The 56864-nt window shown below is 65.0% G+C and carries 51 protein-coding genes, 1 pseudogene and 1 riboswitch (1 of these 53 running past the window's edge); of the genes and pseudogenes, 38 read left to right on the top strand and 14 right to left on the bottom strand.

The genetic code is table 11. The annotated features are described in order from the left end of the window. From pcaH to BLT16_RS21055, 4 genes and pseudogenes are all read left to right on the top strand, one after another. Nucleotides 1-123, top strand: the end of a protein-coding gene (gene pcaH / locus BLT16_RS15240; protein ID WP_089659377.1) for a protocatechuate 3,4-dioxygenase subunit beta. Its footprint begins 603 nt before the window's first position; the window shows 123 of its 726 coding nt (coding positions 604-726); its start codon lies beyond the left edge, outside the window; it ends in the stop codon at nt 121-123. A gap of 14 nt (nt 124-137) precedes the next feature. Beyond that, on the top strand, nt 138-770 hold the full coding sequence (gene pcaG / locus BLT16_RS15235; RefSeq protein WP_089659376.1) for a protocatechuate 3,4-dioxygenase subunit alpha: 633 nt from the start codon (nt 138-140) through the stop codon (nt 768-770). Nucleotides 771-1000: 230 nt separating this feature from the next. Continuing rightward, nucleotides 1001-2986, top strand: a pseudogene (locus BLT16_RS21060) (type VI secretion system Vgr family protein); the annotation flags it as partial. Between the two features lie 69 nt (nt 2987-3055). After that, a complete protein-coding gene (locus BLT16_RS21055; RefSeq protein WP_245701712.1) occupies nt 3056-6823 on the top strand; it encodes an RHS repeat-associated core domain-containing protein in 3768 nt (1255 codons plus the stop codon). Between the two features lie 570 nt (nt 6824-7393). Here BLT16_RS21055 and BLT16_RS15220 read toward each other — a convergent pair. From BLT16_RS15220 to BLT16_RS15210, 3 genes are read right to left on the bottom strand one after another with little or no spacing between them, the layout of a single operon-like run. Then, nucleotides 7394-8419: a TRAP transporter substrate-binding protein gene (locus BLT16_RS15220; protein ID WP_089659373.1), complete on the bottom strand. Its 1026-nt coding sequence runs from the start codon at nt 8417-8419 to the stop codon at nt 7394-7396. Between the two features lie 34 nt (nt 8420-8453). Further along, complete coding sequence (locus tag BLT16_RS15215) at nt 8454-9434, bottom strand: PDR/VanB family oxidoreductase (protein WP_089659372.1); 981 nt, start codon at nt 9432-9434, stop codon at nt 8454-8456. Further along, nucleotides 9431-10483 (bottom strand): aromatic ring-hydroxylating dioxygenase subunit alpha, encoded by a 1053-nt coding sequence (locus tag BLT16_RS15210; protein WP_089659371.1) that lies wholly within the window; start codon nt 10481-10483, stop codon nt 9431-9433. The genes BLT16_RS15215 and BLT16_RS15210 overlap by 4 nt, the downstream gene beginning before the upstream one ends. A 171-nt stretch (nt 10484-10654) precedes the next feature. Here BLT16_RS15210 and BLT16_RS15205 point away from each other — a divergent pair, with 171 nt between their 5' ends. The 5 genes from BLT16_RS15205 (at nt 10655) to BLT16_RS15185 (ending at nt 15923) form a co-directional block, all read left to right on the top strand. After that, nucleotides 10655-11359 (top strand): GntR family transcriptional regulator, encoded by a 705-nt coding sequence (locus BLT16_RS15205; protein ID WP_089659370.1) that lies wholly within the window; start codon nt 10655-10657, stop codon nt 11357-11359. A 254-nt stretch (nt 11360-11613) separates the two neighbouring features. Next, the gene (locus BLT16_RS15200; protein ID WP_089659369.1) at nt 11614-12636 is read left to right on the top strand and encodes a TRAP transporter substrate-binding protein; all 1023 of its coding nucleotides are present in this window, start codon (nt 11614-11616) and stop codon (nt 12634-12636) included. A 13-nt stretch (nt 12637-12649) separates the two neighbouring features. Next, on the top strand, nt 12650-13174 hold the full coding sequence (locus BLT16_RS15195; protein WP_089659368.1) for a TRAP transporter small permease: 525 nt from the start codon (nt 12650-12652) through the stop codon (nt 13172-13174). Beyond that, the gene (locus BLT16_RS15190) at nt 13164-14450 is read left to right on the top strand and encodes a TRAP transporter large permease (RefSeq protein WP_089659367.1); all 1287 of its coding nucleotides are present in this window, start codon (nt 13164-13166) and stop codon (nt 14448-14450) included. The genes BLT16_RS15195 and BLT16_RS15190 overlap by 11 nt, the downstream gene beginning before the upstream one ends. Nucleotides 14451-14471: 21 nt before the next feature. Then, a complete protein-coding gene (locus BLT16_RS15185; protein ID WP_089659366.1) occupies nt 14472-15923 on the top strand; it encodes an aldehyde dehydrogenase in 1452 nt (483 codons plus the stop codon). 31 nt (nt 15924-15954) lie between these two features. On the opposite strand, the gene BLT16_RS15180 is transcribed toward BLT16_RS15185, so the two are convergent. Next, on the bottom strand, nt 15955-16413 hold the full coding sequence (locus BLT16_RS15180; RefSeq protein WP_089659365.1) for a MarR family winged helix-turn-helix transcriptional regulator: 459 nt from the start codon (nt 16411-16413) through the stop codon (nt 15955-15957). Between the two features lie 299 nt (nt 16414-16712). Here BLT16_RS15180 and BLT16_RS15175 point away from each other — a divergent pair, with 299 nt between their 5' ends. The 14 genes from BLT16_RS15175 to BLT16_RS15115 all read left to right on the top strand — a co-directional run bounded on the left by BLT16_RS15175 (nt 16713) and on the right by BLT16_RS15115 (nt 32110). Continuing rightward, nucleotides 16713-18548, top strand: a complete 1836-nt coding sequence (locus BLT16_RS15175) for a feruloyl-CoA synthase (RefSeq protein ID WP_089659364.1) — start codon at nt 16713-16715, stop codon at nt 18546-18548. A gap of 17 nt (nt 18549-18565) precedes the next feature. Then, nucleotides 18566-18985 carry an acyl-CoA thioesterase gene (locus BLT16_RS15170; protein WP_089659363.1) on the top strand — a complete coding sequence of 140 codons (420 nt, stop codon included), beginning with the start codon at nt 18566-18568 and terminating at the stop codon, nt 18983-18985. Between the two features lie 418 nt (nt 18986-19403). After that, nucleotides 19404-20405, top strand: coding sequence for a porin (locus tag BLT16_RS15165; protein WP_089659362.1), 1002 nt, complete (start codon nt 19404-19406; stop codon nt 20403-20405). Between the two features lie 162 nt (nt 20406-20567). Further along, a complete protein-coding gene (locus BLT16_RS15160) occupies nt 20568-22175 on the top strand; it encodes a tannase/feruloyl esterase family alpha/beta hydrolase (RefSeq protein WP_245701704.1) in 1608 nt (535 codons plus the stop codon). Between the two features lie 156 nt (nt 22176-22331). Further along, nucleotides 22332-22463: a hypothetical protein gene (locus BLT16_RS21135; RefSeq protein ID WP_281243316.1), complete on the top strand. Its 132-nt coding sequence runs from the start codon at nt 22332-22334 to the stop codon at nt 22461-22463. Between the two features lie 214 nt (nt 22464-22677). Beyond that, on the top strand, nt 22678-23811 hold the full coding sequence (dctP, locus tag BLT16_RS15155; RefSeq protein ID WP_245701702.1) for a TRAP transporter substrate-binding protein DctP: 1134 nt from the start codon (nt 22678-22680) through the stop codon (nt 23809-23811). Between the two features lie 56 nt (nt 23812-23867). Continuing rightward, complete coding sequence (locus BLT16_RS15150; protein WP_089659359.1) at nt 23868-24386, top strand: TRAP transporter small permease; 519 nt, start codon at nt 23868-23870, stop codon at nt 24384-24386. Nucleotides 24387-24390: 4 nt separating this feature from the next. Then, a complete protein-coding gene (locus BLT16_RS15145) occupies nt 24391-25686 on the top strand; it encodes a TRAP transporter large permease (protein WP_089659358.1) in 1296 nt (431 codons plus the stop codon). 108 nt (nt 25687-25794) lie between these two features. Then, on the top strand, nt 25795-27351 hold the full coding sequence (locus BLT16_RS15140; protein ID WP_089659357.1) for an acyl CoA:acetate/3-ketoacid CoA transferase: 1557 nt from the start codon (nt 25795-25797) through the stop codon (nt 27349-27351). Nucleotides 27352-27426: 75 nt separating this feature from the next. Next, nucleotides 27427-28617, top strand: coding sequence for a thiolase family protein (locus tag BLT16_RS15135; RefSeq protein ID WP_089659356.1), 1191 nt, complete (start codon nt 27427-27429; stop codon nt 28615-28617). Nucleotides 28618-28699: 82 nt separating this feature from the next. Continuing rightward, nucleotides 28700-29719, top strand: a complete 1020-nt coding sequence (locus BLT16_RS15130; protein WP_089659355.1) for a TRAP transporter substrate-binding protein — start codon at nt 28700-28702, stop codon at nt 29717-29719. A gap of 59 nt (nt 29720-29778) precedes the next feature. Beyond that, nucleotides 29779-30264, top strand: a complete 486-nt coding sequence (locus BLT16_RS15125) for a DUF3237 domain-containing protein (RefSeq protein ID WP_089659354.1) — start codon at nt 29779-29781, stop codon at nt 30262-30264. An 18-nt stretch (nt 30265-30282) separates the two neighbouring features. Beyond that, nucleotides 30283-30819, top strand: a complete 537-nt coding sequence (locus BLT16_RS15120; RefSeq protein ID WP_089659353.1) for a TRAP transporter small permease — start codon at nt 30283-30285, stop codon at nt 30817-30819. Then, a complete protein-coding gene (locus tag BLT16_RS15115) occupies nt 30812-32110 on the top strand; it encodes a TRAP transporter large permease (protein WP_089659352.1) in 1299 nt (432 codons plus the stop codon). The genes BLT16_RS15120 and BLT16_RS15115 overlap by 8 nt, the downstream gene beginning before the upstream one ends. A gap of 68 nt (nt 32111-32178) precedes the next feature. Here BLT16_RS15115 and BLT16_RS15110 read toward each other — a convergent pair whose 3' ends face one another. From BLT16_RS15110 to BLT16_RS15085, 6 genes are all read right to left on the bottom strand, one after another. Next, nucleotides 32179-32484, bottom strand: a complete 306-nt coding sequence (locus BLT16_RS15110) for a type II toxin-antitoxin system VapC family toxin (RefSeq protein WP_245701700.1) — start codon at nt 32482-32484, stop codon at nt 32179-32181. Further along, nucleotides 32481-32690: a type II toxin-antitoxin system VapB family antitoxin gene (locus BLT16_RS15105; protein ID WP_089659473.1), complete on the bottom strand. Its 210-nt coding sequence runs from the start codon at nt 32688-32690 to the stop codon at nt 32481-32483. The genes BLT16_RS15110 and BLT16_RS15105 overlap by 4 nt, the downstream gene beginning before the upstream one ends. Nucleotides 32691-32801: 111 nt before the next feature. Continuing rightward, nucleotides 32802-34586: an acyl-CoA dehydrogenase gene (locus tag BLT16_RS15100; RefSeq protein WP_089659351.1), complete on the bottom strand. Its 1785-nt coding sequence runs from the start codon at nt 34584-34586 to the stop codon at nt 32802-32804. 191 nt (nt 34587-34777) lie between these two features. Continuing rightward, entirely contained in the window at nt 34778-35563 is a 786-nt protein-coding gene (locus BLT16_RS15095) for a 3-hydroxyacyl-CoA dehydrogenase (protein ID WP_089659350.1), read from the bottom strand. A gap of 19 nt (nt 35564-35582) precedes the next feature. After that, complete coding sequence (locus BLT16_RS15090) at nt 35583-36353, bottom strand: crotonase/enoyl-CoA hydratase family protein (RefSeq protein WP_089659349.1); 771 nt, start codon at nt 36351-36353, stop codon at nt 35583-35585. A gap of 329 nt (nt 36354-36682) precedes the next feature. Continuing rightward, nucleotides 36683-37600, bottom strand: a complete 918-nt coding sequence (locus BLT16_RS15085) for a helix-turn-helix domain-containing protein (RefSeq protein ID WP_089659348.1) — start codon at nt 37598-37600, stop codon at nt 36683-36685. Nucleotides 37601-37752: 152 nt separating this feature from the next. Here BLT16_RS15085 and pobA point away from each other — a divergent pair, with 152 nt between their 5' ends. Together pobA and BLT16_RS15075 are read left to right on the top strand one after the other, a co-directional pair. Next, entirely contained in the window at nt 37753-38937 is a 1185-nt protein-coding gene (gene pobA, locus BLT16_RS15080; RefSeq protein ID WP_089659347.1) for a 4-hydroxybenzoate 3-monooxygenase, read from the top strand. A gap of 145 nt (nt 38938-39082) precedes the next feature. Beyond that, the gene (locus tag BLT16_RS15075; protein ID WP_089659346.1) at nt 39083-39835 is read left to right on the top strand and encodes an enoyl-CoA hydratase-related protein; all 753 of its coding nucleotides are present in this window, start codon (nt 39083-39085) and stop codon (nt 39833-39835) included. Here BLT16_RS15075 and BLT16_RS15070 read toward each other — a convergent pair. After that, nucleotides 39826-40728, bottom strand: a complete 903-nt coding sequence (locus BLT16_RS15070) for a LysR family transcriptional regulator (protein WP_089659345.1) — start codon at nt 40726-40728, stop codon at nt 39826-39828. The two genes, BLT16_RS15075 and BLT16_RS15070, sit on opposite strands and share 10 nt — an antisense overlap. A gap of 108 nt (nt 40729-40836) precedes the next feature. Here BLT16_RS15070 and BLT16_RS15065 point away from each other — a divergent pair, with 108 nt between their 5' ends. The 9 genes from BLT16_RS15065 to BLT16_RS15025 all read left to right on the top strand — a co-directional run bounded on the left by BLT16_RS15065 (nt 40837) and on the right by BLT16_RS15025 (nt 49996). After that, nucleotides 40837-41958: a muconate cycloisomerase family protein gene (locus BLT16_RS15065; RefSeq protein WP_089659344.1), complete on the top strand. Its 1122-nt coding sequence runs from the start codon at nt 40837-40839 to the stop codon at nt 41956-41958. A gap of 29 nt (nt 41959-41987) precedes the next feature. Next, nucleotides 41988-42278, top strand: a complete 291-nt coding sequence (gene catC, locus BLT16_RS15060; protein ID WP_089659343.1) for a muconolactone Delta-isomerase — start codon at nt 41988-41990, stop codon at nt 42276-42278. 68 nt (nt 42279-42346) lie between these two features. Then, nucleotides 42347-43321: a catechol 1,2-dioxygenase gene (gene catA, locus BLT16_RS15055; protein WP_089659342.1), complete on the top strand. Its 975-nt coding sequence runs from the start codon at nt 42347-42349 to the stop codon at nt 43319-43321. A 310-nt stretch (nt 43322-43631) separates the two neighbouring features. Beyond that, complete coding sequence (locus BLT16_RS15050; RefSeq protein ID WP_089659341.1) at nt 43632-44999, top strand: Rieske 2Fe-2S domain-containing protein; 1368 nt, start codon at nt 43632-43634, stop codon at nt 44997-44999. Between the two features lie 23 nt (nt 45000-45022). Further along, a complete protein-coding gene (gene benB, locus BLT16_RS15045) occupies nt 45023-45511 on the top strand; it encodes a benzoate 1,2-dioxygenase small subunit (RefSeq protein ID WP_089659340.1) in 489 nt (162 codons plus the stop codon). Nucleotides 45512-45531: 20 nt separating this feature from the next. Further along, complete coding sequence (gene benC / locus BLT16_RS15040; protein WP_089659339.1) at nt 45532-46572, top strand: benzoate 1,2-dioxygenase electron transfer component BenC; 1041 nt, start codon at nt 45532-45534, stop codon at nt 46570-46572. After that, the gene (benD, locus tag BLT16_RS15035; protein ID WP_089659338.1) at nt 46569-47351 is read left to right on the top strand and encodes a benzoate diol dehydrogenase BenD; all 783 of its coding nucleotides are present in this window, start codon (nt 46569-46571) and stop codon (nt 47349-47351) included. Before benC ends, benD begins: the two co-directional genes overlap by 4 nt. 107 nt (nt 47352-47458) lie before the next feature. Then, nucleotides 47459-48694, top strand: coding sequence for a benzoate/H(+) symporter BenE family transporter (locus BLT16_RS15030; RefSeq protein WP_089659337.1), 1236 nt, complete (start codon nt 47459-47461; stop codon nt 48692-48694). A 96-nt stretch (nt 48695-48790) separates the two neighbouring features. After that, complete coding sequence (locus BLT16_RS15025) at nt 48791-49996, top strand: benzoate/H(+) symporter BenE family transporter (protein ID WP_089659336.1); 1206 nt, start codon at nt 48791-48793, stop codon at nt 49994-49996. Here the strand turns inward: BLT16_RS15025 and BLT16_RS15020 are convergent. Beyond that, entirely contained in the window at nt 49937-50836 is a 900-nt protein-coding gene (locus tag BLT16_RS15020) for a LysR family transcriptional regulator (protein WP_089659335.1), read from the bottom strand. The two genes, BLT16_RS15025 and BLT16_RS15020, sit on opposite strands and share 60 nt — an antisense overlap. An 87-nt stretch (nt 50837-50923) precedes the next feature. Then, a riboswitch (glycine riboswitch) is annotated at nt 50924-51021 on the top strand. A 160-nt stretch (nt 51022-51181) separates the two neighbouring features. Between BLT16_RS15020 and BLT16_RS15015 the strand changes: the two genes are divergently transcribed. The 4 genes from BLT16_RS15015 to BLT16_RS15000 all read left to right on the top strand — a co-directional run bounded on the left by BLT16_RS15015 (nt 51182) and on the right by BLT16_RS15000 (nt 55593). Next, complete coding sequence (locus BLT16_RS15015; protein ID WP_089659334.1) at nt 51182-52417, top strand: D-amino acid dehydrogenase; 1236 nt, start codon at nt 51182-51184, stop codon at nt 52415-52417. Between the two features lie 196 nt (nt 52418-52613). Beyond that, nucleotides 52614-52826: a DUF3311 domain-containing protein gene (locus tag BLT16_RS15010; RefSeq protein WP_089659333.1), complete on the top strand. Its 213-nt coding sequence runs from the start codon at nt 52614-52616 to the stop codon at nt 52824-52826. Continuing rightward, a complete protein-coding gene (locus tag BLT16_RS15005; RefSeq protein WP_089659332.1) occupies nt 52819-54273 on the top strand; it encodes a sodium:solute symporter family protein in 1455 nt (484 codons plus the stop codon). The genes BLT16_RS15010 and BLT16_RS15005 overlap by 8 nt, the downstream gene beginning before the upstream one ends. An 18-nt stretch (nt 54274-54291) precedes the next feature. After that, on the top strand, nt 54292-55593 hold the full coding sequence (locus BLT16_RS15000; RefSeq protein WP_089659331.1) for an amidohydrolase: 1302 nt from the start codon (nt 54292-54294) through the stop codon (nt 55591-55593). A gap of 69 nt (nt 55594-55662) precedes the next feature. Here BLT16_RS15000 and gfa read toward each other — a convergent pair whose 3' ends face one another. After that, nucleotides 55663-56394: an S-(hydroxymethyl)glutathione synthase gene (gfa, locus tag BLT16_RS14995; protein WP_245701698.1), complete on the bottom strand. Its 732-nt coding sequence runs from the start codon at nt 56392-56394 to the stop codon at nt 55663-55665. A 58-nt stretch (nt 56395-56452) separates the two neighbouring features. Beyond that, the coding region (locus BLT16_RS14990; protein WP_143025084.1) for a zinc-binding dehydrogenase at nt 56453-56864 on the bottom strand (412 nt) is incomplete at its 5' end.

The following is a 56864-nucleotide window of genomic DNA, read 5'->3' as shown; positions in this document are numbered from 1 at the left end:
GACGCCGTCGAGACCATGATCGGCCGCCTCGATATGGCGCGCAGCCGCCCCATGGACTGCCTGGCCTACCGCTTCGACCTGGTGGTGCGCGGCGAGCTGCAGACCTACTTCGAAAACCAGTGACGGGAGAGACCGCCATGCAACAGTCCAATAGCGTCGGTACCCACGACCTGATGCTGCGCGAGACCGCCTCCCAGACCGCCGGCCCCTACGTGCACATCGGCCTGGCACTGGATGTCGCCGGCCTGCCCGAGCGCGATGAAGAGATCTGGAACCAGCTGGCCAAGCCCGAAGCCGATGGCGAGCATATCGAGGTGGTCGGCCGGGTGATCGACGGCAACGGCGACCTGGTGCGCGATGCGTTGATCGAGGCCTGGCAGGCCGATGGCCAGGGCCAGTATCAGCCGGCCTTCGATCTACAGAAGCCGTTTAACAGTTTCGGCCGCACCGCCACCACCGCGGTGGGCGACAGCGAGTGGACCCTGACCACCATCAAGCCCGGCGCGGTCACCCGCGGCGACGGCAAGACCATGGCACCGCACATCAACCTGGCGATCTTCGCCCGCGGCGTGAACATCCAGCTGCAGACGCGCCTCTACTTTGAGGACGAAGCGGACGCCAACGCCGCCTGCCCGGTGCTCAACGCCATCGAGTCGCCGGCGCGTCGCCAGACGCTGATCGCCAAGCGCGAGGAGGTCGACGGCAAGGTGCGCTACCGCCTCGATATACGCCTGCAGGGCGAAGGCGAGACGGTGTTCTTCGACTTCTAGTCACTTCGATATCTGATCGGCGCGCCTCGGCGCCGATAACCTGACGTCTCTTCTCCCCCACATCGCGTCTAGCCGTGTGGGGGTTTTTTGCTTTGTAAGTTATTTCCTACACCGCGCTAAGCGAACGCCCACAGATACCCGCCGCTGGGATTGGTATTCTTGCCGCACCAAAATTTCTGCTTCTCTAATAAATCCATCCTAGTGGCATGTTCCAGACGCAGGGAGGCGTGATGGCCAGCGCGAGCGGATTACACTTCACCTTGAGCCTGCCTGGCGTCGAGGACGTGGCGGTGATCGACTTCACCCATCGTGAGCGGCTCTCCGCGCCCTTCGCGCTCAGCGTACGCTTTGCCAGCCGCGACAGCGGCCTCTCTGCCAGCGATATCCTCGACCGTGAGGCGACCCTGACGATCTGGCAGGACGGCGAGGCGCTGCGCCTGATCAATGGCGTGGTCAGCGAGTTCGGCCGCGGCGATCGCGGCCACCGCCGCACCTTCTACCACGTCGAGATCCGCCCCGCGCTATGGCGCCTCGGGCTGCGCCACAATTCGCGCATCTTCCAGGACGTCTCGCCGCTCACCGTGCTCAATACCCTGTGCGACGAGCACGGTATCGCCGATATCGCCTTCGCCGCCACCCGGGAACCCGAGGTGCGCGAGTACCTGACCCAATACCGCGAGACCGATCTCGCCTTCGTCCAGCGCCTGGCGGCCGAAGAGGGGCTGTTCTATTATCACGAGGTTGCTGCGGCAGGCGACGATAGCGATGACGAGGCGCCGAGTGCCGCTCACCGTCTGGTGTTCGCCGACGCGCCCCAGGTGCTGCCCCATTTGGGCGAGCGCCGCTACCATAGCCGCGCTGGGGGCACGCCGCAGCTGCGCCATGTGCGCAAGCTCAAGCAGGTTGCCCGCATCGCCCCGGCCAGCGCCACCCTCAAGGACTACTCCTTCAAGAACCCGAGCTACGCTCAGCTTCACGAGCAGGCGGCCGGTGGCCTCAAGGAACACGCCCAGCGAGACGACTACGAGCACTACGACTACCCTGGGCGCTACAAGGCCGACGCCTCCGGCGAGCCCTTTACCCAGATACGCCTCGAGGCGCTGCGCCAGGACGCCAGCACCGCCGAGGCCGAGAGCGACCTGCCCGAGCTCGCCCCGGGGTTACGCTTCACCCTCAGCGACCACGATCTCGACGCACTCAACCGCGACTGGCAGGTGATCGGCGTGGTGCATCACGGCGAGCAGCCCCAGGCCCTGGAGGAGGACGGCGTTACCCAGTCGGATAGTGTCGGCATGACCCGCTACCACAATGACCTGCTGCTGATGCCCGCCGACCAGGCCTGGCGGCCCATGCCCAACCCCCGGCCCCGGGTCGACGGCCCCCAGGTCGCCTTCGTGGTCGGCCCCGAGGGCGAAGAGATCCACTGCGACGAACACGGCCGGGTCAAGGTACAGTTCCCCTGGGACCGCTACGCCGAGCCTAATGAAACGGCGAGCGCCTGGCTGAGAGTGAGTCAGGACTGGGCCGGTGGCGGCTACGGCAGCATCGCCATCCCGCGCATCGGCCACGAGGTGATCGTCAGCTACCTGGAGGGCGATCCGGACCAGCCGCTGATCACCGGGCGCACCTACCACGCGGTCAACACCCCGCCCTACGCGCTGCCCGAGCACAAGACGCGCACCGTGATCCGCACCCAGAGCCACCAGGGCGACGGCTTCAACGAGCTGCGCTTCGAAGACCAGGCCGACCAGGAGCAGATCTGGCTGCACGCCCAGAAGGACCTGGAACTGCTCACCCACCACGATCGCACTGAAGAGATCGGCAACGACAGCCATCTCACGGTCCGCCACGACCGCATCAGCGAGATCGACAACGACGACCACCTCACCGTGCACGGCAGCCGCCACGTCCAGGTCGACGGCGACGACCACCTGAGCGTCGACGCCACTCGCCACGAAAAGACGGGCCGCGCCCAGCTCATCGAGGCGGGGCAGGAGATCCACTACAAGGCCGGCAGCAAGACCGTGATCGACGCCGGCGCCGAGATCACCCTCAACGCCGGCGGCAGCGTTATCAAGCTCGACCCTAGCGGTGTCACCATCATCGGCGCCCAGGTCAAGATCAACTCCGGCGGCAGCCCTGGGGTGGGCAGCGGGCAGGCGGTAGCCGCCGCACGACTGCCGGGCGCCGCCACGCCGGAAGCGAGCGAGTACGTCACGCTCAAGTCGACCGGCTCAGGCTTGCTTTCCCAGCTCGGCAACCTGCTGGATCTCAACGATCCCGCCATGCTCGATGGCCTGGCCAACCGCTGCAGTGCCTGCGAGCCCGCCGTGGGCAGCCCGGTCAACCCGCTGCTGGGCGCCAAGCTGCTGCCCGCCGAGACGGACTTCGCCCTGCCGGCACCGCGACCCTTCGTATTCTCGCGCGGCTACCTCTCCGCCAACGCCCGTATCGGTGTGCTGGGGCAGGGGTGGTCGGTGCCCGGCGACAGCCTCTCGCTCACCCTGCGGGACGATGCCTGCGTGATCCACGACGCCCAAGGCCGCGACATCACCTTCGGCGCCCTGGCGCCGGGGCAGTCGCGCTATTCGCCCACCGAGCAGCTGTGGCTGCGGCGCGGTGGCGAGCCGACCGCGCAGGAAGCGGGCAAAGATGGTGAAAGCGTTCGCTGGGCGGCACTGCCCGACACCCTGCGCCACGACCCGCAGACCATCGTGCTGAGCGATGCCGGTGGCCTCTACTACGTCTTCGCACCGACGCAGGCGGCATCGTCCACCTGGCGCCTCGCCCAGGAACTGGACCGCAACGGCTACGCCACCACCTACCGCTGGGAAGCCGAGCTGCTCGTCCAGGTCGAGGACAGCGCCGGGCGCCACTATGCTTTCGAGTACGAGGCGTTGCTGCCCGCCAGCGCGCAGGACAGCGGCCAGCGCCTCAGCGGCGTACGCCTGGTAGGTGAGGCCGATGGCAGCCGCCAGGACGACTGGCTGGTGCGCTACGCCTACAGCCCTGAAGGCGATCTGATCGCCGTGCGCCATCGCCATGGCGAGGTGGTCCGCGAGTTCGAGTGGCAAGCGCATATGCTCACCGCCCACCGTGTGCCCGGGGGCATGGAAGCTCGCTACACCTGGGATCGGTATACGCCGGAAGGCCGGGTCATCGCCCAGGAGGAGAGCGGCGGCCTGGCACGCACCTACGCCTACCACCCGGATCACACCCTGGTGACCGACAGCCTCGGTCGCGAGGAGCGCTATCACTTCAGCGGCACTGGCCCCGGCCAGCGCTGGACGGCCCACACCCGTGCCGACGGCTCGGTTATCCAATACCGCTACGATCACGCCGGACAGCGCATCGCCAGCGTCGACCCGCTGGGTCGCGAGACCGCGCTCGAACGCGATGAAAGCGGGCAGGTGATCGCCCAGAGAGGCCCCGACGGCAGCCGTTGGACCATCACCCGCGATGCTCTGGGCGAGCCCACCGCGCTGGCCGGCCCGGAAAACCTCCACTGGCAGCTCGAGCGCGATGCCCGTGGCAACCTCACCCAGGTCGTCGGCCCCGAAGGCACCACCATCTTCCGCTACGGCACCGACAGCCTGCCTGATCGCCCCACCGCCGTCACCGATGCCGGCGGCAACACTCGCCAGCTCGAGTGGAACGCCCTGGGCCAGCTCGCCGTCGAGACCGACTGCTCCGAGCAGTGCACTCGCTACGACTACGACAGTCGCGGTCATCTGCTCGCCGTGACCAACGCCCTGGGCGAGACCACCCGCACCAGCCATGACGAGATGGGCCGGCGCATCGCCACCCAGCTCCCCGACGGCAGCCGCTGGCAGCACCACCATGACCCGCAGGGGCGGCTGGTGGAGGTCGAGGGGCCACTAGGGTATCGCCAACAGTTCTTCTTCGATGCCCAAGGTCGCCCCGAGCGTCGCATCGACGCTGATACCGGCCAGGAGCACTATGCCTACGACGCCGCCGGCCGACTCAGCAAACTGACCCTGGCCAACGGCGCCGTCTACCGCTTTACCTATGACGACATGGATCGCCTCGTCAGCGAAACCGGTCCGGACGGCCGTGAGCAGCGCTACGCCTACGACGCCGCAGGTCAACTGAGTACGCGCACCGAAGCCCACCGGCTCGGTCCCGACGGGCAGCCGCTCGCCGTTCATTATGAGTTCGATGCCAACGGTCGGCTGATCGCCCGCCATCTGCCCGCAACCGATTCGGCCCCGGCCAGCACCGAGCGCTACCAGTGGCGCGCCGACGGCCAGCTCAGCGGCGCCAGCAATGCCGATGGAGAGGTTCGCCTGGCCTATGACGCAGCGGGGCGCCCAGTGGGCGAACGCCAGCAGCATCTCGCCCAGGGCGATACCACCAGCGAAACCATGGGCTGGCGCTGGCAGCACGAGCAACGCCTGACCGCCAACGGCGCGCCCCAGGCCAGCCAGTTCGGTGACCTACCCGCGCTGAATTGGCACACCTACGGCAGCGGCCACCTGCACGGCATGAGCGCCCCAGGCCTCAGGTTCGAGATCGCCCTGGAGCCCGACGCCCTGCACCGCGAGACCCAGCGCCGCCTGAGCGCCGCCGACCAGCCCCAGCCGCTGATCCTCGAGCGCGGCTATACCGCGCTCGGCCAGCTCGATCATCTCAGCCTGCGCGGCCCCGGCAGCGCCAAGGATGAGCAGCACTACCGCTACGATACCCTTGGCCGGCTCAGCTTCCGCAGCGCCGGTCAGGGCGGTAGCAGCCCGGTCATCGCCTACACCTACGACCCCGCCGGGCGGTTGATCGCCAGCCAGCACGGCGACCGCGCCCAGCGCTACCCGGTGGACGCCGCCGGCAACCGCCTCGAAGGCCAAGCCAGCGCCCAGCCCGACAACCGTCAGACCCAGCTCGATGGCACCCGCTACCGCTATGATGGCGCCGGTAACCTGATCGAGCGTGAACAGCGCAACGGCGAGCGCCTCAGCCTCGGCTACGACGGTGCCAACCGCCTGGTACGCTTGGCTCGCACCAGCCCCCAGGGCACCACCCAGGAAGCCCACTACCGCTACGACGCCCTGGGGCGGCGCATCAGCAAGACCGTCCAACACGCCAACGGCACCACCGCCACCACCCACTACGGCTGGGACGGCGACCGGCTCGTGCACGAAGCGAAAGAGCGCCACCAAACCACCGTGGTCTACGAACCGGGTAGCTTCGTGCCCATGCTCAGAATCGACCAAGCCGGCCACGACGCGCCCAAGCAGATCAGTGCTTATGTCACCGATGCCCTGGGCACCCCCATGCAGCTCGTTACGCCAAAGGGCGAGACCCTATGGCAGGCCCAGCCTGATGACTGGGCCGCTGTCAGGAATGAGCGCGGCAACACGCCCCAGCCGATCCGCTTCCAGGGCCAGTGGTACGATGAAGAATCGGGCCTCTACTACAACCGCCACCGCTACTACGATCCACAGCAGGGGCGCTACATCAGCCAGGACCCGATTGGCCTGAACGGCGGCACCAACCTGTATGGGTATGTCAGCAACCCGACCGGGATGGTGGATCCGCTGGGGTTGAGTGCTTGGGAGACGATCAAATTCCATTCACGAATGATTCCTCGTTTTATTCGTGATGAAGGTATGGAAGTGCTCACACGCACTGCTACTGTCATAGGTGGGGGTGGCCAAGTGCTATTAGGTGGTGCCCTCTGTAAAACGGTGGCTGGCTGCGTAGCTGGTGCTCCTATTGCAGGCTTAGGGGCCAGCAATATACAAGAAGGATTTTCTGAGAGTGGAAGGGGCTTCGCTCGTGAGGCAGCTGTTGATCAGCTAGGGGAACAGTTGGGTAATCTGACAGTAGATGGTGCAAATCTAGGCACTTCTGTAGGCGGGCTGTTGAGACCGGTGCGGAACCCCGATACCTTTCAGCTATTTCGTAGCTTGCCTGACGACTTTATACCGGCCTATCAAAGTGCAACTGCAACGGGTTTAACTGTTGAGGCGGGTGCTTCAGGCATAGGTGTCTATAATGGTGTTGGTAATTATGCAAACGGAAGTAGAGGGCGCTAGCAATGTTGGATATTATGTTATTGTTTATGCTCTCTGTGGTTGTTTTTGTGTCTAGGTTGCTAAAGGATAACGTCAAAAGAATCGGGGGAAGCGCAACTCTTTTGTCCTACGCTGTAATTATTTTCTTCATCTTTGCAGCTGGTGAGATAGTGGACAAAGAACTTTTCTTTGAAAAAACAGCTCTTTCCATCATATTGATTTATTTTATGGTGGGTACATGTGTTGTGTACGTTTGGAAGTCTGTTAGTAAAATAAAGAACTACAGGGATTGACGTGGACAAGCATGGCTTTAGTAGGTGTTGTTGTATTTGGGCGTGATGAGGGACTTCATCCTTACATGGTTACGTTTGCTTTGGTCATCAGCTTGTTTTTCCATGCATCTATAATCATTACGGTAACAAGCTACCCTCCTGGCTAATTAAAATAGGCATCAGGTGAAAAATGGAGTCGCTAGTCTTAACGGCTCTTTGATTAGGCCCACTTTCAATCTGAAGAATAGCTGCGCGTCGATTTTCCGCCACAAAAAAGCCCCGCCATAGCGGGGCAACGGAGGACGCCGACGCCTTGGCATCACACGTCACAGCTCTCCTGTTGGAGACGCAGGCTCTCTGCGTAGAGGGTCTCGGCTTCACCACCGGTATCAGCCAGGTAGCGGTCGATGGTCTCTTGCAGTACCGGACCCCAGGCATCGTCGTTCATGGCGTCATCGATGACCAGGAACTCGTGGCCGGCCTCTTGTGCTTCCTCGCGGCCCTGGCGAATCAGCTCGTCGTAGACGGCGGCGGCGCGCAGCGACCACTCGAGGCCGCTGTGGTCGTCGATGACCTGGCGCAGGTCGTCGGGCAGGCTCTCATAGGTGTCGCGGTTCATGGTGGCGGTGAGCGCCAGGTCGTAGAGCGGCACTTCGGTGTGATAGTGGGCCTGCTCGTTGAGGCGGAAGGTCTTCATGCCCTCCCAGTTGAAGCTGAGCCCGTCGATGGCGCCGCGCTGCATCGAGGTGAAGACGTCCGGCGCCGGCATGCCGATGGCCTGGGCGCCGAGCCGCGAGAACATGTCGCCGACCACGGCGGTGGGGCGCCGCATGCGCAGCCCTTCGAGGTCGCTCGGCGTCTCGATCAGGCGGTCGCTGGTATGCAGGTAGCCGGGGCCGGTGGTGAACATGAACAGGACGTGGGAGTCGTCGTATTCGTCATCCAGGTGGCCGTCGTCGTAGAGCGACTGCAGGATGCATGAGCCCTGGCGGCTGCTCAGCGATACCCCGGGCAGCTCGATGACCTGGGTCAGCGGGAAGCGGCCGGCGCTGTAGCCCTGGGCGGTGGCGCCGATATCGGCGATGCCGCTGACGGCGCCCTGGTAGGTGTTGTCGGCGCTGGCGAGGGTCTGGCCGGGGTAGATCTCGACGCTGAGGCGGCCCTCGGAGGCCTCCTCGACGCTCTCGGCCCAGGCGCCGAACAGCTCACGGTCGACCATCGAACCGCCGGGCCAGACGTGGGCGATGCGCAGGGTGGTGGCTTCTGCCAGGGCCGGCAGGGCGGCCAGGCCAGCGGCCAGTGCCATGCCGGCGGCGAGTCGGGTGGGGCGTGCAGTCAGGGTCATGGGAACCTCTCTGATTATGGTTATGGGTGTCGGGTCAGAGGTCGAGCACCAGGGTCTTGCTCTTGGCTCTTGAGCAGCAGGGGGTGAATTGGTCGTTGGCGGCGTGCTCGTGGTCATCGAGGTAGAGGTCGCGGTGGTCGGGCTCGCCCTCGAGCACCCGTGTCAGGCAGGTGCCGCAGACGCCCTGTTCGCAGGAGACCATGATCTCGATGCCGTTCTCGCTGAGCACCTGGTGCACGGTCTTGTCGGCGGGTATCTGGAAGCTGGCGCCGCTGCTGGCGATCTTGACCTCGAAGCTGCCGTCATCGTCGCGGGCGGTCTCGGCGCCGCTGAAGTACTCGGTGTGCAGCTGCGCCTCCGGCCAGCCGTGGTCGCGAAAGGTGCTCAGCACGTGATCGATGAAGCCCGCCGGGCCGCAGACGTAGACCTGGGTGTCGGGATCCGGCGTCGCCGCCAGGCTGGCGAGGTCGAGCTTCTGGGCGGCGTCGCCGTCGTCGAAGTGCAGCTGCACGCGGTCGGCGAAGTCGGCCGCGCGGATCTCGTCGAGAAAAGCGGTGCGCGCCGCCGAGCGGGTGCAGTAGTGCAGTTCGAAGTCGGCTTGGGTATGCGCCAGGCGCTCGGCCATGCACAGCAGCGGGGTAATACCGATGCCGCCGGCGAACAGCAGGCTGCGGCCGGCGGGCTCGAGGGGGAAGTGGTTCTTGGGCGCACTGATGGCGATCAGGTCGCCGATCTCGACCGTGTCGTGCATGGCCGTCGAGCCGCCCCGCGAGTTGGGCTCACGCAGGATGCCGAGTCGATAGCGGTCGCGCTCCTCGGGGTGATTGCACAGCGAGTACTGGCGGACCAGCCCGTCCTGGCCCGGTGCCGGGACACGCACGTCGATATGTGCCCCGGCGCTGAAGGCGGGCAGCGGCCGACCGTGGGGGTCGGCCAGCTCGATGACCACGATGTCCTCGGCGGTCTGGTGCTTTGCGGTGACCTCGACGAACATCGACAGCGGCAGTGCACTCATGACGCCTTCTCCACCGCCGTGGCGTCTTGCTCCTCGGCGATCAGCCGCTCGATGATGCGCCGCGCCTGCACACCGCCGCCGTCGATATTGAGCTTGAGCAGCTGGCGTTCGGGGTAGGCGAGCAGGTTGCGCTGCTGCGCTTCGAGCATCTCCAGGTCCTCGGCGAAGATCTTGCCCTGGCCCTCGCGGATCTTGTCGGTCAGAGCCTGGTCCTGGGGCTTGAAGTGGCGCGCCATGCCCCAGAAGTACCAGATCGAGGTCTCGGTCTCGGGGGTGATGAAGTCGACCACGATGCTGGCCGCCTTGTAGGCATCCGGGGCGTCGTAGCCGCCCTTGCCGGCGTGGGCCACGCCGACCTCGATCATCACGTGGCTGGGCGGCGTGAAGCGACAGATCTGCCAGCGGTCCACGGGAACGTCATCGGCCAGGTCGTTGCCGCGCAGGGCGGCCTGCCAGAAGGGCGGCGCGGGGATGTTCTCCATATGCCGGCTGGTGGTCACCTCGTTGCCGTTGACCTGGGTGTCGGGGGCGGCTTCCTCGATCTCCGGCTGGCCGATGCTGGAGGCGTGGACGTAGGTCTCATGGGTCAGGTCCATGAGGTTGTCGATCATCAGCCGGTAGCCGCAGTTGACGTGGTAGAGCCCACCGCCATAGGCCCACTCGGGGTCGTGGGCCCAGTGCAGCTCGGGGATCTCGGCGGGGTCGGCCTGCTCGGCGTCGCCGGGCCAGACCCAGATGAAACCGTGGCGCTCCTCGACCGGGTAGGCGCGCAGCGAGGGAAAGCCGCGCACCCGCTGCCCAGGCATGCTGGAGCACTTGCCGTCGCCGCCCATCTCCAGGCCGTGGTAGCCACACACCAGCTGACCGTCTCGGACGAAGCCCAGCGAGAGGGGGGCGCCGCGGTGGGGGCAGAAGTCCTCCACTGCAGCGACCTTGCCGCCTTCGCCGCGAAAGAACACGATCGTTTCGTTGCAGATGGTGCGGCCGAGGGGCTTCTCGTCGATCTCGTCAGGGGTGCAGGCCACGTACCAGGTATTCTTGGGGAACATTACGCTATCTCCTCGTTCACGGTTAAGCTGTTATATGGCTAAACCATTTGATGGGTTAGCTATTATTGGATCCAAAGTACAGGCTATGTGGCTTGCCGTGGTCAATATATGCTTTAGTTGGATCCAGTCTGCCGATCTGAAGGTCCCCTTACACAACACTAAGGAAAACAGGTGAGTAGTGACGACAAGAGCGTGGTGACACGGCTGCGCAAGCTGATCAGCGAAGGCGGCTACCAGCCCGGTGAACGTATCGGCGAGGTGCGGGTGGCCGAGCAACTGGGGGTGTCGCGTACGCCGGTGCGCCTAGCCTTCCGCACCCTAGAGCAGGAGGGGCTGCTGCAGCGGGCCAACAAGCGCGGCTTCGTGGTGCGCGAGTTCTCCCAGGAGGACGTGTTGTGCGCGGTGGAGGTGCGCGGTGCGCTGGAGGGGCTGGCGGCGCGGCGCCTCGCCGAACGCGGCTTGCCGCCTGTGGTGCGTGAGCAGCTCGAAGGCTGTATCGCCCGCGGGGCTGACCTGCTGGGCAAGGGGTATCTTGAGGAGGCCGATATCGCGCGCTGGAGCACGCTCAACGAAACCTTCCATCGCGCCATCGTCGAGGCCACCGGTAGCCGGGTGATCGGCGATGCGATCCAGCGCAACAACCACCTGCCGTTCGCCTCTGCGGACTCCATCGTCATCGACAGCGCCGCGCTAAACCGCGAGTACCAGAAGCTCTACCTGGCCCATCAGCAGCATCAGCTGGTCTTTCAGGCGCTGCAGCGCGGGGAGGGGGCGCGCGCCGAGATGCTGATGCGCGAGCACGCCTATATCGGCCTGCGCTACGGCGCGCTGTTCGATTTGGATCCAGAAGCGGACGTGGCCCGAGACGGCGGCTGAGATCACCGCGGCCCGATGTCGTATTGCCGATATGCCAAATGTCCAAGAAGGGTCTGCGCTTTTGCCCTGTGTCGACGTGCGGCCAGCGCCATGTAATGCGCCAAATTCGGGCGCTAAGGGCCATTCAGCCATTCAATTAAGACCAAAGTGGGTTATCGAAAATCCATCGGGTGGGTTAGCTTTTACTCAGTATTGCGAACGTTAGTTCGTATCGCGAACTGTATCATCGATAACGATAACCCCGGAGGTTCCTGATGAACCGCAAGCTTCTCCCTTGCCTGCTGGCGCTCTCCGTCGCCGGCCTCGCCACCACCGCTCACGCCACCACGCTGCGCATGTCGCATTTCTGGCCGGATGGCTCGGGCATCAACCAGGAAATCTTCCAGGCCTGGGCCGATACCATCGAGGAGCAGTCCGGGGGCGAGTTGAGCGTCGAGAACTATCCCTCCCAGACCCTGACCCAGGCTGATGCCGCCTATCAGGGCGTGGTCAACGGCATCTCGGACATCGCCATCACCGCCCAGGGCTATACTGCCGGTCGCTTTCCGCTGTCGCAGATCGTCGAGCTGCCAGGTGTCTCGGATACCGCCAGCCAGGGCGCCTGCATCCTGCAGGGCTTGTATGACGACGGCTACTTGGAGAGCGAGTACGACGACACCAAGGTGCTGTTCATGTTCACCACCGGGCCGGGCTACCTGCACACCACCGACACCGATATCCAGTCGCCGGATGACCTGGCCGGCCTGCGCATCCGTCGGCCCACCGCGGTAGCCGGGCAGATGCTCGAGAACCTCGGCGCCCAGCCGGTGGGTATGCCGGCGCCGGATATCTACACCTCGCTGCAGCGTGGCGTAGTGGATGGCCTGAGCTTCCCGTGGGAGGGCATGAAGGTGTTCCGCCTCAACGAGTTGGCCAGCTACCACACCCAGGTACCGTTCTACTCGCTGATCTTCGTCGCCACCATGAGCCAGCGCAGCTTCGACGGTCTGAGCGAAGCGCAGCAGGCGGTGATCGAGGACAACATGGGCATGGCCTGGAGCGAGATCGCCGGTGGCGTGTTCGACGGCCTCGATGAAGCCGGCAAGGCCGAAGCCGAGGAGGCCGGTCATACCATCCGCGTGATCGACAACCCGCTGGAGCACGACGACTGGGCCGAGCCGCTCAAGGCCGGCATCGAAACCTATCTCGACGAGCTCGAGGAGCGCGGCATCGACAACGCCCGGGAGGTCTATCAGGCCGCCATGGACGCGCGTGACAACTGCCCGGCGCAGCGCTGATCGGAGCCTGTGAATGCAACTCCTGACGACGACGAGTCACTGGCTGGCCCGGCTGGGGCAGCTGGTGGCGGGCATTGCCCTGCTGGCGCTGATGAGCGTGACCATGGCCGACGTGCTGACGCGACTACTGTTCCGGCTCACCGCCGGCAGCGTCAACTGGAGCGTCAGCGGCAGCGTGGAGCTGGTCAGCTACCTGATGATGTTCGCACTGCTGGCGGCCATGGCGGCCAATATCGAGAAGAGCCAGGTGGTGGTGGAGGCCTTCAGCCACCGCCTGCCCGAGGCCTTCAAGCAGCGCCTCGGCGGCATCTACCTGATCGGCTTCTGCGTGCTCGGCGTGCTGATGACCCTGGGGCTATGGCAGGAGGCGGCCAGCGCCGCGCGGCGTGGCCAGGTCACCCAGGACCTGCGCATCCCGATGGGGCCGATCTATCAGTTCGGCGCCGTGCTGTGCGCGCTGCTCGCCGCGCGCAGCCTGATCCATGTGCTGCTCGGCAGTCTGTTCGCCACCGAAGGGGGAGGCGCCAATGAGCAGTGAAATGATTGGCGGCCTCGGCCTGATCGGGCTGCTGGTACTGCTGGTACTGCGCGTGCCGGTGGCGTTGGCGATGCTGATCGTCGGCGTGGTCGGCTTCGCCCAGGTTATCTCCTGGGGGGCGGCGGTGTCGATGGTCAAGTCGGTGCCGGTGGATGTGCTCTCCAGCTACAGCTTCAGCGCCATTCCGATGTTCATCCTGATGGGAGTGCTGGCGGCCCACTCCGGCATGGCCGGGATGCTGTTCAACTCCACCCGGGTGATGTGCGGCGGCTGGAAAGGTGGCATGGCGATCGCCACGGTGGGCTCCTGCGGGGTGTTCTCGGCGATCTCCGGGTCGTCGCTGGCCACCGCCAGCACCATGACCCGGGTCGCGCTGCCGGAGATGGAGAAGCACGGCTACGCGCGCTCGCTGGCCACCGGTACGCTGGCCGCCGGCGGTACCCTGGGCATCATGATTCCGCCGAGCATCGCGCTGCTGATCTATGCGGTGATCACCGAGCAGTCGGTGGGCGACATGTTCGCCGCGGGGCTGATCCCTGGCCTGATGGGGCTGCTGTTCTACGCCCTCACGGTGACCGTGGTGATGCGCCTCAAGCCCGAGCTGGCGGTACCCGGCGAGCCCTCCAGCGCGTTGGAGAAGCTCAAGTCGATCGCCGGTCTGGTGCCGTTCTTCACGGTCTTCGTGATCATTATCTTCGGCATCTACCAGGGCATGTTCACGCCCACCGAAGGGGCCGCGGTAGGCGCCTTCGCCACTATGCTGTATGCGCTCTACAAGGGCATGCGCCTGGCCGGGCTGTGGCGCAGCGTGCAGGAGACCCTGGCGCTGTCGGCGGTGGTGTTCTTCATGCTGATGGGCGCCGAGACGCTGGGCTACTTCATCTCGGTGTCGCGGATCTCGTTCAGTATCAGCCAGTTCCTGGGCGGGCTGGACGTGCCGACGATCTTCATCCTGCTGCTGATCCTGCTGATGTACTTCGTGCTCGGCATGTTCATGGACTCCATCGCCATGCTGGTGATCACCGTGCCGGTGGTGTTCCCGATCATCACCATGCTAGGGATCGACCCGATCTGGTTCGGCATTCTCACCGTATTGACGGTGGAGCTGGGCCTGGTGACGCCACCGGTGGGCATGAACGTGTTCGTGATCAAGGCCATGGCGCCTCACGTCAAGCTGGGAGAGATCTACCGTGGCGTGGCGCCGTTCATCGTTGCCGACCTGCTGCGCCTGGTGCTGTTGATTGCCTTCCCGGTACTGACCCTATGGCTTATCTAAGCGACGACAAGGAGCGATGAGATGACCAAGCTAGACCTGCTGATCGGCGGCGCCACCAGCGCCGCCCAGGGCGGGGCGACCTTTGCCCGACACAACCCGCTTAGTACCGAGGCGGTGACCACTGCGGCGGCGGCCACGGTAGCGGATGCCAAGCGTGCCGCCGAGGCCGCGCAGACGGCCTTCGCCAGCTGGTCGCAGAGCGGCCCCGGCGAGCGCCGCGCCAAGCTGCTCAAGGCCGCCGACCTGATGGAGGCGCGCCAGGCGGAGTTCATCGACCGCATGGTCGACGAGACCGGCGCCACCCCCGCTTGGGCCGGCTTCAACGTGATGGTGGCCGCCGGCATGCTGCGCGAAGCCGCTGCTCTGACCACCCAGATCCAGGGCGATGTGATCCCCTCCAACGTGCCCGACAACATGGCCATGGGCGTGCGCGTACCGTGTGGCGTGGTGCTGGGCATCGCGCCATGGAACGCGCCGATCATCCTCGGCACCCGCGCCGTGGCCACGCCGCTGGCGTGCGGCAACAGCGTGATCCTCAAGGCCTCGGAGCAGTGCCCGGCGACCCATCATCTGATCGGTGAGGTGCTGGTCGAAGCGGGGCTCGGCGACGGCGTGGTCAACGTGATCACCAACGCCCCTGACGACGCTCCGGAGGTGGTGGCGGCGCTGGTCGAGCACCCTGCCGTGCGTCGTGTCAACTTCACCGGCTCGACCCAGGTGGGGCGCATCATTGCCGAGCAGGCCGCCAAGCATCTCAAGCCGGCGCTGCTGGAGCTGGGCGGCAAGGCACCGCTGCTGGTGCTCGACGACGCCGATCTCGACGCCGCGGTGGATGCGGCGATCTTCGGTGCCTTCTTCAACCAGGGCCAGATCTGCATGTCCACCGAGCGGCTGATCGTCGATAGCAGCGTCGCCGACGCCTTCGTCGAGAAATTCGCCGCCCGGGCCAAGGCGCTCAAGGCCGGCGACCCCCGCGCCGAGGGCAACGCCCTTGGCACCCTGATCAATGCCGAGTCGGGCACCAAGCTCAATGCGCTGCTCGACGATGCCGAGAGCCAGGGTGCGCGGCTGGCCGCCGGCGGCAAGGCCGACGGAGTGGTGATGCAGGCCACGGTGGTCGACGGCGTGACCGAGCAGATGCGCCTCTACTCGGAGGAGTCGTTCGGCCCGGTGGTGGCGGTGATCCGCGTCGACGGTGAGGAGGAGGCGATTCGCGTCGCCAACGACAGTGAGTACGGCCTCTCGGCGGCAGTCTTCAGCCGCGACACCGCGCGGGCGATCAAGGTAGCCGGGCGCATCCAGTCGGGCATCTGCCATATCAACGCGCCGACCGTCCACGACGAGCCGCAGATGCCCTTCGGCGGGGTCAAGGACAGCGGCTACGGACGCTTTGGCGGCAAGGCCGGCATCGAGGAGTTCACCGAGCTACGCTGGATGACCCTGCAGTTGGGACCGCGCCACTATCCGATCTGATGAGTAACTGAGTCGACCGAGGTGGGGGAGATCAGCTCCCCTTCCTCGCCTCGATGATGCGGTCGAGGATATCGAGGAGCCACTCCCTTTCGCCTTCTTGCATGAAGGCATCGAAACGCTGCTCACCTGCCTCGACCTTTTGGTTGAGGTGCTCGGTAAAGGCCTTGCCTTTTTTGGTCAGATAGAGGGCATAGGAGCGGCGGTCGTTCTTCGACTTGCGCCGCTCGATGACCTCCATGCCCTCCAGCTTGTCGATGGCCGCCACCATCGCCGAGCGGTCCACGTCGAGGGCGGCAGACACCGCCGACTGGGTCAGTCCGGGGTTGTGATAGACAATCGCCAGGATGCTGAACAGCCCCGGTGTAATGCCCTCCTGGGCGCACGCTTCGAAGAAAACGTCGAAGTAGACCATTTGCGCACGCCGCAATTTATAGCCGAGACGTGACTGGAGCATGGCGTAGTCGATTCCATTCTGTGCATCTGTATTCATGTCGGTATGGATCCTGATAGGACGGTGCCTCGAAGACGGAAATTGTGGTTGAACTTTAGTCGGGTCATGGTCCCGCCTGAGCGCTTTTCTGGCACTGCGGTATCGTTTTATGTGCCTGATATTAAATGATTCTTTCGTTTTTCATCGTGATTGGTGCGTAGTGTGTTTATTGCATAAACTGTTTGACAGTTAAACAATTTAAAAAAATACTGGATGCCATGTTAGCAAGGCTCCCATGCCGAGGGTAGCGCAAGCGGGCTTCCCGACCTTGATAGTGATCACAATATGTAGGAGCGGCCATGTCTTATCCTTTTCGCGATGTCCAGGTGGGCACTGCCACCGCCGAGCTGACGGCGCGCGCCGATGGTACTCAACTGCTTCGCGTGGCCGAGCCCCTCGGCGACTATCCCGATACGCTGCTGGCGTGCCTGACGCGCTGGGCCAATGAGGCCCCGGAGCGCACCTTCGTGGCGCGCCGCGATGGCCACGGCGAGTGGCAGCGGTTGAGCTATGCCGAGACCCTGACCCAGGTGCGGCGGCTGGCGCAAGGTCTGCTGGATCGCGGCCTCAGCAGCGAGCGGCCGCTGGCGATCCTTAGCGGCAACTCCATCGAGCATCTGCTACTCTCGCTGGCGGCGATGTACGTGGGCATCCCCTTTGCCCCGGTGTCGCCTGCGTACTCCCTGGTCAGCAAGGATTACGGCAAGCTGCGGCATATCGTCGAGCTGCTGACCCCGGGCATGCTGATGGTCGACAAAGCCGAAGATTATGCGTCTGCTCTGGCCGCGGTGCGCCCCGATGACTGTGCCTGCCTGGCGCTGTCGCCCGGCGATATGTCGGGCGTCGCTCCCTTCGCCGAGCTGCTGGACACGCCGGTGAGCGACGCTGTCGATGCCGCCCACGCCGCCGTCGGCCCCGACACCATCGCCAAGATCCTGTTTACCTCCGGCTCTACCGGCATGCCCAAGGGCGTGATCAACACCCAGCGCATGCTCTGCTCCAACCAGGAGATGCTGGCGTCTCAGATGCCCTTTCTGCGCGACGAACCACCGGTACTGGTGGACTGGCTGCCCTGGAACCACACCTTCGGTGGTAACCATAACATCGGCATCGTGCTCTACAACGGCGGCAGCCTGTACATCGACGACGGTCGCCCGGTACCTGGTGAGTTCGAGACCACCATCGCCAATCTGCGTGAGATCGCGCCGACGGTCTACTTCAACGTGCCCAAGGGCTTCGAAATCCTGGTCGACTACCTTAAGCGTGACGATAGCCTGCGCGAGATTTTCTTCTCGCGGCTCAACCTGATGTTCTTCGCGGCGGCGGGACTCTCCCAGCATATCTGGGACGAGCTCGACCGCCTGGCGATTCAGACCCTGGGCTGCAAGGTGGGGATGCTGACCGGCCTCGGTGCCACCGAGACCGCGCCCTCGGCGATGTTTGCCTCGTTGGAGGAGTCGCAGTCCGGGGTGGTGGGGCTGCCGGCCCGCGGGGTGACGGTCAAACTAGTGCCCAACGCAGGCAAGCTGGAGTGCCGAGTGAAGGGCCCCAGTGTGATGCCGGGCTACTGGCGCCAGCCCGAAGTCACCGCCAAGAGCTTCGACGAGGAGGGCTTCTACTGCCTGGGCGATGCGGTCAAGTTCATCGATCCTGCCGAGCCGCAGCGCGGCATGCGCTTCGACGGTCGTATCACCGAGGATTTCAAGCTGGATACCGGCACCTGGGTCAGCGTTGGGCCGCTACGCGCGCGCATCATCGAGGCCGGGGCGCCGCATGTGAAGGACGCAGTGATCGCAGGCATCGACAAGCCCTTCGTCTCGGCGTTGATCTTTCCCGATTTGGAAAAGTGCCGGGAGCTGGCGGGGCTGGCAGACTCTGCCGACGCTGCAGCGGTGCTCGCCAGTGGTGAGGTGCGCGAGCGCTTCGAGCAGATGCTGCGCGACCTGGATGCCAGTAGCACCGGCAGTTCGACCCGTGTGCGGCGGGTGCTGCTGCTGGACAAATCGCCACGGCTGGATGCCAACGAGATCACCGACAAGGGCTCGATCAACCAGCGTGCCGTGCTCGACAACCGCGCCGCGGCGGTGGACGAGCTATACCGCGATGACTCGCCCAGCGTGATACGCCTCAGCTGAGCATCATCCGGACACACATGTTGATCCACACGCATACCCGGCAGATCGAGTGGGGCGACTGCGACCCGGCGGGGATCGTCTTTCATCCCCGCTACCTAGGGTACTTCGATCACTGCACCAACCTGCTGTTTGCCAAGGCGGGCTTCGACTTGGCGACCTTGCAGGCGCGCTTCGCGGTGATCGGCTATCCGGTGGTGGATCTGCACAGTCGCTTTCTCGCCCCCTGCCGCCAGGGCGATGAAGTGCGCATCGAGTCCTGGGTGGCCGAGTTACGCAACAGCAGCTTCGATGTGCAGCATCGACTCTGGCGTGATGACACCCTGGCCGTAGAGGCCACGGTGACCCGCGTATGGACGGTGCAGGACCCGGCAGACCCGCGGCGCATGCAGGGGCGGCCGGTGCCCGAGGCCATCAGGCGAGCGTTAAGCATCGCCTAAGCAACGCCTGCCAGAGCGACTGCCCCTCTTCCTCTCTTTTCTTCCTTTTCCCGGCACTGATCGATCCTTGCTGTGATGTTTGCCATGCGCTGGAACAAGACTGACGACGGTGCCGTTGTAAGTACTGGCGGCTGTCTGGTTTGCCATCCCATGTTCGTTCATAGCGGGGTAGTGGTATCAACTTTAGGAGGGGGGAGTGCAGCAAGCATGCAAGCTCGCTTTGGTTTCCCTGATTTTTTTATCCATTTATATCAGTGGCTTGTTAGGCGAATGATGACGAGGCAATATTGTTCGTATTACGTACAATATTGTTTTCAAATATTGTGTTTGACAACAATTTTCCAATAATCAAACCTTGCCATACATCGGGGTGACCCGATGTGAGTACGCAAAGCAATAACTCCAAAGGGGAACCACAATGACAACCTATGCACGACTGGCACTTGCGCCCCTGGCGCTCACCCTATGCATCACCGCTGCCGCCCAAGCGGTAGCCGACGATGGCCATTCCGGTCCGACATTTGGGGGGCAGATCGTCGGTGGTGTGCTCGATGTGCAAGATCGCGATAGAGACCTCTGGGCATTCCGTGCCGAAGCCGGTGTTGGCGGGATCTACCACGTCAACGATGGGCTGCGCATTCGCTACGACCTGGTCGGGGATTTCGCCAATGCCATCAACTCCGTGGACGAGCAGACCTGGACCCCCGGCGCCCATCGCCAGGACGACGGCGAGATCTATATCCGCACCGCCCGGGTCCTGCTGCTTACCGACTACGGTAGCTTCGGCTTTCAGCCGCGGGTGCCTTCCGGGTTCTGGAACCAGATCTACAACAATATCGATGTGTTCGAGTACAACCGCTTCCACGGCCAGACCGGCCAGAATGCCATCTTCGGGCAGAACGAGCAGGGTAGCGATGTGCTCTCCTACGGTACGCCGGTGTTTGGCGGTGGCTTCCAGTTCATCGGCGCCGTGCTGACCACCAACGCGCAGAGTGGCCAGGATGCCGATATCTATACCGGCCGCTTGATCTATAACCAAGGACCGCTGAATGTTGGTATCGGCCATACCCAGGTACGCCGCCCGGGTATCGACAACCTGCACCGCACCGCCTTCGGTATCGGCTACGACTTCGGCATGGTGCAATTGGGCGGGGTATACGAGCATAACGACGACCGCGAGGACAGCAGCGGCGCCGCCGACTTCGACGCCTGGGGTGTCAATGTCTCGGCCAACCTGACCGACGACTGGTCGGTGTCGGTGGGCTACGCCGAGAATGACAAGAACCTCGGCCTCGAGAACGACGCGGTGGTAGGCACGGTGCGTTACCACTTCAACGACGATGTCTATGCCTTCGTCGAGGCGGCGCGCTACGACAATACCGACAACAATCTGGCGGGGGGGATCAGCGTCAGCTTCTGATCCGTTGGATGTACCTTTAACTAGCTCCTTGCCCGGCGCGCCTCTGCTCGCCGGGCATTTTTGACGAGAAGATGGCCAGGTTATTCAAGGCCATTGGCGTCATGAAAGAGGTACGAGGCGATGAAGCTCTTATCTATTAATATCTTACTGGTATCAGGTGCTGTGCTGTTGTCGGCTCCCGTCGCGGCGGAGAGCCAGTGCGAGGCGTTAAGCGAAGCCTACTCAACGTCAGCGGATATGCGCATCACGGCTAGCGAGGCGCTGCCCAGGGAGAGTGAGTGGGGTATTGCCCACTGCCATGTGCAGGGGGTAACACATGAGCACACTGGCATCGATGGTCAGGAGTATGGGATCCGCTTCGAGTTGAGGCTGCCGGAGGAGTGGAATCACGGCTTCATTCATCAGTTCAATGGTGGCACCGATGGTGAGGTGGTGCCCGCCACTGGCGAGGTGCTGCCAGGAACCGGCAGTGCGCTTGCCCGTGGTTTTGCCGTGGTCTCCAGTGATGCCGGGCATGACAGCTATGCTCAGGATGCCGGACTTGCCAGCGGGGCACGTTTCGGGCTGGATCCCCAAGCGCGGCAGGACTATGGCTACGCCGCCGTGGCCAAGCTCCATCCGCTTGCGGTGTCATTAGTGGAGGATTTCTACGCCACCGAGGTGCGCTATACCTATGGTGTCGGGCGGTCCAACGGCGGGCGGCACGCCATGGTGGCGGCCGCACGGATGCCCGACGCCTTCGATGGCTTGCTGGTCGGCTACCCAGGCCTCAACCTGCCCAAGGCGGCGCTGCAGCACGCCTGGGACATTCAGGCCTTCACTGCGATCGAGGGGGATGTCAGGCGCGCCTTCAGTCGTGACGACCTCGCCCTCGTGGCGAATGCCGTGCGGCAATCCTGTGACCATCTTGACGGCGTGGAGGATGGTATCGTCGCCGATATCGATGCCTGCCAGGAGTACTTCGATATCGAGCAGTTGCGCTGCGAGGCGGGCCACACCCAGGCGTGCCTCAGCAGTGCCCAGGTCGCGGCGCTAAAGGCTGTGCATGGTGGGCCCCACAACTCCCAGGGCGTGCCCCTCTATAGTGACTGGCCATGGGATACCGGCATCGCCTCGCAGAATTGGCGTATGTGGAAGCTGGAATCGCCTATCGACGATTGGGACAACCGGCCCATCATTGGCGTGATGGGGGCCTCGGCCCTGGCGCAGGTGTTTACCACGCCACCCACCGAGGTGGCCGGAGATCCGGCGTCGCTCGAGGAGTACCTGCTGACGTTCGATTTCGACAGTGATGCGCCGCGCATCTATGCCAGCAACGACACCTTCTCCGAATCGGCCATGGCGTTCATGACGCCACCGGGCGTCGATGATCCCGAGATGGTCGAGTTCAAGGCGGCAGGCGGGCGCATGCTGGTATTTCACGGTAACAGTGATCCGGTCTTTTCGGTGAATGACACCACCCGCTGGTATCGTCAGCTAGACCACAATCACGACGGGCGGGCGGATGAGTTCGTGCGCTTCTATCGGGTGCCCGGCATGCCCCATGGCGTAGATGGTGTGGTCACGGCGGACATCGACTTCCTCTCCGCGCTGACGGCTTGGGTGGAGGAGGGCGAACGCCCTGACGCGATCCTGGCTGGGGTGCAGCCCGATAACCAGGAGGCGCTCGACGCCCTTGGTGACATCAGCCGTCCGCTTTGCCCCTACCCACGGGTGGCACGCTACCACGATGGTGATAAGAGCAGCGCCGACAGCTTCGTGTGTGAGTAAATGGGTCGCCTCGAAGGCGTACACGGCCATGTGCGGCGGATTATTCCGCCGTGCAGGGTCACGTGCCCGCTGGCGCGGAAGAGGAGCGGGTTAGACTAAGGTCTAATTATCGGGTATTCTGTTAGCATCCTCATGAAACTATCAGGTCCCACTACCATGAAGACGTTCAACTCCCACTTTCCTCTGATCAAGCGTGCTGGCCAGATGGGCTATCGTCTGCTCGAGCGTATGAGCGAGCGTGCCTATCGTACCCATCGGGCTCATCTCCTGACCCGATACGCCATCTAACCGCTCGAGAATCCGCGGCGCCGGCCGCGGTCAAGGGTAAGCGGTCAACAGAAGGGCCAGCGCATTGCGCTGGCCCTTCTGCGTGTGGGCAAAGTTCATACCAAAGTCTGGTATCGGAGATGGTGGTGCTGTGGACTATAATCGAGCGAAAGATAGATGTAGATATCTATTGTTGTGTAAATAAACAAATATAACCCAACCGCTGAGGTGACCCATGATGACACGCCCGCTGCTCAAGACCCTGGCCATCGCTGTGACCGTTAGCAGCCTGGCAATCGCCAGCCATGCACAGGCGCGTGAGCTGCGCATGGCCCCCGGGGTGCCGCCAGCGCACCCGGCCTACGACCCGATGTTCACCGAATTCGCCGAGCGCCTCGAGGAGAAGACAGACGGCGTGCTGACGGGCACCCTGCTGGGCACCGAGGTAGCCAACATCGGCAATATGCGCAACGCCATCCGCAGTGGCCTGGTGGAGGCGGGGCTGTTCCTGCCGGCCTACTTCCCGGCCGACCTGCCGGAGATCAATCTGGTCGGTGATATGGCCTTCCTCGGCACTACGCCGCATGCCATGGGCGCCGCGGTCACCGAATACATCGTCACCTGCGCCGAGTGCCAGGACGAGCTGCGCGAGCTGGGCATCGTCTTTACCAGCTCCCACGCCTCGGATCTTTATCGCATCCTGAGCACCGAGCCGGTGCGCTCGCTGGATGATCTGCGCGGCCTGCGCATGCGGGTCGGCGGCCCGCAGTACTCGCGCTGGGCCGAGTCGGTCGGCCTGACCCCGGCGACCATGTCGGTGGGCGAGACCTACGAGTCGCTCTCTCAGGGCGTGATCGAGGGCACGGTTGCCTCCATCGCCGATATCATCTCCTTCCGCCTCGACGACGTGCTCAACTATGTGACGGACATCGAACTGGGGACCTTCCACAGCACCATTTCCCATGCCATTGGCCAGCGTACCTGGGAGACGCTCTCCGCCGAGGAGCGTGAGGCGATGATCCACGCGTCCGTCGAAGCCAGTGCGGCGATTACCCAGCGCTGGGGTTACGAGATGGCCGATGAGGCGCGTGAAATCGCCCACGACAGCGGCATCGAAATTCTCGAACCCGAGCAGGACCTGCTCGACGCCATTCCCGCCTTCCTCGAAGAGGATCTCGTCTACGCCGCCGAGCAGGCCGAGAGCCGCTATGGCGTCGAGGATGCCGAGAGCAAGATCGAGCGTTTCCAGGCGCTGGTCGACAAATGGACAGAGATCGTCGAGGAGACCGGTGACGATCCCGAGGCGGTTGCCGAGGCCATGAAGCGCGAAATCTGGAGTGACGTCGATTTCGCCTCCTACGGCAGCTGATGCTGATCCGTTGAATGCCGGCCTGCGGGCCGGCATGTGACGCTGGAGACTCCATCATGGCTTTTCTCTACCGCCTGACCAACCAGGCCGCCGTCGGCCTGGCGCTGCTCGGGACCCTGGGCATCCTGCTGATGGTGCTGCATATCACGCTCGACGTGGTGCTGCGCTCGACGCTGTCGGTGTCGATTCCCGCCACCCTTGAGTTGGTCACCCGCTACTACCTGATCACCTTGGCGCTGCTACCGCTGGGCTGGGTCGAGTGGCGGCGCGGGATGATCCGTGTCGAGGCGCTGGAGGGCATGATGGGGCCATGGCTCATTCGTGTCTCCGACGTACTGGTCTCGGTGTTGTCCGCCGCCATCTATCTGGTGCTTGCCGTGGCCACTTGGGATAAGGCGATGGAGCAGTACCAGATCGGCGCCTATGTCATGTCGCTCAATGTGCCCATGCCGGTCTGGCCGACCTACTTTGTGCTTCCCGCGGCGTTTTCACTGGCGGCGCTGGTCTGCTTGGTGAGGCTGCCGCTGCTGGCAACGGGCACTAACTACGACACTCCTGAGCAAGACGAAAGGTAATTTCATGTCCGTTGCGATCGGTTTTACAGGCCTGGCGATCCTGCTGTTGCTGCTGGCGCTGCGAGTGCCGGTGGCACTGGCGCTGGTGGCGGTGTCGCTGGGGGGCATGACGACCATGTTCGGCTGGGATACCGCCATCGGCATGCTCTCCTCGACGCCCTATGAGTTTATCGCCAAGTGGACGCTCAGCGCGGTACCGATGTTCCTGCTGATGGGCTTCGTCTGCTATCACACCGGCCTCACCAACGGCCTGTTCAACGCCGCCAAGGTGGTGTTTCGCTGGCTGCCGGGGGGCGTGGCGATTTCCAGCATCTTCGCCAGTTCCGGCTTTGCCGCGGTGAGTGGTTCCAGCGTGGCCTGCTCGGCGGCGATGGGGCGCATCGCCATTCCCGAGATGGTCAAGGGTGGCTACAAGCCAAGCTTCGCCTGCGGCACCATCGCCGCGGGGGGCACCATCGGCGCGTTGATACCCCCCAGCATCCTGATGATCGTCTACGGCGTGTTCGCCCAGGTCTCCATCACCCAGGTGTTCTTGGGTGGCATCACCATCGGCCTACTGACCGCGGTGAGCTACTGCATCGTGATCCTGATGGTCAGCTGGCTGCGCCCGGACATCGTGCCCCGCGAGGCGACCGGTGCCCGCGATGTGTCGCCGCGCCAGGCGCTGATCGATATCTGGCCGGTACTGGCGCTGGGCGTGCTGGTGTTTGGTGGGCTCTTCTCGGGCTTCTTTACCGCCACCGAGGCCGGTGCCGTCGGTGCTGCCGGGGCCATCCTGATTGGCTTGGTCTTGCGCCGCCTTGGCAAGCGGGAGATGAAAGATGCCCTGCTCGAGACGCTCTCGACCACCTCGGCGCTGCTGATCATCGGCGTCGGTGCCAGCATGTTCACGCTGTTCCTGAGCCTCAGCGGCGTGGCCGGTTATATCACCAGTGCGGTTGGCGGCTGGGATCCCTCCTACCTGCAGCTGATGCTGATCGTGGTGCTGATCTATCTCTTCCTGGGCCTGTTCATGGAGCCCTTCGGTGCCATGCTGGTGACCCTGCCGGTACTGCTGCCGATATTCGAACTCTATGACGTCAGCCTGATCTGGTTCGGCGTGCTGCTGGTCAAGCTGCTGGAGATCGGCATGATCACGCCACCGGTGGGCATGAACATCTTCGTGATCAAGGGCGTGGCGGGCAAGTACGCCTCGCTGATGGATATCTTCAAGGGCGTCTCGACCTTCCTGATCGCCGATATCGTGGTGGTGGCCCTGGTGATCTTCTATCCGCAGATCGTACTGGTGCTGACTGGCTGACCGGTGCACCCGCGGGGATGGTCATGGGTGTCAGCATTAAGGTTTGTTGATTAAACAATTTGTATGGGGTTGTAGCGTATAGCGCCTCCCATCAAGGGGACCAATACAGTGAGCAAGATCATCGACAGCACCACCGCAGCGAGACTGATCCGGGACGGCGATACCGTCATCTGGACCACCGCCGGCCTATGCGGCTTTGCCGAGGCCGTGGCCACGGCGCTGGAGGCACGCTTTGTGGAGACCGGCGCGCCGCGCGACCTGACCGTGGCGCACAGCTGTGGCTGCGGCGATGGCAAGGCCCGCGGCATGAATCACCTCGGTCATGTCGGTCTGGTCAAGCGGCTGATCAGCGGCCATACGGGCCAGGCGCCGCGCATGGGTGACCTGCTCCGCGAGAACCATGCCGAGGGCTACCTGCTGCCCCAGGGCGTGCTGGCGCATCTATGGCGGCATATCGCCGGCAAAAAGCCCGGTGTGCTGAGCAAGGTGGGGCTCGGCACCTTCGTCGATCCGCGTCTCGAAGGTGGTAAGGCCAATACGGCGGCCGAGGAGGACCTGGTCAAGCTGGTCGAGCTCGAGGGCGAGGAGTGGCTGCTGTATCGCACCTTCCCGGTGGACGTGGCAGTGATCCGTGCCACCACCGCCGACGAGCGCGGCAACCTTAGCATGGAGCGCGAGGCGCTGTTCCTCGAGCAGCTCTCGATGGCCCAGGCAGCCAAGAACAGCGGCGGTATCGTCATCGCCCAGGTCGAGTACCTGGCCTCACAGGGCAGCCTGCACCCCAAGCAGGTCAAGGTGCCGGGGGACCTGGTCGACCACGTGGTGGTGGCCGAGCCTGAACACCACATGCAGACCATCACCACAACCTATAACCCGGCGCTGGCTGGCGATCTCAAGGTGCCGCTGGACGGCATCAAGCCGCTGTCGCTGGACCCGCGCAAGGTGATCGCCCGGCGTGCCGCCATGGAGCTGCCGGCGGGCGGCATGGTCAACCTCGGCATCGGCATGCCCGAAGGGGTCTCCAGCGTGGCGGCGGAGGAGGGCGTCAGTGACCTGATGACCCTGACCACCGAGCTCGGCACCTACGGCGGCGTGCCCGCCAGCGGCGGCGACTTCGCCACCGCCTACAACGCCGAGGCGATCATCGACCACGGCTACCAGTTCGACTTCTACGACGGCGGCGGCCTGGATGTCTGCTTTCTGGGCCTGGCCCAGACCGACCACGAAGGCAACCTCAACGTCAGCAAGTTCGGCGACAAGGTGGTTGGCCCAGGCGGCTTCATCAATATCAGCCAGAACGCCCGCAAGGTGGTGTTCTGCGGGACCTTCACCAACGGCGGCGAGGTGGCGGTCAGCGACGGGAGCATCAGGATCGACAAGGAGGGGCCGCGGCGCAAGTTCGTGCAGCGCGTCGACCAGATCACCTTCAGCGGCCGCTATGCCCAGGAAACCGGCAAGCCGGTGCTGTTCGTCACCGAGCGCTGCGTCTTCGAACTGATCGACGGCGAGATCACCCTGACCGAAGTGGCGCCGGGCATCGACGTCGAGCGCGACATCCTGGCCGCCATGGACTTCGTGCCGCGCATTGCCGAGGAGCTGCGCGAGATGCCCGCGGGCATCTTCCAGCCCCAGTGGGGTGAGCTGCGTGCACATCTAGTGGCATAACGATCATCAGGTTGGGGCTCTTCGCACCCGGTGAGGTCGGCGAGCCCCCTTTTTCTTCCCCAACGAGAAGCCGACATGCTCAACAACGCCTACATCCCCTACGGTGGCTACTACTCCAGCCCGTTCTGCAAATGGATGGGCAGCCTGGCCAATGTCAATTCCATCGAACTCGGCGCCGCCACCAGCAAGCGCTGGTTCGCCGCGCGGGATGTCGATCCCACCCTGATCGACTACCTCTACCTCGGCGTTTCGGTGGGGCAGAAGTCGATCTTCTACGGCGCGCCCTGGGCGGCGGCGATGATGGGTGCTCCCCAGGCGCCGGGCCAGAACATCACCCAGGCCTGTGCCACCGCCACCACCGCGGTGTTCAACGCCGCGCTGGCGGTGAGTGCCGGCAACTTCGAGACCACCTACTGCCTGCTCGCCGATCGCCCCTCCAACGGCCCGCACACCATCTGGCCCAACCCCAACGGGCCGGGGGGCGAGGTGATTGCCGAAAACTGGAACATGGACAACATCGCCGCCGACCCGGCCACCGGCAAGGACATGCTGACCACCGCCGAGAACGTTGCCCGCGAGCACGGCTTCAGCCGTGAGCAGGCCGATGAGCTGACCCTGCGCCGCTACGAGCAGTACGCCGAGGCGCTGGCCGACGATCGCGCCTTCCAGAAGCGCTACATGTTTCCGGTGGAGGTCGCCGTCTCGCGCAAGGAGACCAAACTCGTCGAGGCCGACGAGGGGGTGACCGCCACCAGCGGCGAGGCGCTGGCCAGGCTGCGCACGGTACAGCCCGACGGCATCCACACCTTCGGTGCCCAGACCCATCCCGCGGATGCCAACGCCGGCATCATCGTCACCACTCGCGAGCGGGCCGAGGCGATGAGCCGCGACCCGCGGATGGTCGTGCAGGTGGTGGCCTACGGCCATGCCCGCACCAAGCCGGCGCACATGCCCATGGCGCCGGCGGAGTCGTTCAAGCGTGCGCTCAACCAGGCTGGCCTGACGCTGGACCAGATCAAGACGGTCAAGAATCACTCGCCGTTCATCGCCAACGACCTGCATCTGGCCAAGGCGCTGGGGCTGGATGCGCACACCTTCAACAACTACGGCACCTCGTTGGTCTACGGCCACCCCCAGGCCCCGACCCTGGCGCGCCTGCTGATCGAGGCCATCGAGGAGACCGCCCTGAAGGGCGGTGGCTACGCCCTGGTGACCGGCTGTGCGGCCGGCGACTCCGCCGCAGCGCTGATCGTCAAGGTGGGGTGAAACAGGTAAGACCGTGAAGGGCCACGCCAGGCCCTCTGCTTGAGTGAGGCTTCGATGCCTCAACGACCCCGAGGAGATAACAATGACACACCGCAAACTCCTGATCGGCACGCTGTGCGTGGGACTCTGGTCTGCCCCGGCCATCGCCGAGGCGCAGACGCTGAGGTTCGCTCACTGGCTGCCGGAGCAGCACGCCCTCCCGTCCACCGGCTTCAAGGAGTGGACCGAGTCAATCAACGAGGCCTCTGACGGTACCATCGACTTCCAGATGTTCCCCGCCCAGCAGCTCGGCAGCGCCGAAGACCACTTCGATATGGTGGCCAACGGCATCGCCGATATTGCCTGGGTCAATCCCGGCTATAGCGCGGGACGCTTCCCGATCTCCGATCTGCTGCAGTTGCCCTTCGTCACAAGCGATACCCTGAACGGCGCTGCGGCGGCGACCGAGTGGTACCAGCAGCACGCCGACCAGGAGATGGACGGCGTGGTGATGTGCCTGATCCATGGTCACTATCCCGGGACTCTGCATACCAAGGAGGAGATCCGTCATCCCGACCAGATCAGTGGCATGACGATCAGGCCGGCCAACTCCTCGATCGCCAGCTTCGTCAGCGAGCTGGGCGGAGCCAGCGTGCAGGTATCCGCACCGGAGACCCGTGAAGCGCTGTCACGAGGCGTGGCGGACGCCATCACCTTCCCGTCCGGCTCGACGATCCTGTTCGGCATCGATGAGATTACCACCTACCACATTGAATTTCCGATGTACTCCTCATGGCAGGCGCTGCTCATCAATCAGAATGCCTACCAGCAGATGAGCGCCGAGCAACAGGGCGTGATCGATGACCACTGCACCGGGGAGTGGGCGACACGGATCACCCGCGGCTGGGAAGAGATGGAGCGCGAGGGCCACGAGCAGTTCCGCGACTCGCCCGACCACACCATGATCGAGCTGAGCGACGAGGAGATGACGGCCTGGCGTGAGGCTGCCGAACCGCTGCGCGAGGCCTGGGCCGAGCGCGTGCGCGATGCTGGGCATGATCCAGAGCAGCTGCGGGCCGATCTGGAAGAGCGCCTGGCAGCAGTGGATGCGCTGTTCGAGTAATCGATAGGAGCGACCGGCCCCGCGGGGCCGGTGTGACCCACTAGCCTGTGGAGACCCGCATGGCCACTGATTCTTCCCTCCACCTCGATGCACCGCCGCGGCTCGAGCCCGTTACCACCCTGGCCGTACATGTCGACACGCCCCTCGAGATCGGCGAGCTGGTCAATGGCCGTCGGCGCATCATACCCATCCTCGGCGGCAGCTTCGACGGCCCTCGCCTGGCCGGTGAGGTATTGCCCGGCGGCGCAGACTGGCAGTCGATTCGTGCCGACGGCTGCGCCGAGGTGCTGGCCCGCTATACCTTGAGAACCGCGCAAGGCAGCTTGATCGAGGTCGAGAACCGCGGGGTGCGCCACGCCCCCGAGCCGATCATGCAGCAGCTGATCAAGGGCGAGCACGTGCCGCCCGATCAGTACTACTTCCGCACCGTACCGACCTTCCAGACCGCCGATCCCGCACTCGCCTGGCTGACCCGCGACCTGTTCGTGGCGCGGGGGGTTCGTGAACCCGAGCGCGTATTGATCCAGGTCTTTCGTGTCGGCTAGCGCCGAGGGAGTCTTCGTATGGCAACGCCTTCCATGATCACGGCTGCCGCGACGCTGATCGAGCGCATCGCCAGCCTCAGCCTGGCGGTGATCACCCTGCTGATTTTCGTGGCGTCGCTGTCGCGCTATCTGTTTGCGACCTCGATCCCCGATGCCCATGCCATCGCCAGCCTGCTGCTGGGCATCGCCATTCTGTGGGGGCTCGGCTCCACCACCTGGCGCAACGACCATATTGCCGTAGACCTGGTCTGGCAGCTGTGCCCAGCACCGCTGCGGCGGCTGATGGATATCTTCGCCCATCTGCTGGTGACCGCCTTCATCGTGGCACTGGCCTGGGCGCTGTTCAGCCGCGTGATGACCATCATGCATGCCGGCCAGACCACCTCCGACCTGCAGCTGCCGCTGTGGCCCTTCTACGCCATGGCCTGGCTGGGCGTATTGGCCGCCACCCTGCTGGCGCTGGCGCGGTTGGTGCTGCTGATCTGGCGCCCGGCGTCGCTGCCGGTGTCGGCCTCGATCGTCGACGATGCCGCCAAGGAGCCCCGAGATGGATAACAACCTGATTGCCCTGCTGGGCTTCGTCGGCTTGTTTGGCATGATCGCGCTGCGCGTGCCGGTGGGGATCGCCATGGGCATCGTTGGCGTGATCGGCTTCGCGGCGGTCACCAGCCTGGATGCGGCGCTGGGTGTGCTGACCACGTCGCCACTGCGCACCGTCACCAACTACAACCTCAGCCTGATCCCGATGTTCATTCTGATGGGGGTATTCGCCTCGGCCACCGGCATGAGTCGCGAACTGTTTCGTGCCGGCCAGGCCTGGCTGGGCGGCTTCCGCGGCGGCGCGGCGATGTCGACCATGACCGCCTGCGGCGGTTTCGCGGCGATCTGCGGCTCCTCGGTGGCCACCGCCGCCACCATGACACGGGTGGCGCTGCCGGAGATGCGCCGCGCTGGCTATGCCGATAGCCTCTCCACCGGGCTGATCGCCTCCGGCGGCACCCTGGGTATCCTGATTCCGCCGTCGGTGGTGCTGGTGCTCTACGGCTTCCTCACCGACCAGGATATTGGCCAGCTGTTCGTGGCCGGCGTGATCCCCGGCCTGCTGTCGATCCTGCTCGCCTTCGTCACTATCCGCGTGCTGGGCATGCTGCGGCCGGATTCCATGCCGGCGGGGGAGCGTTCCAGCTGGGGCGAGAAATTCGCCGCGCTGCGCGGCATCTGGGCGGTGATGCTGCTGTTCATCGCCATTGTCGGCGGCATCTATCTGGGCGTGGTAACGCCGGTGGAGGCCGCGGCGCTGGGGGCTTTCTGTACCTTCCTAATCGGCGTGCTGCGCCGGCGGCTGACCCTGCGTACGACCCTGGCCTGCCTGCTCGATGCGCTGCGCACCTCGGTGGCGATCTTCACCATCCTGATCGGTGCGCTGCTGTTCGGCTACTTCCTGACCGTGACCCAGACCCCGCAGCTGCTGACCGCCTGGCTCACCGCCTTGCCGGTGGGGGAATACGGCGTGTTGCTGCTGATCCTGGCGCTGTTTCTGGTGCTTGGCTGCGTGCTCGACCCGATGGCAATGATCATCCTGATGGTGCCGATCCTCTACCCGGTGGTCACCAGCCTCGGCTTCGATCCCATCTGGTTCGGCATCATCGTGGTGGTGGCGGTTGAACTCGGCATGATCACGCCGCCGATCGGCATCAACGTCTTCGTGATCCGCTCGGTGGCGCCCGATGTGCCGCTGGGGCGAATCTTCAAGGGCGTGATGCCGTTCGTGGCGGCGGATCTGGTGCGCCTGGCTCTGCTGATCCTGTTCCCGGCGCTGGTGCTCTTCCTGCCGAATCAGATGTAGTGGGTGGGTTGATATGCCACACCGAAGCGCCCCGCCATATCGGCGAGGCGCTTATCCAATGTCCATAACTACCCCTCAGGGGTAATCAGTGTCGAGGCTAGCAAGGCCATATCCACCAGGCCGCATCCCAGCCCATAGAGCCGGTTGTGCTCGATGAACTCTCTCACTTCGAGCAAGCTTGCCTGCTGACAAGGGCGTAGCAGCTCAATGGCATTCAGGGTTTGAGCACGCGGTGCCGGAGGTGTTCCGCAGGCCAACTCGGCCACCACCATCGGATGGCACATCACTTGATCGCCCTCGAGCAGTTCGACCAGGGCTGCGTTGCGGTGCCTGAAGTGATTTACCCATACCGAGGTGTCGACGAGTATGCTCATGGCCCGGTGGGCGCGTCCCGACGTCGAGGCACATCCTGCATGTCGGGTGCCGTAGCCCCCAAGGCGGCAAGGCGCCGCCCCGCTTGCACTCGCACATAGGTCTGGATGGCTTCGCGGACGATATCGGCGGGTTTATCCATCCCGGGTTCGGCAAGGTTCAACGCCTGCTCGTACAGGGCGTCATCGATGGTGATGGTCGTACGCATGGCAAGGGCTCGCATCTGGATTGATGATACTATGCATCATATCGAGCATCTTTGCGAAGCGCCTGTGACGATAATCATGCGCCCGTTGCCCCATGCCTCATGACACCGGTGTCAAAGCGCAGCCACGGGAAAGCCAGTCAGCACCCGGCCGGCACGGCGAACGGCATGGGCGTGGGCGTGCGACTGGGGTGCCTGGGTGGCCATATAGAAGCGCGCAAGTTCCACCAGGCCCCGCAGGTAGTCGGTGTCGCCGTCATCGGCCTGGAGGCGGGCCTCGGCGGCCAGCGCCAGGCGCGCCATCTGCCAGGCGCCGCAGGCGGTGCCGAGCAGGTGCAGCAGCGGCACGGCACCGGCGTAGAGGTCGGCGGTCTCGGCACGCTGCTCGAGCAGCCAGGCGCAGGTCTCGTCGAGAAGCGCTACCTGGTCGCCAAGCGGTTTCGCCAGGTCCGCGAGCCGGTCGTGGTCGCCGAGCTGGGTGGCGGTCGCGCGGATATCACCGATCAGCTCGCGCAGGGTGGCGGCGTCCTCACGCAGGATCTTGCGGCCCAGCAGGTCGTTGGCCTGGATGCCGGTGGTGCCCTCGTAGATGGTGATGACGCGGGCGTCGCGGAACAGCTGGGCGACCCCGGTCTCCTCGACGAAGCCCATGCCGCCGAATACCTGGATCGCCTCGTCGCAGAGGTCGTTACCCACCTCGGTGCACCAGCCCTTGGCCACCGGCATCAGCAGGTCGACGTAGCGGCGATGCTTGTCGGCGACCTCGCTATCCGGGTGCTGGCGGGCGGTATCGAACCAGCCGGCGGCGGTGTAGAGCAGGCCGCGCATGGCCATCAGGCGGGCGCGCATCGACACCAGCATGCGCTTGACGTCGGGGTGGACGAGGATGGGCTGGCCGCTCTCGCCGCTGACCACATCGCGCCCCTGGACACGCTCGCAGGCGTAGTCCAGCGCCGCCTGGTAGGCGCGCTCGCCCAGCGCCACCCCCTGCACCCCCACGTTGAAGCGGGCGTCGTTCATCATCACGAACATGGTCTTGAGCCCCTGGTGCGGCTCGCCGACCAGTTTGCCCAGGGCGCCGCCGTCGTTGCCGTAGCTGAGGGTACAGGTGGGGCTGCCGTGGATCCCCATCTTGTGCTCGATGGCGATGCAGCGAATGTCGTTGCGTTGCCCCGGCTCGCCTTGGGCGTCGAGCAGGTACTTGGGCACCAGGAACAGCGATAGCCCCTTGACCCCGGGCGGGGCATCGGGCAACCGGGCCAGCACCAGGTGAACGATATTGGGGGTCAGCTCGTGCTCGCCGTAGGAGATATAGATCTTCTGCCCGAACAGGCGGTAGCGCCCATCGCCAGCCGGCTCGGCACGCATGCGGGTGGCGGCCAGGTCGGAACCGGCCTGGGGCTCGGTGAGGTTCATGGTGGCGGCCCACTCGCCGCTGACGATCCTGTCGAGCCAGGTGGCTTTCTGCTCCTCGCTGGCGGCGATGGTCAGCGCCTCGGTCTGGCCGACATTGAGCTGGGGCAGCATGGCGAAGGCCATGTTGGCCGAGAACCACATCTCCCACACCGGGGTGGCGACCAGCTTGGGCAGACCCTGGCCGCCATGCTCTGGCGGCAGGGCGAGGCCGATCCAGCCGGCCTCACGGAACTGGTCGTAGGCGTCCTGCCAGCCGTCGGGAACGAATACCTGCCCGTCGTCCAGGCGGCAGCCCTGACGGTCGCCGGCCTGATTGAGCGGGGCGAGTACGCCGCTGGCGAACTTGCCAGCTTCCTCCAGCACGGCGCTGACCAGATCCGGCGAGGCGTCCTCGCAGCCGGGCAGCTCGCCGATCCGCTCGAGACCGGCCAGTTCGTCGAGGATAAACTGCATATCGCGCAGCGGGGCTTGGTAATCGAGCATGATGATGGTCGTTCCTCGTTGCTGGCCGGACGTAGATAGGACCTGGTGGGGGGAGGGCTATCCCGGCGGCAAGCTTTTGCGAGGGCGCTGTGAACCCATCCCTGGGCGCTACCTATTCCATCCCTGGAATAGAACCCTCGCGCCAGCTTGCCCCCGGCGCCCTCCATCGGACAATGCTTTGAAATATGGTCTTAGCGCGGGGCCATGCGGATAGCACCATCCAGGCGAATGGTCTCGCCGTTGAGCATGGGGTTATCGACGATATGGCAGGCCAGTCGCGCGAACTCGTCAGGCTCGCCGAGGCGGCTGGGGAAGGGGATCGAGGCCGCCAGTGACTGCTGGGCCTCTTCCGGCAGCGACTCCATCAGCGGTGTCCTGAACAGCCCCGGGGCGATGGTCATCACGCGGATGCCGTGGCGGGCCATCTCCCGGGCAATGGGCAGGGTCATGGCGACGATGCCGCCCTTGGAGGCCGCGTAGGCCGGCTGCCCGATCTGGCCGTCGAAGGCCGCCACCGAGGCGGTGTTGATGATCACTCCGCGTTCGCCGTCGGCCTGGGGCTCGCCCTTGGCCATGGCGGCGGCGGCCAGGCGCAGCATATTGAAGCTGCCCAGCAAATTGATATTGACGATGCGCGAGAAGGTCTCCAGCGGCAGCGGCTCGCCCTCGCGATTGACCACCTTGGCGGGGTCGCCGACCCCTGCGCAGTTGATCAGCCCCTGCAGGCTGCCGAAGGCCTCGAGGGCCAGGTCCACCGCGGCCTGGGCATCGGCCTCGCGGGTCACGTCGGTGCGCAGGAAGCGAGCGCGCTCATCGGCTCCCTTGGCATTCAGCTCGGCGGCCAGCGCCTCGCCGCGTTCGGCGTTGAGGTCTGCAATCACCACCTTGCTACCGGCGACGTGTAGGGCTCGCACGGTGGCCTCGCCGAGGCCCGAGGCGCCGCCGCTGACGATAAAGGTGTTGTCCTGGAATTTCATGCGCTTCTCTCCTGGCGAATCAAGTGCGAGGCCCTTGGCCCTTGTGCTTGAAGAAGCTACCGATGCGTTCGGCGACTTCGGGACTGGTCTGGGTCAACGCAGCGGTCAGTGATTCCACGAATAGCCCGTCGTCGCTGGCCATGTTGTCGATGCGCGAGATCGCCGAGACCATGGCCCAGTTGGCCATCGGGGCGTTCTCGGCGATACGTGCGGCGAGCTGGCGAGCCTTGTCGAGGCTCTCGCCTTCGCCGACCACATAGTGTGACAGTCCCAGCCGCTGACCCTCGTCGGCCTCCATGACGCGACCGGTGAGCATCATCTCGCACATGCGGCCGGGGCCGATGATATTGGATACCCGCACCGAGGCGCCGCCACCGACGAAGATGCCGTGGCGCCCCTCGGGCAGTTGGTAGAGGGTGCTGGTTTCGGCGACCCGTACATGGGTGGCGGTGGCCAGCTCCAGGCCACCGCCGATCACCGCGCCCTGCATGGCGGTCACCACCGGCAGGCCGCCGTTCTGCAGGCGGTCGAAAATGCGGTGCCAGCCGCGGGAGTGCTGCACCACGCCGAAGGGGTCGCGGTGCTGGTGCTCGGCAAGGTCGAGACCGGCGCAGAAGTGCTTGCCCTCGGCGGCGAGGATGATCACCTTGGCGTCCTGCGGTATGTCCAGCAAGGATTCCTCCAGGGCGCCCAGCAGACGGTCGCTGACCGCGTTGCGCTTCTCGGGGCGTGCCAGGGTGACGGTGTAGATGCTGTCGTCCAGTGACGTCTTGACGAGTGTCTCGCTCATGAGGGCCTCGGCGGTAAATGGTATGGAGTTATAGCGCGATGACAGCCGTGGACGGCGTCTCGGTTGCAGTGACTATGTCGTGGGCCTCAACCAGCCCGGCGCGACGCTCCTGACGCAGCTGAGGGGTGGTGAAAGCAGTAGCTTGTGTTGGGTCGAGCGTGGAGGCTGTCATATCCGCTCCGGCGTTGTGCGGAAGAGTATGTTGTTCGTAGATACTGTTGTTGTATTAAACATTATTGCAGGTTACAACAGTCACGCCATTAGGTCACCACCTGTGGCTAAGCCTTTGGTCGAGTGTGATGAGCGTTTCAACAAACCTGCCACGACGATCAATCGGGAGGTGCGCTGTGTTGGCGCAGCCGAAATCCCTTGGGTGTTAGCCCGGTGAGCCGCTTGAAGAAGCGCGTGAAGTAGGCCGGCTCGGAGAAGCCGAGGCTATCGGCGACCTCGCTGATGGTCATGTTGGTGTAGGTGAGCTGGCGCTTGGCCTCGAGCAGGATGCGCTCATGCAGCAACTGCAGGGCGCTGCGGTCGGCCAACTGGCGGCACAGGCTATTGAGGTGGGCGGCGGTGATACCGAGCTGCTTGGCCAGGGCGCCGACGGTGGGCTGCTCGCGGTAGTGGGCCTCGATCAGTGCCTGGAATCGCTGCAGGTGGGTGCGCGCGCGGTCATTGGCACTCGGCGTCGCGCGTAGCACGGTGGAGTGGCTTCGCTGGCGCTCGGCGCGGCGGGCAACCTGGGCGGCCAGGGCCTGGATGAGGGCATGCAGCACCAGGTCGCGATTGATCGCCGGGCGGCGGTATTCATCGGCGATCTGCGCCACCAGCAGGGCGATGGCCTGGGCCTCGCCGCTATCCACCAGCCGGTAGTGACCGCCGCGCTGCAGCGCGCCCCCCTGATGGCCGAGGGCATCGATCAGGTGCTCGGCCAGCGGTTGGGCCAGGGTGATGATATGGCCGCGAATCTGCTGTTCGAAGTGAAATCCGTGAATCGCCATGGCCGGTACCACGATCAGCGCTGGGCCGCAGAAGCGTGTCTGGCTCCCCTCCAGGTCGAGCACCACCTCGCCGGCGGCGATATGCAGCAGGTGCAGCAGGTCGGCGTGGCGGTGGGTCATGATATGCCAATCGTGCAGTCGGCTGCGCTCGGCGATGGATTCGCAGTGCAACAGATCCGGGGTTGGCCAGTGTCGCGTCTCGCCGTATAGCTTGAACACCGGCACGGCGTCGGGACTGAGGGCAGGCATGCAAGACTCCTCTCACGGCATCGACTAACGTCTAGCCATTATACGCCATTTGTCCTATTTCATGGCGCGATTGTGCCTTAAAAAGCGCGCCCTATCACTGAAAAATACAACTACTAAAAACACGCCAAGACGACAACGATAGGGTGCTCACCATGAAGACACAGGTCGCCATCATCGGCGCCGGCCCGTCCGGCCTGCTGCTCGGCCAATTGCTGCAGCGCCAGGGTATCGACAACGTGATCCTCGAGCGTAAGAGCGGCGAATACGTGCTCAGCCGCATCCGCGCCGGGGTGCTCGAGCAGGGCATGGTCGACCTGCTGCGCGAGGCCGGCGTCGACCGGCGCATGAACGAGGAGGGCCTGCCCCATGACGGCTTTGCCCTGGCCTTCGACAACCGCCACGTGCGGGTCGATCTGGCCGATCTCACCGGCGGCAAGCGGGTAATGGTCTACGGCCAGACCGAGGTCACCCGCGATCTCATGGAGGCCCGTGAGGCCAGCGGCGGTCAGACCGTCTACGAAGCCGATAACGTGCAGCTCCACGACCTCGAGAGCGACGCCCCCTGGGTGACCTTCGAGAAGAACGGCGAGACCTTGCGCCTGGACTGCGACTACGTGGCCGGCTGTGACGGCTACCACGGTGTATCGCGGCAGACGATCCCCGAGGATCGTATCAAGACCTTCGAGAAGGTCTATCCGTTCGGCTGGCTGGGGATTCTTTCGGATACGCCGCCGGTCTCCGATGAACTGATCTACGCCCGGCATGAACGCGGCTTCGCGCTATGCAGCATGCGCTCAGCAAGCCGCAGCCGCTACTACATCCAGGTGCCGCTGGACGAGCGGGTAGAGGACTGGTCCGATGAGCGCTTCTGGGAGGAGCTCAAGCGCCGCCTGCCTGATGAGGTCGCCGCCGAGCTGGTCACCGGCCCGTCCATCGAGAAGAGCATTGCGCCGCTGCGCAGCTTCGTCGCCGAGCCGATGCAGTACGGCCGACTGTTCCTGGTCGGCGATGCGGCGCATATCGTGCCGCCTACCGGCGCCAAGGGGCTCAACCTGGCCGCCAGCGACGTCAACACGCTCTACTCGCTGATGTGCAAGGTCTACCATGAGGGGCGCAGCGATCTGATCGAGCGTTACTCGGCGACCTGCCTCAAGCGGGTCTGGAAGGCCGAGCGCTTCTCTTGGTGGATGACTTCGATGCTGCACAAGTTCTCCGAGGAGGAGGACTTCGGGGCGCGCATGCAGCAGGCCGAGCTGGACTACGTCACCGGCTCCCGCGCCGGCCTCACCACCATCGCCGAAAACTATGTGGGCCTGCCTTACGAGACACTTGAATAACGCACCAACCGATCATCTCGTCCTTCTTGGCCCGGGCTCTTCCCGGGCTTTTTTATCGCCAGCACATCGCCAAAGCAAATTTAGCACTTGCATCGAAAAATGCTTATGCTAGGAGCAGGTTCCCTGTCTGCAATAGAGGTGGCGCATGGCGACTCGAATCACGACGTCCCGCCGGGCGGATGGCATCACGCTGCTGAAGATCAGCTGTCCCGAGCGACGCAATATCCTGGATGAGGCGAGTTACGCCCAACTGATCGAGGCGCTCACCGCGGTCGAGGCAGACGACGCGGTCAAGGTCCTGATCATCACCGGCAGCGAGAACTGCTTCACCGCAGGCAACGATCTGGCCAACTACAGGGCGCTGGCAGAGGCGACGGAGGTGCCGGCGATCACCTTCCTGCGCCGTCTGCATGCCTTTCCCAAGCCGGTCATCGCCGCCGCGGAGGGCCTCGCCCTGGGGCTCGGCTCATCGATCCTGATGCACTGCGACTTCGCCTACGCGGGGAACTCGACCACCTTCTACCTGCCCTTCGTCAACTTTGCCCTGACGCCCCTGGGTGCCACCACCTACATGCTGCCCAAGCTGGCCGGCAGCAAGGCGGCCAGTGAGATGCTCATGCTGGGTTCCTCTTTTTCCGCAACCAGTGCCTGTGAGCTGGGTCTGCTGACCGATACCACCCCGGATGGCATGGCGCTGGAGCAAGCTTACACCTGTGCCACGCGCCTGATCGCCAAGCCCTTCGCTGCGCTGCTGGCCACCAAGGCCCTGCTGCGCGAGGGCGACGCCGAGGCGATCGGGCGCGCCTTCGACCGCGAAGAGCAGCAGCTGCTGGAGCGCTGCCGCTCGCCCGAGGCGCAGGCGGCGATCGATGGCTTCTTCAGCAGGCCTCACGGATAGCGCCCGGTCAGGCGATTCTCCACCAGCACCTCGAGGATGGCGTTGGCCTGGCGCATGATGTCGGAGGGTGGCTCACCCTTGCGGCGGCTGCAGATCACCGGCGAGGTGATGTTGCGGTCGTCCAGGTAGACGAACACGATGCCGTCGCGTTGCACGCGCTTGACCTGCTCCGGCACCAGGGTGATGCCGATCTCCGAGGCGACCAGGCTCAGCGCGGTCTGCAGCTCGTTGGCTTCCTGGGCCACGCTGACCTTGAGGCCCTGGCGGCGGAATAGGCCCAGGGTGATGTCGGCAAGGCTGGGGCGCGGCTTGGCCGGAAACAGCACCAGCGGGTAATCGGCTAGCTGGGCCAGGGTCGGGCGAGTGTTGGCCAGCGGGTGGTCGCTGGGCAGTGCCGCCATCAGCGGCTCGTCGAACAGTACCTCCTGCTCCACATCGGGGTCGTCGATGCGCAGGCGGCCGAAGCCGATGTCGATGCGGCCGGCCTTGAGCGCCTGGATCTGCTGCACGGTGGTCAGCTCGGCGAGGGTCAGCTCGACATCATCCTTTTGTCGTAAATCGCGCACCAGCAGCGGCAGCTGGCCGTAGAACACCGACGGCACGAAGCCGATGCCGAACAGGCGGCGTTTGCTACGCGCCATGCGGCGGGTCGCGGCGGTGGTGACCTCGACCTTCTCCAGTATCTGCAGGGTATGCTCATAAAAGAACTGGCCGGCCGCGGTGAGGCGCAGGCCACGCGATCCTCGTTGAAACAGGTCGGCTCCCACTTCTGATTCCAACTGCTTGATCTGCCTTGATAAAGGCGGCTGGGCCATATGCAGCCTGGCGGCGGCGCGGGTGAGGTTGAGCTCCTCGGCGACGACGCAGAAGTAGCGCAGGTGGCGAAGCTCCATGATACCTCCTGGGTATGGCTGGGCACTCAAACGATATTGGTTGCGCTGGCCTGACGCAATCAGACTGCTCCCCAATCAACGAAATCGATTGCTGGAGCGCCAACGCACATGTCCGCCGTCATCACCACCATCGACACGCTGCTGGTCGACCTGCCGACCATCCGTCCGCACAAGCTCTCCATGACCACCATGGCCTGCCAGTCGATGGTCATCGTGCGGCTGCGCGACAGCGACGGCGTCGAGGGCCTCGGCGAAGGCACCACCATCGGCGGCCTGGCCTACGGGCCGGAGAGCCCCGAGAGCATCAAGCGCAATATCGATACCTACCTTGCACCGCTGCTGATCGGCCAGCCGGCCAGCAATCTCAATGCCCTGCGGGCACGCCTCAACCGCCACGCCCGCGGCAACATGATCGCCAAGTCGGCGCTGGAAACCGCGCTGCTGGATGCCCAGGGCAAGCGCCAGGGGTTACCGGTTGCCGAGCTGTTGGGCGGTGCCCGGCAGACCCACCTGCCGGTGCTGTGGACTCTGGCCAGCGGCGATACCCAGCGCGATATCGACGAGGCCTTCCAGCGCCTGGATGACCGCCGCCACTGCGACTTCAAGCTCAAGATCGGCGCCAACCCGGTGGCCCAGGACGTCGCCCATGTGGCGGCGATCAAGGCCGCGCTGGGCGACCGGGCCAGCGTGCGCGTCGACGTCAACCAGGCCTGGGACGAAGCCACCGCGGTGCGCGGCATCGCCGCCCTGCAGGAGGCCGGCATCGACCTGATCGAACAGCCCATACCGGCCCGCGAGCACGCCGGCCTGATCCGGCTGGCCAACCGCTTTCGCGTGCCGATGCTCGCCGACGAGGCGGTGCAGGATGCCCGCGACGGCTTCGAGCTCGCCGCCGCCGGCTTCAGCGGCGCCTATGCGCTGAAGATCGCCAAGTCGGGCGGGCTGTACGGCGTGCTGGAGCTGGCCCATGTGGCCCAGGCCGCGGGCATCGGCCTCTACGGCGGCACCCTGCTCGAGGGCAGCATCGGCACCGCGGCCTCGCTGCACGCCTGGGCCACGCTGCCCGAGCTGGCCTGGGGCAGCGAGATGTTCGGTCCGCTGCTGCTCAAGGACGACATCGTCAGCCAGCCGCTCGACTACCGCGAGTTCGGCGTCGCGCTGCCGCGCGGGCCGGGCCTCGGCATCACCCTGGATGAAGACAAGCTTGCCCACTATTCGCGCAAGGACTGAGCCGCGCCAGCGCTGAGGAGGAGAACGACATGCTGTTTCAAGTGGAAATGACCGTAAAGCTGCCGCCGGAGATGCCCGCCGAGCAGGCCGCCAAGATCAAGGCGACCGAAAAAGCCTACGCCCAGGAGCTGCAGCGCGCCGGCAAGTGGCGCCATCTGTGGCGGGTCGCCGGCAGCTACGCCAACGTCAGCGTTTTCGACGTCGAGGACAACGCCGAGCTGCAGGAGATCGTCTCCAACCTGCCGCTCTTCCCCTACATGGAGATCAGCGTCAAGCCGCTGTGTCGCCATCCATCGTCGGTTCGCGAAGACGATAGCTGAGGCACCGACGAGCCACGCCAGACAGGCCGCACCGCTGCGGCCATAACGATAACGATGAGGATATCCCCATGAGCGTCAAGATTTTCGACACCCCCGAAGTCCAGGACTTCCTGAAGACCGTTGCCGGCTTCGACCAGCAGGGCGGCAACGATCGCGCCAAGCAGATCATGCACCGCCTGCTCTCCGACCTCTATCGTCTGATCGATGACTTCGACGTCAGCGAGGAGGAGTACTGGTCCGCCGTCAGCCTGCTCAACGCCCTCGGCCACGATACCCAGTTCGGCCTGCTCTCGCCTGGCCTGGGCTTCGACCACTACCTGGACATGCGCCAGGACGCCGCCGACGCCGAGGCCAAGCGCACCGGCGGCACACCGCGCACCATCGAGGGCCCGCTGTACGTGGCCGGCGCTCCGGAAGCCGAGGGCTTCGCCCGCCTGGACGACGGCAGCGACCCCGACGGCGAGGTGATGTGGCTGACTGGCCAGGTACGCGACGTGAACGGCCAGCCGATCCCCGGCGCCAAGGTCGAGATCTGGCACTGCAACTCCAAGGGCAACTACTCGTTCTTCGACCCGACCCAGAGCGAGTACAACATGCGCCGCACCATCTATGCCGACAGCGAGGGCCGCTATACCGCGCGCAGCATCATCCCCTCCGGCTACGGCGTGCCGGAAGGCGCACCCACCGACCAGGTGCTCAAGGCGCTGGGCCGGCATGGCGAGCGTCCGGCGCACATCCACTACTTCATCTCCGCGCCGGGCCACCAGCACTTGACCACCCAGATCAACCTGGCCGGTGACAAGTACACCTGGGACGATTTCGCCTTCGCCACCCGCGAGGAACTGGTGGTGCCGGCGACCCGCATCGAAGACCCGGCCGAGATCGACAAGCGCGAGCTGGACGGCCCGTTCTCCGAGGTGGTGTTCGACGTCGAGCTGGCCAAGACCGACAAGCCGGAGCTGCAGGCGCGTCACGCCCGCCCGCGGGCCAAGGAAGACGAGCAGGACCAGCACAGCCAGTTGGCCAGCACCGCCAAGGTTTGAGCAGTACCAGAGCTTTCGCCGCAGTGACACGCAAGGGGCGCCGTGGGCAGGTCAAAGGGGAGGTTTGCGCCATGGGTTCGGAGCACTGCTCCGAACGAGATGGCCAAGGATGACCAGCTCCGGTCCTGCAAGCGCAGCAGGGCGCAAGTTAGCGCCCAGGGATGGGTTTACAGCGCCTCCCCGTCGACCTGCCGACGGAGCAGCCCCGAGTGCGAAGGAAGCCTCAGCGATAACCCTACGATCGTTCTCTTGACGCCTGGGCCCTCTGGGCTCGCCGGCACGACACGACAAGACACCGAGGACCTGGATCATGACCAGCAAGCTTGATCAACTCGAAACGCGCATCCGCGGCGCGGTGGTCGATGACCCCGCCAACGGCATCTTCCGCTGCCACCGTAGCATGTTCACCGACCGCGATTTCTTCGAACTCGAGATGAAGCATATCTTCGAGGGCAACTGGCTGTTCCTGGCCCACGAGAGCCAGATCAGCGAACCGGGTGACTACTTTACCGTCACCATGGGGCGCCAGCCGGTGGTGATCACCCGCGACAAGCAGGGCGAGCTGCATGGCTTGATCAACGCCTGCGCCCACCGCGGCGCCACCCTGTGCCGTCGCAAGCAGGGCAACAAAGGCACCTTCACCTGCCCGTTCCACGGCTGGACCTTCAAGAACGACGGCAAGCTGCTCAAGGCCAAGAACGAGAAGACCGGCGCCTATCCCGACGGCTTCAAGCAGGACGGCTCCCACGACCTCAAGCGTTTGCCGCGCTTCGAGAACTATCGCGGCTTCCTGTTCGGCAGCCTCAGCGACGACGTGATGCCCCTCGACGACTACCTCGGCGAGACCCGCAAGATCATCGACAACATCGTCGATCAGGCGCCGGAAGGCCTGGAAGTGCTGCGCGGCACCTCCTCCTACACCTTCCAGGGCAACTGGAAGCTGGGCGCGGAGAACGGCGCCGACGGCTACCACGTGAGCACCGTGCACTGGAACTACGCCTCGACCATGGATCGCCGCAACTACGACGCCGGCGGCACCAAGGCGGTGGACGCCGACGGCTGGTCGAAGAGCCAGGGCGGCTTCTACTCCTACGAGAACGGCCACATGATGCTGTGGACCCGCCTACTCAACCCCGAAGTGCGCCCGGTCTACACCCAGAAAGACTGGATCGAGCGGGAGCTGGGCGAGGCGCGGGCCGACTCCATCGTCAACCAGACCCGTAACCTCTGCCTCTACCCCAACGTCTACCTGATGGATCAGTTCTCGACCCAGATCCGGGTGATTCGTCCCATCGACGTCGACAAGAGCGAAGTCACCATCTACTGCTTCGCGCCCAAGGACGAGTCGGCCGAGAACCGCCGCGTGCGCATCCGCCAGTACGAGGATTTCTTCAACGTCAGCGGCATGGGCACGCCGGACGACCTCGAGGAGTTCCGCGCCTGCCAGGCCGGTTACGCCGGGCTCGACGCCGAGTGGAACGATCTCTCCCGCGGCGCCAAGCAGTGGATCGAGGGCGCCGACGACAACGCCCGCGCGATCGACATGAAGCCGCTGCTCAGCGGCGCCTCCCCCGAGGACGAAGGCCTCTACGTGCTGCACCACAAGCACTGGGTCGACGAGATGCTGCGCGCCGTCGACAAGGAACGCAGCCAATACATCGCCACCGAGAGCGCCTGATAGCAGGGCGGGAGGATACCTAGATGAGCATCAGTTACCACGATATTCAGGCCTTTCTGTACCGCGAGGCGCGGCTGCTCGACGACCGTCAGTGGGACGACTGGGTGGCGTGCTATCGCAGCGACGCAGTGTTCTGGATGCCGGCCTGGGACGACGACGACCAGCTGACCCGCGACCCACACAGCGAGATCTCGCTGATTTACTACCCCAACCGCGAGGGGCTAGAGGACCGGGTTTATCGCATCAAGACCGAGCGCTCGGGGGCCAGTACCCCGGAGCCGCGCACCACGCACCAGATCAGCAACCTCGAGGTGCTGAGCGAGGCCGACGGCGAGGTCGAGCTGCGTTTCAACTGGCATACCCTGAGCCACCGCTACCAGCAGACCACCAGCTTCTTCGGCACCTCCTTCTACACCCTGGACGTGTCCGGCGAAGCACCGCTGATCACCAACAAGGTCGTGCAGCTCAACAACGACTATATCCACCAGGTCATCGACGTCTATCACATCTGACCGGTGGCAGGAGAACCCGCATGAGTTACACCATTGCTCTCAACTTCGAGGACGGCGTAACCCGCTTCATCGGCTGTAATGCCGGTGAAACGGTACTCGACGCCGCCTACCGGCAGAAGGTCAACCTGCCGATGGACTGCTCCGATGGGGTCTGCGGTACCTGCAAGGGCCACTGCGAGCAGGGCGCCTTCGAGATGGGCGACGACTACCTGGAGGAGGCGCTCTCCGAGGAGGAGGAGGCCGAGGGCCAGGTGCTGACCTGCCAGATGGTGCCGGCGTCGGACTGCGTGATCCAGGTGCCGGTGGCATCGAGCCTGTGCAAGACGGCGGTGGGATCGGTAGACGCCACCCTGGCCTCGGTCGAGCGCCTCTCCGAGGATAGCCTGGAGCTGGCGGTCGACCTAGACGACGAGGCCGGCCTTGCGTTCCTGCCCGGCCAGTACGTCAATATCCGGGTGCCGGGCAGCGATCACACTCGCTCCTACTCGTTCAGCTCGCTGCCCGGCATCCGTCGGGCCAGTTTCCTGATCCGCCATCTGCCGCAGGGCCTGATGAGCGGCTACCTGAGCGAGCGGGCCGCGCCGGGGGATCGCCTGACCCTGACCGGCCCGCTGGGCAGTTTCTACCTGCGCCAGGTCACGCGTCCGGTGCTGATGCTGGCCGGCGGCACCGGCCTGGCGCCGTTTCTCGCCATGCTCGAGAAGCTGGCCCAGCAGGGCGAGGAGGGCAACGGCTGCGACCAGCCGATCCACCTGATCTATGGCGTCAATCGCGACGATCATCTGGTCAAGTGCGAGGCGCTGGAGGCCTTCGTCGAGCGCCTGCCGGAGTTCAGCTACACCACGGTGGTGGTCGACGAGCAGAGCCAGCATCCGCAGCGCGGCTACGTGACCCACCATATGCCGGCCGAGGTGCTGCACAACGGTGATGTCGACGTCTACCTGTGCGGGCCGCCGCCGATGGTCGATGCGGTGCTCGGCCACTTCCGCGAGCAGGACATCATTCCGGCCAACTTCTACTACGAGAAGTTCACCCCCAATGCAGCGGAGGAGGCGGCATGAGCCTGCGCTTCGAGAACCGTGTGATGCTGGTCACCGGCGCCGCCCAAGGCATCGGCCAGCGGGTCGCCGAGCGGGCCGCTGCCGAAGGCGCGCAGCTGGCGCTGGTCGACCGCGCCGAGGACGTCCAGCGGGTGGCCGCGGAGCTGCGCAACCAGGGGACGGACGCCATCGCCCTGCAGGCCGACCTGGAGACCTGGGAAGGCGCCGAAGGCGCAATCCGCCAGGCCCACGACCACTTTGGTCGCCTCGACATCCTGATCAACAACGTCGGCGGCGCGATCAACTTCAAGCCGTTCACCGCCTTCAGCGAGGCCGAGATTCAGGCCGAGATCAGCCGCTCGCTGATGCCCACGCTGTGGTGCTGCCGTGCCGCACTGCCGGGCATGGTGGCCCAGGGCGGCGGGGTCATCGTCAACGTCTCCTCGGCGGCGACCCGCGGCATCCACCGAATTCCCTACTCGGCGGCCAAGGGCGGGGTCAACGCCATGACCGCCTCGCTGGCCTTCGAGTACGCTGAGCACGGCGTCCGCGTGGTGGCCACCGCACCAGGAGGCACCGAGGCGCCGCCGCGGCGCATCTCGCGGGGCACCCCCGAGCCGCGCAACGAGACCGAGCAGGCCTGGTTCCAGGCGCATATCGACCAGACCAAGCAGAGCTGCCTGATGGGGCGCTACGGCACCCTGGACGAGATGGCCGCGCCGATCCTGTTCCTGGCCTCCGACGATGCCAGCTACATCACCGGCAGCGTATTACCGGTGGCTGGCGGCGACAGCGGCTAGGCTCTGTCCGAAAACTGGCTGCGCTCGCCGACTTTTCAGATAAAGCCTAAGCCCTCCCGACCCCTGCTGACGCACATTTCAAGTATAAAAATTCCCTGGAGACCGCCATGAAACACATCGAAAAAGGCATCAGCCTCAGGCATGCGCCTGGGGCCTTTGTCAGAGACCTCAACGTCGACAACGCCAGTACCGGCCTGGTGGCCGGTATCCTGGGGCTTAGCGTCGGGGTGGTGCATATCAGCGCCGGCAGCGCCGCCGGCCTCGACTCCTCGTTCATCATGATCTGGGTGATCAGCTACCTGATGATCAACGGCCTGTTCGGGCTGCTCGTGCCGGCCTACTACCGGCTGCCGCTGCCGATGGCCAACTCGATTCCCGGCGCGCTGATGTTCGCCGCGGTGATTCCGGTGGTGGGCCTAGAAGCGGCACTGGGGGCGACCCTGATCGCCGGGGCCATCTCGCTGGTAGCCGGTCTGACCGGGGTGATGGGGATGGTGATGCGGCTGATCCCGATGCCCATCGTGATGGGGATGGTGGCCGGCATGCTGTTGAGCTTCGGCCTCAACATGGTCAAGCCGCTGGAGAATGCCATCGTGCCGGCGACGATCATGATCCTGGCGTTCTTCATCTCGGCGCGGCTGTTTCGCAAGATACCGCCGCTGGTGACGGCCATGCTTGCCGGCATCGTCTACCTGATCGCCACCGGGGTGGATCTCTCCGGTATCGAGGCGACCATCCGATTCCCCGAATTTATCGCGCCCGAGTTCACCCTGGGTGCTTTCCTGGCCTACGGCCTGCCGCTGGCGATCATTCTGGTCGGCATGGAAACCCCGGCCGGTGTCGGCCTGCTCAAGGGCATGGGCTACCAGCAGGTACCGGCCAACGGCATCACCGCAATAGGCGGCCTGGGGACCATGGTCTCGTCCTTCTTCAACCTGCACAGCACCTGCATCGCCGCGCCGATGACCGGTATCTGCTCCTCGCCGGAGGCCGGCGAGCACGACAAGCGCTGGGTAGCGGCGGTGATCGCCGGGGCGATCTTCGTGGTCTTTGCTCCCTTCTACGGCTATGTGGTGAGCCTGCTCGAGGCGACACCGAACTACTTCATCACCATCATCGCCGGCCTGGCGCTGATGCGGGTGATCACCTCGTCGATGGCGATTGCCTTCTCCGGCAAGAAGCATGAGATGGGGGCGTTGTTCGCCTTCCTGATCGCCGCTTCGGGCATCCAGATCCTCGAGATCGGCGCCACCTTCTGGGCGCTGGTGCTGGGCGTGATCGTGTCGATGATCTTCGAAACCAAGGACTTCGAGTTCGCCAAGGGCAAGCCCGCGGCGGCCTAGCGATGTCCGGTTGACTCACTATCCTCCTTGACCTGCCGAACGTGCTACGGCGGGTCTTTTTTCCGTTGCGGCGCAGGGCGCCGAACAAGGAGCGGTATGTCGCTATACAAGGACCTTTCTCTCTCGACCCTGACCGCCGGCTTCGTGGCGGTGCTGATCTCCTATGCCGGGCCGCTGGCGATCTTCTTCCAGGCGGCACAAAGCGCCGAGATCTCGGCGGCGATGATGAGCTCCTGGGTGTGGGCGATCTCCATCGGCGCAGCGGTATCGGGTATCGGCCTGAGCCTGTGGCTCAAGGTGCCGGTGGTGACCGCCTGGTCGGCGCCGGGCACGGCGCTGCTGGTCAGCCTGTTCCCGGGGCTGTCGCTGAACGAGGCGGTGGGTGCCTATATCACGGCGGCGCTAATCATCCTGATGATTGGCGTGACCGGCACCTTCGATCGCATCATCCGGCTGATTCCGCCGGGCATCGCCGCGGCGATGATGGCGGGGATTCTGTTCCAGTTCGGGGTCGGCGTGTTCACCTCGCTGGAGCAGGCTCCGGCGCTGGCGGTGGGCATGTTGGCGGCCTACCTGGGCTTCAAGCGGCTGTCACCGCGCTACTTCCTGGTGCTGCTGCTGATCGCCGGGATCACGCTGGCGGTGCTGTTCGAGGGCGCCAGCCTGCAGGGCGTCTCCTGGCAGCTGGCGGCGCCGCAGCTGATCCGCCCCGAGTGGACGCTCGGCGCGACCCTGAGCCTGGCGATACCGCTGGCGCTGGTCAGCCTTACCGGCCAGTTCCTGCCGGGCATGGCGATCCTGCGTGGCGCGGGCTATCGCACCCCGGCGCGGCCGATCCTCACGGTAGCCAGCCTGGTGTCGCTGCCGATGGCGCTGTTCGGCGGCATTACCACGGTGGTGGCGGCGATCACCGCGGCGCTATGCACCGGCAAGGAGGCGCATCCCGACCCCGAAAAGCGCTACGTGGCGGGGGTCGCCAATGGCGTCTTCTACCTGATCGGCGCGCTGTTCTCGGGCAGCATCGTGCTGCTGTTCACCTCGCTGCCGGGCACCTTCGTGGCGCTGTTGGCGGGCCTGGCGCTGATCGGCGCGATTGCCACCAATATCAGCCAGGCGGCGGCTCAGCGCGATCATCTCGAAGCCTCGATCATCACCTTTCTGGCGACTGCCTCTGGCATGAGCCTATGGGGGCTGGGCTCGGCCTTCTGGGGGGTGCTGATCGGTAGTGCGGCCTATCTGGTGCTACACCGACCCTGGCGCCGCGCCGTCGACCAGCGCGATCAGGTTATGCAGCGCCGGTGAGTCGTTGTCGGGGCGCCAGGCGAACCACAGCGGCATGCTGCAGGCGTCGAGCTCCGGAAGACGCAGGAAGCGGATGCCCGGCATGGGATGGCAGCTGCTGGCGGCGGGCAGGATGGCAACCCCCAGGCCCGCCGCCACCATGCTCAGGATGGCGATATTGTCGGCGCCGTACTGCACCACCCGGGGGTGGAAGTCGAGGCGCTGGAAGTGGGCCTGCATGCGGTCGAAGTAGACCGGCGAGGCGCTGCGAAAGCCCCATACGAAGTCGGCGTCGGCAAGCTCGGCGAGGCGTTGCGGCGGCGTCTGGGCCCAGGCGGAGCGCTCGGGGACAGCGAGCAGCAGATGGTCGTTCTGCAGCCGGCGCGCCTCCAGCCCCGGGTAGCCGGTCTCGTCGAGGTAGAGCACCCCGGCATCCAGGCTGCCTTCGCGCAGTCGCTCCAACTGTGGCCCCGAGAGCAGCGGGAAGACCTCGAAGGCGACCTGCGGATAGCGGTCGCGATAGCGGCTCAGCAGGCCTGCCACCTCCGGCACCCACAGATGGGTCACCGTCACCCCCAGGCTGACCTTGCCGGTCAGGCCGCTACCCAGCGCTGTCAGCCGCGCGCGGATCTGCGTGCGTGCGTCGAGCAGTTGCCGGGCTTCATCGAAGAGTGCCTGACCCGCCACCGTCAGCCGCATGCCGCGGGCGTGGCGGTCGAACAGGCGGGTGTCGAGATCCTCCTCGAGCAGCCGGATCTGGCGGGTCAGCGCCGGTTGGGCAATATGCACGCGGCGGCTGGCGGCAGAGATGGAGCCGGTCTCGACCACGGCGACGAAATAGCTGAGCTGACGGAATTCCACGCTAGAGCAATACCTGGATGGCATAGGTGTTATCTATTATTGGTATTTTTGCTATGGCGTCCAGGGGCGGATAGTGTAATGACTGACATCGCGACAGCGGGAGAGACCGGTCCGTCATTCACGGTGCCGGCGCCGAAGGAGCAACTGCCCCGGAAACTCTCAGGCCACCGGACCGCCGTCGCGTCACTGATTCCGAAGAGCGGCCGGCGACAGCGTCCGTCGGCACACCGAAGGAGCAAGCGGGCATCGGCGACGATGCGTTGCGAATCTCTCAGGTTCCATGACGGAAGGGGTCCTCGCCTGCCGACGGCAGCGGGGTCAGCCCGACGCGTCTGGAGAACGACGATGCAACGTATTGCCGTTATTGGCGGTGGTATCACCGGTGTCACCACCGCCTATGCCCTGCTCAAGCGTGGCCTGGACGTCACGCTCTACGAACGCCACCGCTATGCCGCCATGGAGACCTCGTTCGCCAACGGCGGCCAGCTGTCGGCCTCCAATGCCGAGGTCTGGAACCACTGGCCCACGCTGCTCAAGGGGTTGCGCTGGATGCTGCGCGCCGACGCCCCGCTGCTGGTCAACCCCAAGCCCTCCTGGCACAAGTTGAGCTGGTTCGCCGAGTTCATGGCCGCCATTCCTCGCTACGCCGATAACACCACCGAGACCGCGCGCCTGGCGATCGCCGCCCGCGACCACCTCTATCGGTGGGCGCGGGAGGAGGGCATCGACTTCGACCTCGAGCGGCGCGGCATCCTGCATATCTATCGCCAGAAGCAGGACTTCGAGCACGCCGGCCGCGTCTCCGAGCTACTCGCCAGGGGCGGCCTTGAGCGGCGTGCGGTGACTCCTGAGGAGATGCACACCCTCGAACCGAGCCTGGCCGGCGACTACTACGGCGGCTACTACACCGAGAGCGATGCCACCGGCGACATCCACAAGTTCACCCAGGGCCTGGCGGCGGCCATCGAGCGGCGCGGTGTCACCACCCGCTACGGGTACGACGTATGCAACCTGGAAGCCGATGCCAGCGGCGCCTGGGTGACCACCGCAGAAGGGCGTGAGGCCTACGATGGCGTGGTGGTCTGCGCCGGGGTCGGGAGCCGCGGCATGGCCGCCAAGCTCGGCGACCGTATCAACGTCTACCCGGTCAAGGGCTATTCGATCACCGTGCACCTCGACGAGGCCGCCTCCCAGCAGGCGGCGCCGATGATCAGCCTGCTCGACGACGAGGCCAAGCTGGTCACCAGCCGACTAGGCAAGGACCGCTTCCGCGTCGCCGGGACCGCCGAGTTCAACGGCCTCAATCGCGATATCCGCGACGATCGCATCCGCCCGCTGATCGACTGGGTCGAGCAGTGCTTCCCCGGCGTCAGCACCCGGCGGGTGGTGCCCTGGGCGGGACTGCGTCCGATGCTGCCCAACATGATGCCGCGGGTTGGGCGAGGGCGGCTGCCCAGCGTCTTCTATAACACCGGTCATGGCCACCTGGGCTGGACGCTGTCGGCGATCACCGCCGAAATGCTGGCCGATTCGGTCACGCTGGCGGCCACCCACAGCGTAAGGCCTAGCCTGGCTCGCTAGTGGCACTTCTTACTTTCTCCCTCTAGGCACCCATCGGCTCCCGGCGCACGCGTCGGGAGCCATTGTTATGGCCAATGCCCATGCCTAAAAAATATGGATGATATCTAAAAGCCATATTTTTTCTATCGAAAGGCCTGCGCCATAGTCAAGGCACAACCCATAACAAGTCTCGCCTTGCGCGAGCTGGATGCGACCCATGACCAAGACCTACCACCTGCTGACGGGGCTGCACTTCGCGCTGTGCACCCTGGCCATGATCTGGCCTGGCGCGCTGATCGCCAACCGTATCGAACCCACCGTGCTGGGCCTGCCCTTCCTGTTCTTCTGGTACATCCTGTGGATGCTGGCGCTGTTCGTCGGCATGTGGGTGGCCTACGTGATCCGTCACGGAGGTAGCCGTCATGACTGATTCGCTGATCGTCGTCGGCATCACCCTGACCTATCTCGCCCTGGTGCTGTGGGTGGGGCTGCGCGCCCGGGGGCAGCAGAGCTCGAGCCTGGAGGGCTATGTGGCGGGCGGTCGCCACGTTGGCGTGGTGATCCTGTTCTTCATCCTCGGCGCCGAGATCTTCTCCGCCTTCGCTTTCCTGGGAGCGCCGGGCTGGAGCTACCAGCACGGTGCGCCGGCCTTCTATATCCTCGCCTACCTGTCGCTGGTGCCGATCACCATCTGGGCCATGGGCCCGCGGGTCGCCGAGCTGGGGCGCGCCAAGGGCTACCTGACCCAGGGCGACATGATCGCCGACCACTACCAGAGCAGGCCGCTGGGGATACTGGCCGGGGTGATCGGGGTGCTGGCCCTGGTGCCCTACCTGACCATCCAGATCGCCGGCGCCGGGCTGCTGTTCCAGGCCGCCACCGATGGCCTGATTCCCTTCTGGCTGGGCGCGCTGCTGGCCTTCGTGGTGGTGGCCGCCTACGTGTTCTGCAGCGGCCTCAACGGCATCGGTTGGACCAACCTGGTGCAGGGCATCATGATGATCGTGATCGCCTGGTTCCTCGGCCTGTCGATCTCCGAGCGCCTCTATGGCGGGGTCGGCGAGATGTTCAGCCAGATCCAGCTGACCATGCCCGAGTACCTGACCATGCCCGGCGCCACCGGCATGAACTGGGGCTACTTCAGCACCGCGGTACTTGTCAGCGCCTTCGGCGGCGCCATGTGGCCGCACCTGTTCATGAAGTTCTACTCCGCCGACAGCGGCAAGACGCTGCGCAAGGTCAGCGTCTTCTACCCCCTCTACGCCTACCTGCTGGTGCCGCTGCTGTTCATCGGCTTCGCCGGCATCCTGGTGTTTGCAGACGATCCATTGGCACGTGCCGATACCGTGCTGCTGCGCATGGTGATGGACGTGGCCAACTTCTCGCCTTGGGTGATCGGCCTGATGCTCTCTGGGGCGCTGGCGGCGGCCATGTCCACCGGTGCCAACCTAGCGCATACCGCCGCCATCGTGCTGGTCCGCGACGTGGCCGGCCCCACCCTGATGAAGGGCGCCAGCGAGAAGGCGGTGGTCAGCGCTACCCGCTGGAGCGTGCTCGGCCTGTCACTGATCGCCTACCTGTTCGCCCTGGCCAACCCCGCCTCGCTGGTGCTGTTGCTGCTCGGCGCCTATGGGCTGATCGTCCAGCTCTTCCCGATGGTGCTCGGCGCGCTGTTCATGCCGCGGCTGCGTCGCACCAGCGTGATGGCCGGCGCCCTGGTCGGCAGCCTGGCCTACCTGCTGATGGAGTTTGCCTTCAGCTCGCCGCTGGGCTGGCACGCCGGTGTCTGGGCGATGCTGCTTAACGTCGGCGTGGTGGCGGCCTGGCAGTACTTGGGTCGCGCCAGCCGCGATGGCCACCCGGTTCCCAGTCACTAAGCCGCCATGGAGGCCATGATGACAACCCAATCCCCGACCCTGGACCTCAAGGGCGCCGTTGGCGCCCAGGTGGAGGCGGCCTTCGAGCAGGTTCAGGCGCTCTATCGCCAGCTGCACCAGACCCCCGAGCTGCCCTTTAAGGAGTACAGGACCAGCACGCGACTCGCCGAGGCCCTGGAGGGCCTTGGCTATGAGGTGACCCGCGGTGTGGGCGGCACCGGCGTGGTGGCCCTGCTGCGCAACGGCGAGGGCCCCACGATCATGCTGCGCGGTGACATGGATGCGCTGCCGATCGAGGAGCAGACCGGGCTCGATTTCGCCAGTCGCGAGACCGCCGTCGCCGAGGATGGCCACGAGGTGCCGCTGATGCACGCCTGCGGCCACGACCTGCACAGCAGCTGCGTGGTCGGCGCCGCCGGCGTGATGGCGGCGCTGAGGGAGCATTGGCGCGGCACCCTGATGCTGGTCTGCCAGCCCGCCGAGGAGATCTTCGGCGGTGCCAAGGCGATGCTCGACGACAGCCTCTATGAGCGCTTCGCCCGTCCCGACGTGATCCTCGGGCAGCACAATATGCCGGCCCTGGCCGGCAGCGTGGGGCACCGCCCCGGCGGCAGCATGGCCGCCTGCACCAACCTGGCGGTGACGATCCACGGCGCCGGGGGCCACGGCTCCATGCCCGCCCAGGCGGTGGACCCGGTGGTGATCGCCGCCCACGTGGTGACCCGCCTGCAGACCATCGTCGCCCGTGAGGTGCCGCCGGAGGAGACCGTGGTGGTCACGGTCGGCAAGCTTGCCGCCGGCACCCAGGCCAACATCATCCCCCACTCGGCGGAGCTCGAGATCAACGTGCGCAGCTTCGACGATACCCTGCACCGCCAGGTGGTGGAGAGCATCGAGCGCATCGTGCGCGCCGAGTGCGAGGCGGGCCGCTCGCCCAAGCCCCCCGAGTGCCGGGTGCTCAACCAGACCATCGCCCTGCACAACGACCCGACGGCGGTGGAGCACGTGCGCCGCGCACACGCCGAGCACTTCGGCGAGGTGAACCTCTATGACATGCCGCGGCTCAACGGCAGCGAGGACTTTCCCTTCTTCGGCAACGCCGAGGCGGGTGGCTTCGGTGGTGAGGATATCCCCTACGTCTATTGGTTTATCGGCGCCACCCCGGGCGAGCGCTGGGACGAGGCGCCGGGCAAGGGCGTAGCGGAGAAGATGCGCCACCTGGAAATGCCGCATTCGCCTTACTATTTCCCCGGCAATGCGGTGACCCTGCGCACCGGTATCGAGGCAATGGCGGTGGGGGCGCTGGCCTATCTGGGCTGAGCGCCACACAGTTAGAAACGCCAACGGGCCACCCTAGAGGTGGCCCGTTGACGTTGCGGCAGGGGAGTGTCAGAGCACGCCCTTGGCCTTGGCGGTGTGGGTGGCGATGGCGTCCATCAGCGGCGGTGACAGGCAGTCGTAGGGCTCGAGGCCCAACTGCTTGAGGCGGCTGCGCACGTCACCCATGGTGTCCGGGTGGGTACCGCCTTCGATGATCGAGGAGACGAAGGCAGCGAATTCCGGCCCGGCCCAGCCGCTGTCGTTGGAGAGCTCGGTGTGGATGAAGTCCAGGCCGTGGAAGGGGTGGTCGGTGTTCTCGATGCGGCCATACATGTGCACGCCGCAGCCCTTGCAGGCGTGGCGCTGGATCGCCGCCGTGGCATCGACAACCTCGAGCTTGTCTTCGTTGGCGGCGACGCTGAGGCTGTCGCGGGGCACCACCGCGACCATCGAGAAGGTCGCGCCGTTGGGCTTCCAGCACTTGGTGCAGCCGCACACGTGGTTATGGGCACACTGCGCCTTGACCGTCACCTCGACCTTGTTGCTGTCGCAGTGGCAGTGCAGGGTGCCGCCGCTGAAGGCGTCGCTGCCGGCCTTCACGCCGCCGTCCACCGCGGGGTGGATCTTGGTATTGCTGGCGGGTGGCGCCTGGGTCGCCGCCGCAGCGCTGGGCGCAGCCTTGGCCTCTTGGCGATGGCTGCTGGCCGTGGGCGCGGCGCTGTTGCCGCCAAACCAGCGTTTCAGCGTATCCATCAGGCTCATGGGCTTGCGCTCCGGGTTCAGGCTCATTCGTGTCAGCATGGCGGTTCACCTCTCTTGGTCTTGTTGTTGGTACCTCGTAGCCCCTATTCAGGCGCGTTCAATAGTGCAAAACAGTACGGATGCTCTTGCCGGCATGCAGTAGCTCGAAGGCCTCGTTAATCTGCTCGAACGGCATGTCGTGGGTGACGAACTCATCGATCTTCAGCTCGCCGTTCATGTAGCGCTCCACGTAGCCCGGCAGCTCCGTGCGACCCTTGACCCCGCCGAACGCCGAGCCCTTCCAGACCCGCCCGGTGACCAGCTGGAACGGCCGCGTCGAGATCTCCTCGCCGGCCCCGGCCACGCCGATGATGATCGACTCGCCCCAGCCCTTGTGGCAGCACTCCAGCGCCGAGCGCATCACGTTGACGTTGCCGATGCACTCGAAGGAGTAGTCGACGCCGCCGTCGGTGAGGTCGACGATCACCTGCTGGATCGGGTCCGCGTAGTCCTTGGGATTGACGAACTCG

Source organism: Franzmannia pantelleriensis (assembly GCF_900102875.1).
Classification (GTDB): domain Bacteria; phylum Pseudomonadota; class Gammaproteobacteria; order Pseudomonadales; family Halomonadaceae; genus Franzmannia; species Franzmannia pantelleriensis.
This window is presented reverse-complemented; position numbering and strand designations above follow the sequence as displayed.

What these genes read in the sequence shown, in the direction of transcription:
- pcaG (WP_089659376.1), top strand. Translation starts at nt 138, where the DNA reads ATGCAACAGTCCAATAGCGTCGGTACCCACGACCTGATGCTGCGCGAG.
- BLT16_RS21055 (WP_245701712.1), top strand. Translation starts at nt 3,056, where the DNA reads ATGCTCGATGGCCTGGCCAACCGCTGCAGTGCCTGCGAGCCCGCCGTG.
- BLT16_RS15220 (WP_089659373.1), bottom strand. Translation starts at nt 8,419, where the DNA reads ATGACCCTGACTGCACGCCCCACCCGACTCGCCGCCGGCATGGCACTG.
- BLT16_RS15215 (WP_089659372.1), bottom strand. Translation starts at nt 9,434, where the DNA reads ATGAGTGCACTGCCGCTGTCGATGTTCGTCGAGGTCACCGCAAAGCAC.
- BLT16_RS15210 (WP_089659371.1), bottom strand. Translation starts at nt 10,483, where the DNA reads ATGTTCCCCAAGAATACCTGGTACGTGGCCTGCACCCCTGACGAGATC.
- BLT16_RS15200 (WP_089659369.1), top strand. Translation starts at nt 11,614, where the DNA reads ATGAACCGCAAGCTTCTCCCTTGCCTGCTGGCGCTCTCCGTCGCCGGC.
- BLT16_RS15195 (WP_089659368.1), top strand. Translation starts at nt 12,650, where the DNA reads ATGCAACTCCTGACGACGACGAGTCACTGGCTGGCCCGGCTGGGGCAG.
- BLT16_RS15190 (WP_089659367.1), top strand. Translation starts at nt 13,164, where the DNA reads ATGAGCAGTGAAATGATTGGCGGCCTCGGCCTGATCGGGCTGCTGGTA.
- BLT16_RS15185 (WP_089659366.1), top strand. Translation starts at nt 14,472, where the DNA reads ATGACCAAGCTAGACCTGCTGATCGGCGGCGCCACCAGCGCCGCCCAG.
- BLT16_RS15180 (WP_089659365.1), bottom strand. Translation starts at nt 16,413, where the DNA reads ATGAATACAGATGCACAGAATGGAATCGACTACGCCATGCTCCAGTCA.
- BLT16_RS15175 (WP_089659364.1), top strand. Translation starts at nt 16,713, where the DNA reads ATGTCTTATCCTTTTCGCGATGTCCAGGTGGGCACTGCCACCGCCGAG.
- BLT16_RS15170 (WP_089659363.1), top strand. Translation starts at nt 18,566, where the DNA reads ATGTTGATCCACACGCATACCCGGCAGATCGAGTGGGGCGACTGCGAC.
- BLT16_RS15165 (WP_089659362.1), top strand. Translation starts at nt 19,404, where the DNA reads ATGACAACCTATGCACGACTGGCACTTGCGCCCCTGGCGCTCACCCTA.
- BLT16_RS21135 (WP_281243316.1), top strand. Translation starts at nt 22,332, where the DNA reads ATGAAGACGTTCAACTCCCACTTTCCTCTGATCAAGCGTGCTGGCCAG.
- dctP (WP_245701702.1), top strand. Translation starts at nt 22,678, where the DNA reads ATGATGACACGCCCGCTGCTCAAGACCCTGGCCATCGCTGTGACCGTT.
- BLT16_RS15150 (WP_089659359.1), top strand. Translation starts at nt 23,868, where the DNA reads ATGGCTTTTCTCTACCGCCTGACCAACCAGGCCGCCGTCGGCCTGGCG.
- BLT16_RS15145 (WP_089659358.1), top strand. Translation starts at nt 24,391, where the DNA reads ATGTCCGTTGCGATCGGTTTTACAGGCCTGGCGATCCTGCTGTTGCTG.
- BLT16_RS15135 (WP_089659356.1), top strand. Translation starts at nt 27,427, where the DNA reads ATGCTCAACAACGCCTACATCCCCTACGGTGGCTACTACTCCAGCCCG.
- BLT16_RS15130 (WP_089659355.1), top strand. Translation starts at nt 28,700, where the DNA reads ATGACACACCGCAAACTCCTGATCGGCACGCTGTGCGTGGGACTCTGG.
- BLT16_RS15125 (WP_089659354.1), top strand. Translation starts at nt 29,779, where the DNA reads ATGGCCACTGATTCTTCCCTCCACCTCGATGCACCGCCGCGGCTCGAG.
- BLT16_RS15120 (WP_089659353.1), top strand. Translation starts at nt 30,283, where the DNA reads ATGGCAACGCCTTCCATGATCACGGCTGCCGCGACGCTGATCGAGCGC.
- BLT16_RS15115 (WP_089659352.1), top strand. Translation starts at nt 30,812, where the DNA reads ATGGATAACAACCTGATTGCCCTGCTGGGCTTCGTCGGCTTGTTTGGC.
- BLT16_RS15110 (WP_245701700.1), bottom strand. Translation starts at nt 32,484, where the DNA reads ATGAGCATACTCGTCGACACCTCGGTATGGGTAAATCACTTCAGGCAC.
- BLT16_RS15105 (WP_089659473.1), bottom strand. Translation starts at nt 32,690, where the DNA reads ATGCGTACGACCATCACCATCGATGACGCCCTGTACGAGCAGGCGTTG.
- BLT16_RS15100 (WP_089659351.1), bottom strand. Translation starts at nt 34,586, where the DNA reads ATGCTCGATTACCAAGCCCCGCTGCGCGATATGCAGTTTATCCTCGAC.
- BLT16_RS15095 (WP_089659350.1), bottom strand. Translation starts at nt 35,563, where the DNA reads ATGAAATTCCAGGACAACACCTTTATCGTCAGCGGCGGCGCCTCGGGC.
- BLT16_RS15090 (WP_089659349.1), bottom strand. Translation starts at nt 36,353, where the DNA reads ATGAGCGAGACACTCGTCAAGACGTCACTGGACGACAGCATCTACACC.
- BLT16_RS15085 (WP_089659348.1), bottom strand. Translation starts at nt 37,600, where the DNA reads ATGCCTGCCCTCAGTCCCGACGCCGTGCCGGTGTTCAAGCTATACGGC.
- pobA (WP_089659347.1), top strand. Translation starts at nt 37,753, where the DNA reads ATGAAGACACAGGTCGCCATCATCGGCGCCGGCCCGTCCGGCCTGCTG.
- BLT16_RS15075 (WP_089659346.1), top strand. Translation starts at nt 39,083, where the DNA reads ATGGCGACTCGAATCACGACGTCCCGCCGGGCGGATGGCATCACGCTG.
- BLT16_RS15070 (WP_089659345.1), bottom strand. Translation starts at nt 40,728, where the DNA reads ATGGAGCTTCGCCACCTGCGCTACTTCTGCGTCGTCGCCGAGGAGCTC.
- BLT16_RS15065 (WP_089659344.1), top strand. Translation starts at nt 40,837, where the DNA reads ATGTCCGCCGTCATCACCACCATCGACACGCTGCTGGTCGACCTGCCG.
- catC (WP_089659343.1), top strand. Translation starts at nt 41,988, where the DNA reads ATGCTGTTTCAAGTGGAAATGACCGTAAAGCTGCCGCCGGAGATGCCC.
- catA (WP_089659342.1), top strand. Translation starts at nt 42,347, where the DNA reads ATGAGCGTCAAGATTTTCGACACCCCCGAAGTCCAGGACTTCCTGAAG.
- BLT16_RS15050 (WP_089659341.1), top strand. Translation starts at nt 43,632, where the DNA reads ATGACCAGCAAGCTTGATCAACTCGAAACGCGCATCCGCGGCGCGGTG.
- benB (WP_089659340.1), top strand. Translation starts at nt 45,023, where the DNA reads ATGAGCATCAGTTACCACGATATTCAGGCCTTTCTGTACCGCGAGGCG.
- benC (WP_089659339.1), top strand. Translation starts at nt 45,532, where the DNA reads ATGAGTTACACCATTGCTCTCAACTTCGAGGACGGCGTAACCCGCTTC.
- benD (WP_089659338.1), top strand. Translation starts at nt 46,569, where the DNA reads ATGAGCCTGCGCTTCGAGAACCGTGTGATGCTGGTCACCGGCGCCGCC.
- BLT16_RS15030 (WP_089659337.1), top strand. Translation starts at nt 47,459, where the DNA reads ATGAAACACATCGAAAAAGGCATCAGCCTCAGGCATGCGCCTGGGGCC.
- BLT16_RS15025 (WP_089659336.1), top strand. Translation starts at nt 48,791, where the DNA reads ATGTCGCTATACAAGGACCTTTCTCTCTCGACCCTGACCGCCGGCTTC.
- BLT16_RS15015 (WP_089659334.1), top strand. Translation starts at nt 51,182, where the DNA reads ATGCAACGTATTGCCGTTATTGGCGGTGGTATCACCGGTGTCACCACC.
- BLT16_RS15010 (WP_089659333.1), top strand. Translation starts at nt 52,614, where the DNA reads ATGACCAAGACCTACCACCTGCTGACGGGGCTGCACTTCGCGCTGTGC.
- BLT16_RS15005 (WP_089659332.1), top strand. Translation starts at nt 52,819, where the DNA reads ATGACTGATTCGCTGATCGTCGTCGGCATCACCCTGACCTATCTCGCC.
- BLT16_RS15000 (WP_089659331.1), top strand. Translation starts at nt 54,292, where the DNA reads ATGACAACCCAATCCCCGACCCTGGACCTCAAGGGCGCCGTTGGCGCC.
- gfa (WP_245701698.1), bottom strand. Translation starts at nt 56,394, where the DNA reads ATGCTGACACGAATGAGCCTGAACCCGGAGCGCAAGCCCATGAGCCTG.